At 67.8% G+C, this 57671-nt stretch carries 34 protein-coding genes and 5 pseudogenes; 18 read left to right on the forward strand and 21 right to left on the reverse strand.

Annotated elements, in window-relative coordinates; genetic code table 11:
* On the forward strand, positions 1-418 hold a 418-nt coding region (locus VFV67_RS28935; protein ID WP_326473843.1), incomplete at its 5' end, for a tetratricopeptide repeat protein.
* An 808-nt stretch (positions 419-1226) separates the two neighbouring features.
* Here the strand turns inward: VFV67_RS28935 and VFV67_RS28940 are convergent.
* Both VFV67_RS28940 and VFV67_RS28945 read right to left on the reverse strand, forming a co-directional pair.
* Positions 1227-5090: a hypothetical protein gene (locus VFV67_RS28940; RefSeq protein WP_326473844.1), complete on the reverse strand. Its 3864-nt coding sequence runs from the start codon at positions 5088-5090 to the stop codon at positions 1227-1229.
* A gap of 266 nt (positions 5091-5356) precedes the next feature.
* The gene (locus VFV67_RS28945) at positions 5357-9085 is read right to left on the reverse strand and encodes a hypothetical protein (protein ID WP_326473845.1); all 3729 of its coding nucleotides are present in this window, start codon (positions 9083-9085) and stop codon (positions 5357-5359) included.
* 269 nt (positions 9086-9354) lie between these two features.
* Here VFV67_RS28945 and VFV67_RS28950 point away from each other — a divergent pair, with 269 nt between their 5' ends.
* The 6 genes and pseudogenes from VFV67_RS28950 (at position 9355) to VFV67_RS36895 (ending at position 22250) form a co-directional block, all read left to right on the forward strand.
* Positions 9355-16374: an RHS repeat-associated core domain-containing protein gene (locus tag VFV67_RS28950; RefSeq protein WP_326473846.1), complete on the forward strand. Its 7020-nt coding sequence runs from the start codon at positions 9355-9357 to the stop codon at positions 16372-16374.
* Positions 16371-16766 (forward strand): hypothetical protein, encoded by a 396-nt coding sequence (locus tag VFV67_RS28955; protein ID WP_326473847.1) that lies wholly within the window; start codon positions 16371-16373, stop codon positions 16764-16766. Before VFV67_RS28950 ends, VFV67_RS28955 begins: the two co-directional genes overlap by 4 nt.
* Before the next feature lie 610 nt (positions 16767-17376).
* Entirely contained in the window at positions 17377-20781 is a 3405-nt protein-coding gene (locus VFV67_RS28960) for a hypothetical protein (RefSeq protein WP_326473848.1), read from the forward strand.
* Positions 20782-21071: 290 nt separating this feature from the next.
* Positions 21072-21344 (forward strand): transposase, encoded by a 273-nt coding sequence (locus VFV67_RS28965; protein WP_326473849.1) that lies wholly within the window; start codon positions 21072-21074, stop codon positions 21342-21344.
* Between the two features lie 91 nt (positions 21345-21435).
* Positions 21436-21986, forward strand: a pseudogene (locus VFV67_RS28970) (DDE-type integrase/transposase/recombinase); the annotation flags it as partial.
* 39 nt (positions 21987-22025) lie between these two features.
* Complete coding sequence (locus VFV67_RS36895; RefSeq protein WP_414636368.1) at positions 22026-22250, forward strand: integrase core domain-containing protein; 225 nt, start codon at positions 22026-22028, stop codon at positions 22248-22250.
* A gap of 32 nt (positions 22251-22282) precedes the next feature.
* Here the strand turns inward: VFV67_RS36895 and VFV67_RS28975 are convergent, their stop codons facing one another.
* Positions 22283-24874, reverse strand: a complete 2592-nt coding sequence (locus VFV67_RS28975; RefSeq protein ID WP_326473851.1) for a tetratricopeptide repeat protein — start codon at positions 24872-24874, stop codon at positions 22283-22285.
* Between the two features lie 877 nt (positions 24875-25751).
* Here VFV67_RS28975 and VFV67_RS28980 point away from each other — a divergent pair.
* The 3 genes and pseudogenes from VFV67_RS28980 to VFV67_RS36905 all read left to right on the forward strand — a co-directional run bounded on the left by VFV67_RS28980 (position 25752) and on the right by VFV67_RS36905 (position 26546).
* Positions 25752-26090, forward strand: a complete 339-nt coding sequence (locus VFV67_RS28980) for a hypothetical protein (RefSeq protein ID WP_326473852.1) — start codon at positions 25752-25754, stop codon at positions 26088-26090.
* Between the two features lie 33 nt (positions 26091-26123).
* Positions 26124-26411, forward strand: a pseudogene (locus VFV67_RS36900) (LGFP repeat-containing protein); the annotation flags it as partial.
* Positions 26409-26546 carry a hypothetical protein gene (locus VFV67_RS36905; protein WP_414636369.1) on the forward strand — a complete coding sequence of 46 codons (138 nt, stop codon included), beginning with the start codon at positions 26409-26411 and terminating at the stop codon, positions 26544-26546. The pseudogene VFV67_RS36900 and the gene VFV67_RS36905, both read left to right, overlap by 3 nt.
* A 119-nt stretch (positions 26547-26665) precedes the next feature.
* On the opposite strand, the pseudogene VFV67_RS28985 reads toward VFV67_RS36905, so the two are convergent.
* The 10 genes and pseudogenes from VFV67_RS28985 to VFV67_RS29030 form a co-directional block, all read right to left on the reverse strand.
* A pseudogene (locus VFV67_RS28985) lies at positions 26666-27131 on the reverse strand (vitamin B12 dependent-methionine synthase activation domain-containing protein); the annotation flags it as partial.
* A gap of 133 nt (positions 27132-27264) precedes the next feature.
* Positions 27265-27399, reverse strand: a complete 135-nt coding sequence (locus VFV67_RS28990) for a hypothetical protein (RefSeq protein WP_326473853.1) — start codon at positions 27397-27399, stop codon at positions 27265-27267.
* Positions 27400-27401: 2 nt separating this feature from the next.
* A complete protein-coding gene (locus tag VFV67_RS28995; protein ID WP_326473854.1) occupies positions 27402-27677 on the reverse strand; it encodes a hypothetical protein in 276 nt (91 codons plus the stop codon).
* Between the two features lie 224 nt (positions 27678-27901).
* On the reverse strand, positions 27902-28201 hold the full coding sequence (locus VFV67_RS29000; RefSeq protein WP_326473901.1) for an IS3 family transposase: 300 nt from the start codon (positions 28199-28201) through the stop codon (positions 27902-27904).
* A gap of 43 nt (positions 28202-28244) precedes the next feature.
* Positions 28245-28742: pseudogene (locus tag VFV67_RS36910) on the reverse strand (IS3 family transposase); the annotation flags it as partial.
* An 82-nt stretch (positions 28743-28824) separates the two neighbouring features.
* A pseudogene (locus tag VFV67_RS29010) lies at positions 28825-29064 on the reverse strand (transposase); the annotation flags it as partial.
* Positions 29065-30038: 974 nt separating this feature from the next.
* Complete coding sequence (locus tag VFV67_RS29015; protein ID WP_326473856.1) at positions 30039-32648, reverse strand: lanthionine synthetase LanC family protein; 2610 nt, start codon at positions 32646-32648, stop codon at positions 30039-30041.
* A gap of 56 nt (positions 32649-32704) precedes the next feature.
* Positions 32705-32881, reverse strand: a complete 177-nt coding sequence (locus tag VFV67_RS29020) for a hypothetical protein (RefSeq protein ID WP_326473857.1) — start codon at positions 32879-32881, stop codon at positions 32705-32707.
* 124 nt (positions 32882-33005) lie between these two features.
* Entirely contained in the window at positions 33006-33740 is a 735-nt protein-coding gene (locus VFV67_RS29025; RefSeq protein WP_326473858.1) for a class I SAM-dependent methyltransferase, read from the reverse strand.
* 1451 nt (positions 33741-35191) lie between these two features.
* The gene (locus VFV67_RS29030) at positions 35192-35896 is read right to left on the reverse strand and encodes a TetR/AcrR family transcriptional regulator (protein WP_326473859.1); all 705 of its coding nucleotides are present in this window, start codon (positions 35894-35896) and stop codon (positions 35192-35194) included.
* A 98-nt stretch (positions 35897-35994) separates the two neighbouring features.
* Here VFV67_RS29030 and VFV67_RS29035 point away from each other — a divergent pair, with 98 nt between their 5' ends.
* The 3 genes from VFV67_RS29035 (at position 35995) to VFV67_RS29045 (ending at position 40630) form a co-directional block, all read left to right on the forward strand.
* Positions 35995-36690 carry a DUF4386 domain-containing protein gene (locus VFV67_RS29035; protein ID WP_326473860.1) on the forward strand — a complete coding sequence of 232 codons (696 nt, stop codon included), beginning with the start codon at positions 35995-35997 and terminating at the stop codon, positions 36688-36690.
* 180 nt (positions 36691-36870) lie between these two features.
* Entirely contained in the window at positions 36871-37059 is a 189-nt protein-coding gene (locus VFV67_RS29040) for a hypothetical protein (protein ID WP_326473861.1), read from the forward strand.
* A 331-nt stretch (positions 37060-37390) separates the two neighbouring features.
* Positions 37391-40630, forward strand: coding sequence for a BTAD domain-containing putative transcriptional regulator (locus VFV67_RS29045; protein ID WP_326473862.1), 3240 nt, complete (start codon positions 37391-37393; stop codon positions 40628-40630).
* Here the strand turns inward: VFV67_RS29045 and VFV67_RS29050 are convergent.
* The 4 genes from VFV67_RS29050 to VFV67_RS29065 form a co-directional block, all read right to left on the reverse strand.
* On the reverse strand, positions 40627-41076 hold the full coding sequence (locus VFV67_RS29050; protein WP_326473863.1) for a hypothetical protein: 450 nt from the start codon (positions 41074-41076) through the stop codon (positions 40627-40629). The genes VFV67_RS29045 and VFV67_RS29050 overlap by 4 nt on opposite strands.
* 43 nt (positions 41077-41119) lie before the next feature.
* Positions 41120-42436 carry an MFS transporter gene (locus tag VFV67_RS29055; protein WP_326473864.1) on the reverse strand — a complete coding sequence of 439 codons (1317 nt, stop codon included), beginning with the start codon at positions 42434-42436 and terminating at the stop codon, positions 41120-41122.
* Positions 42437-42563: 127 nt separating this feature from the next.
* The gene (locus VFV67_RS29060) at positions 42564-42875 is read right to left on the reverse strand and encodes a hypothetical protein (RefSeq protein WP_326473865.1); all 312 of its coding nucleotides are present in this window, start codon (positions 42873-42875) and stop codon (positions 42564-42566) included.
* Between the two features lie 58 nt (positions 42876-42933).
* Complete coding sequence (locus VFV67_RS29065) at positions 42934-43875, reverse strand: LysR family transcriptional regulator (RefSeq protein WP_326473866.1); 942 nt, start codon at positions 43873-43875, stop codon at positions 42934-42936.
* Positions 43876-44006: 131 nt separating this feature from the next.
* On the opposite strand from VFV67_RS29065, the gene VFV67_RS29070 reads away from it, so the two are divergent.
* From VFV67_RS29070 to VFV67_RS29080, 3 genes are read left to right on the forward strand one after another with little or no spacing between them, the layout of a single operon-like run.
* Positions 44007-44867 (forward strand): alpha/beta fold hydrolase, encoded by an 861-nt coding sequence (locus tag VFV67_RS29070; RefSeq protein WP_326473867.1) that lies wholly within the window; start codon positions 44007-44009, stop codon positions 44865-44867.
* Entirely contained in the window at positions 44864-45688 is an 825-nt protein-coding gene (locus VFV67_RS29075; protein WP_326473868.1) for an LLM class flavin-dependent oxidoreductase, read from the forward strand. The genes VFV67_RS29070 and VFV67_RS29075 overlap by 4 nt, the downstream gene beginning before the upstream one ends.
* The gene (locus tag VFV67_RS29080) at positions 45678-46760 is read left to right on the forward strand and encodes a class I SAM-dependent methyltransferase (protein ID WP_326473869.1); all 1083 of its coding nucleotides are present in this window, start codon (positions 45678-45680) and stop codon (positions 46758-46760) included. Before VFV67_RS29075 ends, VFV67_RS29080 begins: the two co-directional genes overlap by 11 nt.
* 135 nt (positions 46761-46895) lie before the next feature.
* On the opposite strand, the gene VFV67_RS29085 is transcribed toward VFV67_RS29080, so the two are convergent.
* The 3 genes from VFV67_RS29085 to VFV67_RS29095 form a co-directional block, all read right to left on the reverse strand.
* Positions 46896-48077: a cytochrome P450 gene (locus tag VFV67_RS29085; protein WP_326473870.1), complete on the reverse strand. Its 1182-nt coding sequence runs from the start codon at positions 48075-48077 to the stop codon at positions 46896-46898.
* A 65-nt stretch (positions 48078-48142) separates the two neighbouring features.
* Entirely contained in the window at positions 48143-49354 is a 1212-nt protein-coding gene (locus VFV67_RS29090; RefSeq protein ID WP_326473871.1) for a GAF domain-containing SpoIIE family protein phosphatase, read from the reverse strand.
* 68 nt (positions 49355-49422) lie between these two features.
* Positions 49423-49785, reverse strand: coding sequence for an anti-sigma factor antagonist (locus VFV67_RS29095; protein ID WP_326473872.1), 363 nt, complete (start codon positions 49783-49785; stop codon positions 49423-49425).
* A 574-nt stretch (positions 49786-50359) separates the two neighbouring features.
* Between VFV67_RS29095 and VFV67_RS29100 the strand changes: the two genes are divergently transcribed.
* Both VFV67_RS29100 and VFV67_RS29105 read left to right on the forward strand, forming a co-directional pair.
* Positions 50360-51175, forward strand: a complete 816-nt coding sequence (locus VFV67_RS29100) for a response regulator transcription factor (RefSeq protein WP_326473873.1) — start codon at positions 50360-50362, stop codon at positions 51173-51175.
* A 9-nt stretch (positions 51176-51184) separates the two neighbouring features.
* On the forward strand, positions 51185-52861 hold the full coding sequence (locus VFV67_RS29105) for an ATP-binding protein (protein WP_326473874.1): 1677 nt from the start codon (positions 51185-51187) through the stop codon (positions 52859-52861).
* A gap of 12 nt (positions 52862-52873) precedes the next feature.
* On the opposite strand, the gene VFV67_RS29110 is transcribed toward VFV67_RS29105, so the two are convergent.
* Positions 52874-57595: an ATP-binding protein gene (locus VFV67_RS29110; RefSeq protein WP_326473875.1), complete on the reverse strand. Its 4722-nt coding sequence runs from the start codon at positions 57593-57595 to the stop codon at positions 52874-52876.
* Positions 57596-57671 lie beyond the last annotated feature (76 nt).

Below are 57671 nucleotides of genomic sequence, written 5' to 3' on the forward strand. Positions count from 1 at the left end.
TGCTCGCATCCAGTGCGAGACAGCACTGTCCATGCACCGTCGATACCACGACCGCGAGGGCGAGGCGTACACGCTGGACAACCTGGGATTCATCGCCCACCGCACGGGCAATCACACACAGGCGGTGGACTATTACCGGCAATCGCTCGCCTTGCATCGACAACGCGGCAACTCCTACGAAATGGCGGCCATCCTCGATCGGATAGGCCACCCACTGATTGCGCTGGGCAGGCCAGAGCAAGCTGGAGCGGCCTGGCAAGAGGCACTCGATCTCTACCAGGCGCAAGACCGCACTACCGACGCTGTCCGGCTGCGGCATCAACTCCGAGCGGTTGGGCCCGGCGCAGCTGATGGTCTCGCCGAGGGCATCGATGTCGGCGCCGTGCCAGAAGTCCACGACCTGATCACCGATCCCTGACCGCAACTCGACGAGCAGCCGTGGGCTGATGCAGCGGGGTCAGGTCAGTGCGTTTGTGGTCGAAGGTGATTGCACCGTAAGGGATAGCCGTGGGGCTGGTGAACAAGAACGGTTCGCCGCCGTTGCGGAGATCGTTCCTCAGCCTGGCGATCAAGAAGGGTGGCAGGATGATGGCGCGGACCGAGGCGGGTGTCTTGGGTGGTCCGAGCCAGATCCGAGGCGCGGACTCGTGTAGCGCGCCGACGTTGGGGTCGATGGTGATGGTGCCGCGGTCCAGGTCGACCTGGTCGCGCTGGAGCCTGGCGATCTCACCCTTTCGACACCCGGTCCACGCGGGATCACCAGCAGGCCGGCCGCAAGATCGCCCAACTGGGCGGTCCGCACGACTTGCTCGGGCATCGCCCACACCCGTTCCCGCGGTGCTGGGGCTTGGTCACGCCTGCGGACCGCCGTCGCCGCCGCACCGGTTTGGCCGACATCAATCGTCTATCGACTGCGTCGTCGCGGATCATGGACAGGATCGTGCGCAGCGTGACCACCTAGGACGCGCGTACCGCCGCCGTAGCTGCTTCAACCATTCGGCCCCTGCGTAGGCGGTGATCTCACCCAGCCTGAGTGCATCCGGAAGTCCGTGATGAGCCTGCATTCGCGGCGCCGCAGGTCGATCACTACGGGGTGGAGCCGCGTCCAGCACGAGCCAGTTGCCGAGGCCGCACAACGCAGAGCCAGGTGGTAGTCCAGCTGTGCCGCGTCGGCCCATCCGAGTGGGTGCGGTGGATGGGCCGATGCGCTGTCGATGGTGTCGGGGTTACCACCCGTTGGCGATGACGACTCCGAGTCCGTCGGACCACAGGCCGTGGCCGTCGCCGGTGAACATGCGGATGGTGCCGTTGGTGGGGTGGCGGGCGATGAGGTCGGGGTGGGTGGGGTCGCTGTTGTAGTTGACCAGGGCGACGAACGTCCAGCCGTTGAAGCCGCTACCCATCTGGATGCCGTTGTCGTTGTAGTGACCGCCGGTGGCGTCTCCGGTGTAGAGCTTGAGGGTGTCGTTGGGGCTGTAGCGGGTGAGGATGTCGTGGTGGCCGTCGGTGTTGAAGTCGATGATGCCGAACGGGGTGTAGGCCGAAGACAGTCCCCCGCCGATGGCGACGCGGTTTCCGGCGCCGCTGGTGAGGTCGCCGGGGTAGAGCCATTCGGTGCCCGCGCTGTCGGCGGCGATCACGTCGAAGTGGCCGTCGTGGTTCCAGTCGGCGACGCCGTAGGGGGTGAAGCCGTTCCAGCCGACGCCGAAGAGCAGGCCGGGGGCGAAGCCGGTGGGTGAGCCGCGGTAGATCAGCTCGTCGCCGTTGACGTTGTTGCGGACGATGAGGTCGGGGTAGTTGTCGTGGTTGAAGTCGGCGATGCCGAATGGGGTGAGCTGGTGCCAGCCGGCGGCGCCGACGGTGCTGGGTGGCCCGAGGATGCCGGAGGGCAGCCGCTGGAACTGCAGTAGCTGACCGGCCGGGTTGGCCGCGTAGAAGTCGGTCTGCATCTGGTTGGTGGCGGGGTTTTTCCAGTTGACCGCGCCCAGCGGAATCAGGCCGGCGCTGACCGGCGGGATCACGGTGCCGGCGGCGGCCAGGGTGCCGTAGGTGCCGGCGGCGTTGCCCGCAGTGTAGGTCGACGCCCCGGTGGACTTGATGCTCCACAGGTCGGGGTTGCCGTCTTTGTTGGTGTCGTTGGCGACGATGCCGGGGGCGTTGGTCAGGGTGAGCGCCGAGGTGGCGGATTTGGCCAGGGTGTAGGTCGCGTCGGTGAACCAGTTGAGGTTGTAGCAGTCGGCGGTGCAGTTGGTGCTGTAGAGGTCGAGCTTTCCGGTGGTGTTGTCTCGGACCAGTAGGGCGGGTTGGCCGCCTCGGGTGGTGCCGGTGATGGTCTTGGTTGACCAGTCGATGGTGTCGTCGAGGACGACGGCGGCGGTGCCGTAGAGGCCGGTGCCCATGCCGTGTTCGAACCACCAGAGTTGGTGGTCGCCGTTGTTGTTGACGACGGCGAGCAGGTCGGGGTAGGCGCCGTCGGTGGACGGCAGGCTGTCCTCGGGCAGATGGCCGATGGCGGTGATCTGGGTGATGGTCTGGGTCTGGCCGGCGGCCGGCATCGGTTCCCAGTTGGGGTCCAGGAACGAGCCGCCGAACAGCCCGCTGATGGTGCCGGAGGCCAGGCTCAGCGCGGATCCGTCGCCGGGGCCGGTGTAGATGCTCACTGTGCCGTTGGGGGCCACGGCGAGGATGTCCTGCATGCCGGAGCCGGTGAACTGCCCGGTGGTGACCAGGGTGCCGGCCCAGTCCTGCGGCGAGCCGACCGTGGTGGTCAGCGCGGTGCCGCGGATGCCGATGTTGGTCGGCGTGCGCAGTCCCCCGTTGCCGTTACCCGGGGTGAGCCACAGACCGGCGGCGGTGCCACCCGTGCCGCCGACGGTGAGCAGGTCCGGGTTGCCGTCCCCGGTCAGGTCCCCTTCGACATCCGGGTTGTCCGGGCGGGTGGCCAGTACGACGTGCTGGGCGGCGGGGCTCGGGGTGCCCACACTGGACAGTGCCTGCACGGTGAGCATGTTCGGACCGATGCGGGTGGGAGTGATGGCGCCGGTCCAGGCACCGTTGGTGGCGTTGACCGTGATCGGCAGGCCGCCGCCCAGCTGGTAGCGGTACTGGGTCGGGGTGGAACTGCCGGCGGGCGGGGTGAAGGTGACGGTTCCGGGCGTGCGGACCGGCTTACCGGTGACCCCGTCGTCGGGGTAGTCGGTGGATTGGATGTCGGGCACACCGGGTTGGGACTGGTCGACCTGGAACTTGCACAGCGGAGTCCAGCCGGAGTAGAGCAACCCGTCGAACACCCGCGCGGTCCAGGAGTAGCTGCCGTTGCCCAGCGTGTTCTGCGGGATCGGCACGATGGTCCAGGCGCCCGCGGTGGTCTGCACCGTGGGACTGGCCACGACCGTGCCGGTGCCCAGGTTGGTCACCACGAACTGCGCTTCCAGCGGCTTGGCCACGCCGTCGGAGGCCACCACCGTCTGCACGCCCAGGGACAGGTCGGTCTTACCGATCGCCGGGTATGGCGTCGCGCTGGTGCACCACATGACCGGGGAGGTGAACGTGTTGGACGGGGTCACCGGGGTGACGTCCCAGTTGACGGACAGCGTGGCATTCCACTGGGTGAACTTCTTCCACCCGTTTCCGGTGCTCTCATCGGCCGCGCGCAGCCCGTAGGTGGAGGTGCCGGTCCGGTTGTTCACCGCGTAGCGCAGCTGGTCGGTGACGTTGGCGGACATGGCACCGCCGCAAGTGCCGGAGGCACCGGGAGTGGCGAAAACGGCAGGTTTGGTGTTCCAGTCTGTGCTCGGCCCGATGGGGTTGGTCCAGTCCACATAGGTGATGGAGTTGCAGTTGACGGCGTACTGCTGAGTGAAGTTGACCTGCGCCGAAATGATCGCGGTGTTGTAGAGACCAGCGATGTTCCACTGGAAGTAGGAACGAGTGACACCGATCCCGTTGCACCCGTTGGGCGGGGGCCCGGGCCAGACGCAGTGGCCGATCTGCGCTTCGCCGCTCTGGTGCCAACCCTTGTAGTCGGGCTTGCCGGACTCGACCTCGGCCCAGTCGCCGTAGGCGCTCCAGACGTTGGGCTGCAGGGTCGGGTCGATCATGACCGGGTACACGGTCTTCGGGTCGGACAGCATCGCCCGGTCCGGCGTCACGTCGATGCCGGCCGAGGAGGCGGCGACGGCCATGATCGCGGTGCGGGCGGCCATGCCCGGGGCCTGTGGGGTGGAGGCCATGGGTTCACCGGTCGTGGCGTCGATCGGCGCGCCGCCGGTGGCCTCGACGAGTCGGCGGTCCACGGTGCCGGGTTTGGCGGCGGTGGCACCGGCCGGCGCCGGGGCGGAGTCCCACATCAGCGCGGGCGGCGAGGAGTAGGCGACCCGGCCGGAGCGGTCCTTGAGGCTGACCCGGCCCTGGCCGTCGGTGGTCGCGGACAGGTTGCGGCTGCTGGTGCGCAACCGGAGCCGGTCCAGCGCGGGGTGCCGTGCGGCCGCCGGGGTCTTGACCACCAGGGTCTGGGCCACACCGCCCTGCTCGTCGGCGGTGACCACCAGATCCACATCCGGCAGCACGCCGGCGTAGGTGGCGGTGCGGCCGGACACGGTGGGGGTCGGCAGGGTCAGCGGGAAGGTGACGCTGATGTCGTCGCCCCGGTTCTTCAAGGTCATCAGCGGCCCGCTGCCGCCGCCGGAGAGCCGGACCGACCCGGTGGTGGCCTTCGGGGAGTAGCTGCCGTCGCCATTACGGACAAGGTTCGCGTCCAGACCAACCCAGCCGTCGCCCCGGCGAACCCGGACCGGACGCAGGGACACCTGCCGGGTCAGGGTGCCGTTCGGATTGGCCGTGACCTGGGATACCGGGTCGGTCAGCGCCCCCGCGGCGACCGACCTACCGGTGGACCTGGCCGTGGCCAGTGCCTGCGCCACGTCCAGCTGGTCCGGATTGGACGATGTAGCCGCGGGAGGGCCGGCGCTCGCGACCGTCGGCTGGGTGACCAGTCCGGGTAGGACGCTGAGCATCAGTGCCGCGGTGACCAGGGTCCGTACGGGCCGCGAGCGACGACCATGACCGTTCATGATGGGCACGTCAGTCAACTTTCTTCCCCAATGGCGGGCGTTTGAGCCCATGATCCATTGTGGATCGTGGGCGAGCCGATCCGGTACTGGCAGCACCCCGATCGCTGCCCTGGATCGGTGACCCTACGCACCCTCGACGTGGTCCAGCAAGGCCTGGCCGATGTGATCTTTTGTTGAGGTTATTGGGAATTGATGATGGCGGGTCTCGGGCGGCGCGGCGGTTTTGGCTCGATACGGCGGGTCGCCGGGACGTCGCACACGTCCCGGCGACCCGGTGTATGGGGTTAGCCGATGACGCCGCCGTGGTCGGTCCAGGTCGTCCATCCGCTGTAGGGGACGAACGCCTTGTGGGCCAGCTGGTTGTAGGGGGTTCCGCGGGCGAAGAGGTGCAGGTTGCCTTGGTAGACGATGGCGGTGGGATCGGCGACGCCTCCGCCGTGGTCGATCCAGACGGTCCAGCCGCTGCCTGGGAAGAACGCCTTCTGGAATAGCCGGTTGCTCGGGTTGCCGACGGCGAAGACATGCAGGTCGGTTTGGTATTCCACCAGGGTGGGGTCGCCGCTGATGACGCCGCCGTGGTCGATCCAGTTCGACCAACCGCTGCCGGGGTCGAATGTCTTCTGAACCAGCTGGTTGCCGGGGGTGGCGCGGGCGAAGAGGTGCAGGTTGCCCTGGTAGATGATCGCGGCGGGGGTTCCGGCGATGGATCCGCCCAGATCGACCCAGTCGGTCCAGCCGCCGCCCGGAGAGAGGGACTTCTGAAGCAGATGGTTGGTGATGCTGTCAACGGCGAAGACGTGCAGGGTGGTGTCGTACTGCACAGCTGTGGGTGTGCCGGCGATCCTGCCATCGAGGTCATACCATGCTGCCCAGCCGCTGGTGGGGTTGAATGCCTTCTGGAAGGCATGGGTTTCGGGCATTCCGCGCGCGAACACGTGCAGCGTGTCACCCCAGGTCGTGACCGGCGCTGAACGCACGGATTGGGGGGCAGTCACGCCGGGCGGGATCACGGTGCCGGCGGCGGTCGGGGTGGCGTAGGTGCCGGCGGCGTTGCCGGCGGTGTAGGTGGCCGTGCCGGTGGGGGTGATGCTCCACAGGTCGGGGTTGCCGTCTTTGTTGGTGTCGTTGGCGATGATGGTGGGGGCGTTGGCGTGGGTGAGTGCCGAGGTGGCGGGTTTGGCCGGGGTGTGGGTGGCGTCGGTGAACCAGTTGAGGTTGTAGCAGTCGACGGTGCAGTTGGTGCTGTAGAGGTCGAGTTGGCCGGTGTTGTTGTCTCGGACCAGCAGGGCCGGTTGGCCGTTTCGGGTGGTGGCGGTGATGGTCTTGGTTGACCAGTCGATGGTGTCGTCGAGGACGACGGCGGCGGTGGGGTAGAGGCCGGTGCCCATGCCGTGTTCGAACCACCAGAGTTGGTGGTCGCCGTTGTTGTTGACGATGGCGAGCAGGTCGGGGTAGGCGCTGTCGGTGGACGGCAGGCTGTCCTCGGGTAGGTGGCCGATGGCGGTGATCTGGGTGATGGTCTGGGTCTGGCCGGCGGCGGGCATCGGTTCCCAGTTGGGGTCGAGGAAGTTGTCGCCGAACAGTCCGGTGGTGGTGCCGGAGGCCAGGCTCAGTGCGGATCCGTCTCCGGGGCTGGCGTAGATGTGCACTGTGCCGTTGGGGGCCACGGCGAGGATGTCCTGCATGCCGGAGCCGGTGAACTGTCCGGTGGTGACGATGGTGCCGGCCCAGTCCGCCGGCGAGCCGATCGTGGTGGACCGCGCGGTGCCGCGGATGCCGATGTTGGTCGGCGTGCGCAGTCCGCCGTTGCCGTCACCGGCCGTGAGCCACAGGCCTGCGGCGGTGCCGCCGGTACCACCCACGGCGAGCAGGTCCGGGTTGCCGTCTCCGGTCAGGTCCCCGTCGACATCCGGGGCGTCCGGGCGGGTGGCCAGCACGACGTGTTGGGCGGTGGGACTGGGGGTGCCCACACTGGACAGTGCCTGGACGGTGAGCATGTTGGGGCCGATGCGGGTCGGGGTGATGGTGCCGGTCCAACTTCCGTTGGTGGCGTTGACCGTGATCGGCATTCCCCCGTTGAGCTGGTAGCGGTACTGGGTCGGGGTGGAACTCCCGGCGGGCGGGGTGAAGGTGACGGTTCCGGGCGTGCGCACCGGCTTACCGGTGACCCCGTCGTCGGGGTAGTCGGTGGATTGGATGGCGGGCACCCCGGGTTGGGACTGGTCGACGTGGAACTTGCACAGCGGTGTCCAGCCGGAGTAGAGCAGGCCGTCGAAGACCCGTGCGGTCCAGGAGTAGTCGCCGTTGCCCAGCGTGCTCTGGCCGATCGGCACCGTGCTCCAGGACCCGGCGGTGGTCTGCACCGTGGGACTGGCCACGACCGCGCCGGTGGCCAGGTTGGTCACCACGAACTGCGCCTCCAGCGGCTTGGCCACCCCGTCGGCGGCCACCAGGGTCTGCACGCCGATGAACAGGTCGGTCTTGCCGATCGCCGGATACGGTGTCGCGCTGGTGCACCACATCACCGGCGAGGTGAATGTGTTGGACGGGGTCACCGGGGTGACGTCGTAGCTGACCGACAGCGTCGCGTTCCACTGGGTGAACTTCTTCCACCCGTTGCCGGTGCTTTCGTCGGCCGCGCGCAGGCCGTAGGTGGACGTGCCGGTGCGGTTGTTGACCGCGAAGCGGATCTGGTCGGTGACGTTGGTGCCGATGCCGCCGGAGCAGGTGGCGGCGGCCCCGGGCGTGTTGGCGATGCCCGGCTTGGTGTTCCAGTCGGTGCTCGGTCCGATCGGGTTGGTCCAGTCGATGTAGGTGGTGGAGTTGCAGTTGACGGCGTACTGCTGGGCGAAGTTCACCTGCGCGGCGATGATCGTGGTGTTGTAGAAACCGGCGATGTTCCACTGGAAGTAGGACCGGGTGACACCGATGCCGTTGCAACCGCTGAACACGCAGTGGCCGATCTGCGCCTCACCGGTCTGGTGCCAACCCTTGTAGGTGGGCTTGCCGGACTCGACCTCGGTCCAGTCGCCGTAGGCACTCCAGACGTTGGGTTGCAGCGTCGGGTCGATCATGACCGGGAACACGGTCTTCGGATCAGTCAACATCGCCTTGTCCGGAACCAAGTCGATCCCGGTCGCCGTGGCCGACACGCCCACCCGAGCCACCCGCGCCCCCATGCCGGGAACGGCCGCGGTCGAGGTCATCGGGTTGCCGGTCCGAGCATCGATGGCCGCGCCGCCGGTGGCGTCAAGGAGTCTGCGATCCACCGTGCCGGGCTTGGCGGCGGTGGCCCCGGCCGGGGCCGGGGCGGAGTCCCACATCGTGGCCACCGGCGAGGTGTAGGCGGCTGCTCCCGCGCGGTCGGCCAGGCGCAACCGTCCCGTGTCGTCGGCGGTGACCGTCAGGTCCCGGCTGGATGTGGTCAGGTGCAGCCGGTCCAGGGCCGGATTGCGTGCCGCGGCCGCCGTCTTGACCACCAGGGTCTGGGCGACCCCGCCCTGCTCGTCCGCGCTGACCACCAGGTCCACATCGGGCAGCACCCCGGCATAGGTGGCGGTGCGCCCGGACACGGTCGGCGCCGGCAACGACCGCGGAAACGACAGGCTGATCTGTCGGCCACGATGGGCCAGGGTCATCAACGGACCACTGCCCCCACTGGAAAGCCGGACCGACCCGGTGCCCGCCCTCGGCGAATAGCTGCCGTCGCCGTTGCGGACCAGGCTGGCATCCAACCCGACCCACCCATCGCCGCGGCGCACCCGCACCGGCCGCAGCGACACCTGCCGGGTCAGGGTGCCGTTCGGATGGGCGGTGGTCTGGCTGACCGGATCGGTCAACCCCTCCGCGACGACCGCCTTGCCGGTGGACCGGGCGACGGCTAACGCCTGCGCCACGCCCATCCGGTCCGGATCGGACACTGAACCGGCCGGCGGTGCGGCGGTCGCCGGCCGCATGGCCAGCCCGGCGGGCAGGATGCTGAGCAGCAGCGTGGTGGCTACCAAAGTAGACATCCGCCGACGCCCCGGGCGGTGCACAGTGGACACATCGGTCGGCATTCGTCCCCCATTTTCGGCAGCCGGGTCAGGTGCTGACAGCCCCCGATTGCTGTCCGGACCGGTGACCCTACGCACCACCGGCAGGCTTCGGCAAGACCTGACGCCAGTGATCTTTTGTTGGAATCACAGGGAATCCCGGGGATGGTCAGTGTCGGGTCGGTGTGGCAGAGTGCGGGACCCTGCCATCGGTCATCGGCGATGACGTGACGTGTCGGAGGCTCTGCGTGAACGTGTTCCGCCGCTCGGGACGCCCGGTTCGGTCTGGTACCAGATGGACGGTCACCGCGCTGGCCATCTCACTGATCGTCACCACGGTGTCGACGATCGGTGGCGGCACTCCGGTCGCGGAGGCGGCGCAGGGCCCGACACCGGCATGGACGAAGTCCGTCACCGGCCTGTATGCGATCAAACCTGCCACCACGGCTGCCCGACCGGACGCAGCCCGCCAGCCCTTCACCCCGCCCCCCGTGTCGCGGCCGGCGGCGAGCGAGGCGGACGTGACCGTTTCCACGGCGTCGGCGGGTCGGGTACGGGTGGCGAACTCGCCGCTGTGGGCCGAACCGGTTACCGGTACCGCCGGCAAGACTGCCGCCAGCGGCCCGATCTCGGTGCGGGCCGGGGTGGTGGACCAGCGGATCGCGACCCGGGCGGGGATCACCGGGGTGATCCTGACCGCGACCCCCGGAGCGGGGTCGCCCACCGGGGTGCGGGTGGGGCTGGACTACAGCGGACTGGCCGGCGCCTACGGTGGCGGGTTCGGTTCCCGCCTGCGCCTGGTCAAGCTGCCGGACTGCGTGCTGACCACTCCCGAAGTCCCGGCCTGCCAGGTGCAGACCCCGGTGGAGTCGGTCAACGACGCCAAGACAGCCTCGCTGTCGACCGTGATCCCGACCCGACTGTCCGGCAAGGAAGCCGCAGCGGCCGGTGGCGACACGGCGGCGCCACGGATGGTGCTGGCGGCGGTTTCCGGCGGGGACTCGGCCTCCGGGGGCGGGTCGTTCTCGGCGACGACGCTCACACCATCTGGTTCTTGGGCGGCGGGCCTTCAGTCTGGTGCGTTTACCTACGCCTATCCGATCATGGTTCCGCCTGCGGCGTCGAGCCTGGCACCCAAAGTGGGGCTGTCGTACGACTCGGGCTCGGTGGATGCGCGTACGGCGTCGAGTCAGGCGCAGGCGTCCTGGGTGGGGGATGGGTGGTCGACGCCGTCGTCGTTCATCGAGCAGTCGTTCGTGCCGTGCGCGGATTCACCCGGTGGGTCTCCGTCGCCGGTGGCCACGCAGGATCAGTGTTATGCGGGCCAGATCTTGACGATTTCCCTGAACGGAAGCTCGACCGCTCTGGTCTGGGATGCCGGCCGAGGTGTGTATCGGCTGGCCGGCGACGACGGGTCGGTAGTCACGCGGATCACGGGGAGCAACAACGGATCCGGCACGTACAACACCGAGTACTGGACGGTGACGCAGCGGGACGGCACCAAATACTTCTTTGGCCGTAATCAGCTGCCCGGCTGGAGCGCTGGAAAGCCGACGACCAACTCGGTGGATTCGGTGCCGGTGTTCTCCTCCCATCCGGGGGATCCGTGTTACAACCCGGCCGGCTTCGCTCAGTCCCGGTGCACCATGGCCTACCGGTGGAACCTGGACTACGTCGTGGACATCCACCGCAACGCGATGTCCTACTTCTACAAGCAGGACACCAACTATTACGGCGCCAACAACGGCACCGCCAACGTGTCCTACGTGCGGGATTCACATCTGGACCACATCGATTACGGCTTTGTCGACGGCGCCGTCTACACCTCCGCCGCCCCGAACCAGGTGCTCTTCACCACCGGGGATCGCTGCCTGTCCGGAATCTGCAGCCCGCTGTCGGCGAGCACGGCATCGAATTGGCCGGACGTGCCGTATGACCTCAACTGCGCCGCCGGCGCCAGCTGCGCCACCCGATCGCCGTCGTTCTGGTCGACCGTGCGGCTGACCACCATCGCCACCCAGCAGTACAGCACGGCCCAAAGCCGGTATCTGCCCGTGGATTCCTGGGCGCTGACCCAAACCATCCCGGGGTTCGGCGCCGGCAACCCGACCAGCCCCACCCTGTGGCTGTCCGGCATCACCCGCACCGGCCAGGACACCACCGCCGGCGGGTCGAGCTCGCCGATCACCCTGCCCACGATCTCCTTCGCCGGCCAGGGGTTGCAGAACCGGGTTGACACCCTCACCGACAACCTGGTGCCGTTGACCCGGATGCGGATCAGCGCCATCACCACCGAGACCGGCGCCACCATCGGAGTGGCCTATGCCGGCGCGGACTGCACCGGCCCGGTGAGCATCGACCCGTCTGCCAACACTCACCGGTGTTTCCCGGTGAAGTGGACCCCGCCCGGGCGCACCCAGCCGGTGGATGACTGGTTCCACAAATACCCCGTCGTCAGCGTGACCGAAACGGACAACACTGGGCGCGCACCCGCCACGTTCACCGGCTACACCTACCGCGGCGCGGCCTGGCACTACGACGACAACGAAATCGTCCAACCCAAGAACCGCACCTGGGGCCAGTGGCGCGGCTATGCCGGTGTGCAGGTGCGCACCGGGCATGACCCCGACTCGCAAACCCTGTCCGACACGACCTATTACCAGGGCATGGACGGCGACATCCTGCCCAACAACGTGACCCGGTCGATCACCATGATCGACTCCCAGGGCGGCGCGCACCGCGACGCCGCCCAACTTGCCGGGCGGGTGCTCGAGTCCACCAGCTACCGCGGTGACGGCGGGCCCATCGATGGCTCCACCATCACCTCATACTGGATCTCCCCACCCAACGCCACCCGCGCCCGCACCGGGCTGCCGGCCCTGACCGCCGTGTACACGGGCCCGGCGGAGACGTGGTCGCGGCAGGCGATCACCAGCACCACCCCCACCAGTTGGCGCATCACCGAAACCGACCACACCTACGACCCGGCCACCGGGCTCCTGGTCCACACCTACGACCACGGCGACCTGGCCCATCCCGAGCAGGTCACCTGCACCACCACCAGCTACGCCCCGGCCAACACGGCGGCCAACCTGGTCGGGCTGGTTTCCGAGGTCGAAGTCCTGGCCCTGCCGTGCGGTGGCAGTTCGCCCAACGGGGCTTCCGCCCCCGGCTCAGGGCAACTCAACGCCCTGACCGCACCGGCCACTGTGAACCGCCCAGGGGATGTGATCTCGGCGGTGCGCACCTTCTACGACAACCCCGCCCTCGCGCGCACCTGGCCGCAACCGGCCAACCCGACCTGGCCCCAACCCGCGCCCACCGTCGGCGACGTGTCGGTGATCCGGGCTGCCACCGGCTACACCGGCGGCAGCTACACCTACCAGACCACCAACGCCGTCGTGGCCGACTCCTACGGCCGACCGGTCGAGAACTACGACGCGCGTGGCAACAAGACCACCACCGCGTACACCATGTCCGGCAACCTGGTCACCGCCGTCGCCGGGACCAACGCCTTGGGCCAGACCTCCTCCACCACCATCGGTCCCGCCCGGGGTCTGGTGGTGGCGACCAAGGATCCCAACAACATCACCGCCACCCTGCGCTACGACGCGCTCGGCCGGCTGGTGAGTGCCTGGGGGGCCAGCCGGCCCACCACCAGCCCGCCGAACGTCACCTTCGCCTACGCGCTGTCGCAGACCGCGCCGTCGGTGGTGACCTCCACCCGGATGAACGAGGGGCAGGGTGTGATCCTGTCCACCGCGATCTTCGACTCGCTGCTGCGCCCGGTGCAGACGCAGACCCCGACTCCGCAGGGTGGTCGGCTGCTGACCAACACCTTCTACGACTCACATGGCTGGGTGACCAAGAAGAACAACCCGTACTGGTCCTCCGACACCCCGCCCAACGGGACGCTGGTCCAGGCACCGGACAACGAGATCCTCAACCAGGAGCGCTACACCTATGACGGTCTGGCTCGCCCCATCAGCACCGTCTCCACCCGCGCCGCGGTCCCGATCGAAACCACCAGCACCGTCTACCAGGGCGACCGGACCACGGTGTTCCCGCCCTCCGGAGGCGTGATCACCTCGACCGTGGTCGACGCCCGCGGCCGCACCACCCACCTGGACCAGTACACCACCGGCCCGACCGTTTCCGCGCCCGCCAACACCTTCACCGGTGTGTTCGGCATCAGCGGCGGGGTGCGGCAGACCACCCGGTTCACCTACGACCACCAGGGCCGGCCGTGGCAGCGCATCGACCCCGCCGGCAACACCTGGACCACCACCTACAACCTGCTCGGCCAGGTGACCAGCAGCAGCGATCCGGACACCGGCACCACCACGACCAGCTACGACCCCGCCGGCAACATCGCGGCCACCACCGACGCCAACAACCGCACCCTCAGCTACGCCTACGACGCCCTCAACCGCAAAATCGCCCAGTACAACGGCCCCAACACCTCCTCACCCAAACTGGCCTCCTGGACCTACGACGGCGCCGGCGCCACGCCCGCGTTGGCCAACGCCATCGGCCACCTCACCGCTCAGTCGTCCTATGTGGTCAGTGGCGGCGTTACCTATGCCTACACCCAGGCCAATACCGGCGGGTTCAACAACTGGGGCAAGTCCCTGGCTGACACGGTGACCATTCCCAGCATCGAGGGCGCGCTAGCCGGCAGTTACAAGGTCACCCACCAGTACACCGCGAACACCAGTCTGCCCGCCCGCGACATCTACACCGCCGCCGGTGGACTGCCCGCCGAAGCCGCGGCCTACGCCTACGCCCCGCCGCTCGACCTGCCCACCGGCGTGGCCGGCGGCACTGTCGCCTTTGCCAGCAACACCACCTACGACGCCTACAGCCGCCCCATACAAGAACAGATCAACTACGGGCCCAACTTCGGCTACCTCAGCTACAGCTACGACGACCACACCGGACGGCTGGCCACCAGCGGCGTCTACGGATCCCCCGCTCGGATCCAGGACGTGGCCTACCGCTACGACCTGGCCGGGAACCTGACCAGCCAGACCACCGTCCGCACCACCGGCGCCACCGAAACCGAGTGCTACGGCTACGACAGCCTGGCCCGGCTCACCCAAGCCTGGACCGCGACCGACCTCTGCACCGCCGACCCGGCCACCAACAACGGCGCCACCGTCGGCACAGGTCTCGGGGCATCCAGCGCGTACTGGACCAGCTGGACCTTCGACCAGCTCGGCCAGCGCACCAACCAAACCCAACACGGCCTCGGCGGCACCGCCGACACCGTCTCCACCTACACCTACCCCAATCCCGGTACCATCCAGCCGCACACGCTGACCTCCACCAGCACCACCGGACCCACCGGCACCGTGGCCACCTCCTACGGCTACGACGCGGCCGGCAACACCACCAGCCGCACCCGCCCCGGCGCCAACCAGACCCTGACCTGGACCCACACCGGTCAGCCGGCCAGCATCACCACCTCCGCCGGGACCACCAGCTACGTCTACGACGCCGCCAACAGCGTCCTGCTCCGCAAGGATCCCGGTAAGACCACGCTGTACCTGCCCAACCAGGAGTTGGTGCTCAACACCAGCACCAATGCCGTCACCGGTCAACGCTTCTACCCCCTGCCCGGCGGCGGCACGGCCATCCGCACCGGCCCCGGGCTGACCTACAAGTACGAGATCAGCGACCCGCACGGCACCGGCACCCTCGCCCTGGACAACACCGCCCAGATCCCCACCTGGCGGCAAACCACCCCCTACGGCGAACTCCGCGGCACCCCACCCGCCAGTTGGCCCACCAACCACCAATTCCTCGGCAAACCCCACAACCCCACCACCGGCTACACCACCATCGGTGCCCGCACCTATGACCCCGTCCTCGGCCGCTTCCTCTCCGTCGACCCCATCCTCGACTCGGCCAACCCCCAACAATGGGCCGGCTACACCTACGCCAACAACAACCCCACCACCCTCTCCGACCCCAGCGGCCTCCGCCCGGCCGGCTGCGAAGAGTTCCATCTCAACTGCGCCACTGGCGGCACCCACATGTCGTCCGACCCCGCCGAACAGGCCCGACACGAAGGCCTCCAGGCGCAGGCCGTGATCCGGGCCAACCTCTCACCAAAGATGGCCAAACCGGTGACGGGCAAACCACTGTCCAAGCCGACGTTCGAGGCACTGAAGGCCGCTGGATACAAGGGATCCCAGGACTACAACTGGGCAGACGCGATCGAGTTCGGCAAGCGGCCCGGCATCGGTTTCGACACGTTCTGCCAGAACGCGTTGCAACTGTCAGCCGAAGCGTGCCGAGCGGCCCGGCCCGACATGTACAACGACGACATCGGCGCCCTGGTGCACGGGATCCTCGACGTGGCCGGGTTCATCCCGGTGCTCGGCGAGATCGCGGACGGCATCAACGCACTGGCCTATCTGGCCGAAGGCGACTGGCAAAATGCCGCCATCTCGGCCGTCAGCCTCATCCCGGGAGTCGGCGATCTCGCCAAGGGTGCCCGCTATGCCGACGAACTTGCCGGTGTGGGGAAGGCCGGCTGCAGTTTCACCGGCGACACCAAGGTCCTCATGGCCGACGGCACCACCAAACCTATCGCCAACGTCAAAGTCGGTGACAAGGTCCTGGCCACCGACCCTGACGCCGGCGAGACCGTACCCCGTGAAGTCCTGGCCATTATCGTCCACACCGACGAAGGTGACATGACCGAACTCACCGTCACCACCCAGGACGGCGAAACCGGCACCGTCAAGGCCACCAGCTGGCACCTTGTCTACAACGAGGACACACGCAGTTTCACCCCTATCGGCGACCTCGATCCCGGCGCCCATCTACACTCAACCAACAACACCCAGCCCACTGTTGCCAAGGTCCACCACTACACCCAGTACCAACCCGTCTACGACCTCGCCATCAATGACATCCACACGTTCCACATCCTCGCCGGCCCAACCCCCATTCTTGTCCACAACTGTCCGGCCGCGGACGACCTCGATGCCGCATCGGGAATCCAACCGTCGCGTGGATCGACAGGCCGGACCACACCGGGTGGAGCGAATGAGCAACGGGCAATGGATCTCGTCAAAGGGAATCCGCAATACGGTAACCGGCTTCCTGTCACCATGGGTGACCCGAGATGGTCCGCCGATGACGGCTGGGTAAAGATGGAGCAGACGGTGGATGGCGTTGAAATCCACTATGTGTACAACACAAACACCGGTGTCGCTGACGACTTCAAATTCAAGGACTGGAGTGAGGGGCCATGAGATTGGTGTGCGTCGGCAGCGTCGGCAGTGATTTGCCTCCAGATGTGCTCGAGAAGTCTGGCAATACGCCGGCAAGCAGGTTCAACGTGACAGTTGGCCAAGAATACGTTGCTCGTGCCATGGCTGCTTGGACGTACGGCCTTGGTGTGCTCGTGGTCGATGACACAGGAAAGCCAAATTGGAAACCGATGGATCTCTTCGAGGTCTCCGATGGGCGTATCTCTCCCGGTTGGGAATTTTCGACCGTCAAGGATCGTGATCCGGTTCTTGCGCTATGGGGATATCCAACCCTCATTCGCGATCCACGGCACCATGACGATCTCATCGAACGAAAATTGCCAGCCTACAGGATATTTCTCCAAGAAACCGGGGATATCGACGGCGATCGATGATATTGCACCGACTACGCTCGGAAGATCAACGCGGCTGGTCGGCTGAGCGCCGCAGTCAAGATCGTTGATTCGTCAGCACCAGCGATGTCTACAGAGGACTGATTGGTCAACAAGTAACACGGCGTGGATCCTGTGCCACTTGATGAGAGAGGTCCTGACTGCTGTGCGAACTCCGGGTCGACTCTGGCATGGATCACCAGTGTGGGTGAGGACACTGGCTCTCAGTCTCATGACGGCGTTTGTCTCGTTAGGACTTGGCGGGCCACCGGCAACTGCAATGTCGCCTCCGACCGCGCAGCATCCGTCCGGTTCGGATCGGATCGGTGTGGCGGAAGCACTGGTTGCGGCGCGATCGAGTGGACAGCCGGTGGTGGCCGGGGCACTTACGGATCCGGTCAGTCAGGTCACGGCGCATCCGAATGGGACGCTGACCCGTCAAGTGTCGTTGCGTCCGGTGCGAGTGCGGCGGGGCAATAGTTGGGTGGGCTTGGATGCCAGTTTGGTTCGGAATGGGGAAGGTGGGTTCTCGACCGCCGCGACCACGGGCTCGGTTCGGCTGTCGGGGGGCGGCGCGGGCCCATTGATGACGCTGGCCCATCGTGGCCGTCAGGTGAGCCTCAGTCTGCCGTTTGTGCTGCCGGCACCGTCGGTGTCCGGGCATACCGCGACCTATGCCGAGGTGCTGTCCGGGGTCGATGTGGTGGTTAACACCGACGAGCAGGGTGGGGTGGCGCACACTTTGGTGGTGAAGAACCGTGTGGCCGCGGCCAATCCGGCATTGGCCCGCTTGCGGTTGACTGCCAGCAGCCGCGACCTGTCGGCCAGCATCGACTCCGAGGGGCGGCTGCGGTTCACGGATCGCTCAGGGCGGGTCGCCTATAGTTCGCCGGCCGCGATCATGTGGGACTCCGCTCCTGCGCCGGTGGGGGCCAAAGCGGCCAGGCCCGGCAGCGTGGACCGCAGACTGGTCGAGGCCACGGGTGGCGCGTTGATCGATGCTGCCACCGGTGCGGCGATGAATTCCACGGCGCGGACGCCGGGTGAGGCCGCCCGGGTTGCCGCGGTGGCGGTGAGCACCTCGCCGGCCGGTGTTGATCTGGTGCCGGATCAGGGGTTGTTGTCGGATCCGACGACGGTGTACCCGGTGATGATCGACCCGACGCTGCAGCCGAACATCTGGAGTGCCTACAACGGAGACTGGACCGAGGTCGAGTCCGGTAAACCCACCACTGCGCTGTGGAACCAGAGCGGGCCGGCGCAGATCGGGAACTGTGTGTGGCCCGGGCCCCCGCCCAAGTGCAATGGGATCGGTGTGACCCGGTCGTTTTTCCAGTGGAACATCGCCGGGTTCTACAACACCACCATCTTGGCGGCGCAGGTGAACTTCACCGCGCTGTATGCCGTCGACTGCAACAGCATTGTGAAGGTGGACTGGGTCGATCCGGTCGGGCCGGGCACCAACTGGAACAACCAGCCCCATTCCTCCGGCACCCCGGGCTCGGGCGGCACCTGCTCTGGTGGGATCGGCGCGGATGTCACCGACCAACTGCGCTACGCGGCCAACAACCACACCAACACGCTGACCTTTCGGTTGAAGGCGGCCGACGAAGGCGATACCGGCGCGGGCTGGAAGAAGTTCACCCAGAACAACGCCGTTCTCTCGGTCAGCTACGACGTCGTCCCGGTCACGCCGTGGCGTACCCAGACCTCCCCGGCGACGGTCTGCACCACCACAACGCCTTACCCGGTGATCGGCCGCACCGACGTGTCACTGTTCGCGGCGACCTCGCTGGCCGCCGATGGGGTGGCCAAGCCGCTGGAAGCCCAGTTCGTGGTGACCAACCTGGCCACCGGCGCCACGATCAACCGGACCACTCAGACCACCGCGGGATCCTGGACCCTGGCCCCGATCGCCCAAGGCGCGTTCGCCGATGGGGACTATTCCTGGACCGTGCGGGTGTTCGACGGGCTGCTGTACTCGGGGTGGACCCCGGCCTGCCGGTTCCATGTCGACACCTCCCAACCGGGTACGCCGACCATCACCTCCACGGACTTTCCCGGTGATGGCCTCACCGGTAGGCCGGTGCGCACCCCGGGTACGGTCACGTTCTCCCCACCGGTCGGGAGTTCGACCCCGGTGGGCTACCGCTACCAGATCAACGGCGGCATCCCGGTCATCGTCAACGCCAGCAATGGTTCCTGGACCGGTACCGTCACCCCCAGCCGGATCGGCCCGAACTTCCTGACCGTGCAGGCCTTGTCCGCGGCCGGCACGCCCAGCCCCGCCGCGCAGCGCATCCTGCTCGCCACCCCACCGGCCACTCCGGACCGCGACGGTGACCTTACCGGCGACGGCAAACCCGACCTGCTCACCGTGGGCGGCACCAACGGCACCGCCCCCGGCCTGTGGCTGACCCCCGGCACCGGCACCGGCACCCTGGGCGCCCCGACCAACATCGGGATCCGGGGCACGGCGCTGTCCACCACCCTTGGCACACCGACGGATTGGGCAGGAACGCTGGTCACCACCGGGCAGTTCACCGGCTCGGGCATGCAGGACATCCTGGCCGTCTCCCCCAACGGCACGGTCCGCGTCTACGCCAATCCCGGCGACGGCTCCGCCCTGACCCTGGACACCGGAACTATCACCACCCTGTTCGGCGACAGCTTCCTCGACCCCAACTGGGAACCCCTTCTCGGCCCCACTACCGCCATCACCCAAATCGTCAGCGTCGGTCATCTACCCGAAGACAGCCTGCCCAGCTCCGACTCCCGATACCCGGACCTGATCGCCACCGTCAACAACGGTGGGCATCACGAGCTGTGGTGGTTCGAACACGGCCTCGGCGCCGGGAACTTCGGCACTGCCGCGGTCGTGCTCGATGACACGGTCGACTGGTCGACCAAAACCATCGCCGCTGCTACGAAAGGCGGTCGGCCGGCGTTGCTGGTGCGGGACAACCCCACCGGTCAGGTGGACCTCTACGCCACCACCTGCACCGTCGACTGCTACAACCTCAACTGGTTCACCGACGCCACCCGCACCGTCGCGCGTCCCGCCAGCAGCGTGCTGACCAAGACCAACGCCCCCAGCATCCTCGGCAACGACACCAACAACGACACCCACCCCGACCTGTGGGCGGTCGGCCCCACCGGCGCGGCCTCCTACGCCACCGGCACCACCAGCGGCACCCTCAACACCCCGGCCGCGGCCGGCACCGTCATCCCACCGGTCAGCGCCAACCTCATCCCGATGGGCGCGGTCAACTGGACCAACCCCGCCACCGGCCAACCCCAGACCGACCTCTTCGCGGCCACCCCGACCGGACAGCTGCTCAACTACCAGCGGCTGCCCTCCGGCATCCTCGGCCCACCCACCGTCATCGACGGCGGCGGCTGGCAACACCTGACCATCTTCGGCATCGCCGACTTCAACCACGACGGCTACCCCGACATCATCGCCCGCAACAACCAAACCGGCCTTGAACTCATCTACCGCTTCACCGCCACCGGTGTCACCCCCGCCGTCGTGTTCAGCGACGGCTGGCAAGGCTTCACCCCCTACGGCGTGGCCGACTGGAACCACGACGGCTCCTACGACGTCGTCGCCGCCGACCCCAACGGCCTGCTCTTCCTCTACCCCGGCGACCTCAGCACCGGCCTGAACAACCGCCAACAAATCGGCTCCGGCTGGACCTCGGCCTACACCCCCTGGGGTTTACTCGACTTCACCAGCGACAACAACCCCGACATCCTCACCAACTACAGCCCCACCAACATCCTCAAGATGTACTCCACCAACAACCAAAGCCAATGGACCAACGACAACGGCTACACCGTCGGCGGCCCGTTCAACGGCTGGACCCCCTTCGCCCTGACCAACTACAACGCCGACCCCACCCACCCCAACCTCATCGCCCGCCACCCCACCACCGGCACCCTCCACATGTTCACCGGCAACGGCCAAGGCGGCTGGTCCGACCCCAACGGCACCATCATCGCCAACGGCTGGTAACCAATCCACCGTGCCCCGCTGGCATCTGCAGCTCACGCCAGCGGGGCAGCACGGCCCGGCGCTTCCATATCGGCATGGCTGTCGACGGTATCGGGATTTGCCCGGTGAGGGCCGTCTGACAAGCCCTCCAGCGACGCGGGGCTGTTCGCCGATGTCCTGTCTGCGTCCGGCTACCGTGAGGTCCTTCCCGGCACGGGCAATTACTGGACTGCCGAGCAGGTGCGTAGCTCGCTCAGCGGGTGGTCTGACCTTCCCCCCAGACCGTGGAGGCATGGACTATAAGGAGTGCCATGCCGGAGAAGCGACGGCGGTTCGACCGGGAGTTTCGTGAGGGTGCGGTCCGGATCGTGCGGGAGACGAACAAGCCGATCGCCCAGGTGGCCAACGATCTGGGGATCAACCCGGGGACTCTGGGTAACTGGGTGAACCAGGACAAGATCGACCGTGGTGAGGTCGAGCGGCTGAGCGGCGACGAGCGGGCCGAGTTGGCTCGGCTGCGGCAGGAAGTGACCGAGTTGCGGATGGAGCGTGAGTCCTCAAGCGATCCGTGGTCCTGTGGGTGAAGGAGGCGACGCGGTGAGCCTGGCCGCGTTCATCGCCGACCAGAGGACCTGCCACCGCGTGCCGCACACGGTCGCGTGCCGGGCGCTGGGCGTGTCGCAGTCGTGGTTCTATAAGTGGCAGCACCGGTCGCGCCGTCTCACGTCGACCGAGCGGCGCCGGGCCGAGCTGGATGCGGCGGTGGCCGAGGCGTTCGCGGCCGCGGACGGCTTGCACGGATCGCCGCGGCTTCTGGAGGATTTACGGGCCGTCGGGTGGGTGGTGAGCGAGAAGGCGGTGGCGAAATCGATGGCCCGGCAGGGATTGGTCGCGCGACCGAAGAAACGGCGCAAGAACCTCACCCGGCCGGACAAGCGAGCGGTCCCGTTCCCCGATCTGGTGCAACGAGTTTTCACCGCGCCGGCGCCGAACGTGACGTGGGTCGGCGATATGACCGAAATCCCGACCGACGAGGGCAAGCTGTACCTGTCCACCGCGATCGATCTGTTCTCCCGCCGGCTGCTTGGCTACGCCACCAGCACTCACCCCGACGCGAACTCGCTGGTCAGACCATCACGATGGCCGTGGCGGCGCGCGGCGGGAAGGAGCGGGTGGCCGGGGTCGTCTTCCACTCCGACCGCGGCTCGACCTACACCGCGCACCACTTCACCGGCCTGTGCCATCGTCTTGGCATTGTGCAATCGATGGGTAGGACTGGTTCGTGTTTTGACAATGCCGCGGCCGAATCATTCTTCTCCACGCTCGAGCACGAGGTGCTTTCTCGTCATCATTTCAAGACGCGGAAACAAGCGAAACAGACTATTGTGAAATGGGTCGTCGACTTCTATAATTCTCGACGGCGCCACAGTTCCTGTGGCATGCAGTCCCCGATCGATTATGAGACCACTGCGGCCAACCTGGCCGCATAGAGAAGTCCTCCACGATCCGGGGGGAGGCTCAGTCAGGTGTTGTTGTCGATGGTGAGGTAGGAGCGGAGGTGGTCGGCGTCGGGTGTGCCGAGGTCGGTGTAGAGGGTCAGGGCGTGTTGGTAGTGCTGGCGGGCCTGGGCTGGGTGGTTGAGGGTGTGGTGGGCGTGGCCGAGGCCGGTGTGGGCGCGGGCCTGCTGGTCGGGTGCGCCGATGTCGACGGCGATGGTGTGGGCGGCGGTGTGGTGGGTGAGGGCGTCGGTCGGGCGGTCGGCGTTGTGGGCGGCTTCGCCGAGGCCGTTGAGCGCGTAGGCTTCGCCGTCTCGTTCGCCGGCCTCGCGGAAGATGACCAGGGCTCGCTGGTAGTACCCGGTGGCTTGGGTGGGCTGGCCGAGGTGGAGGTGGAGGACGCCGAGGCTGTCCAGTGTCCAGGCTTCGCCGGCGCAGTTGCCGAGCTGCCGGTACAGGGTCAGAGCCTGCTGGAGATAGTCGGTGGCCGACTGGTAGCGGCCGAGCTTGACCTCGACATCGCCCAGGCCGTTGAGCGCGTAGGCTTCGCCGGCCCGGTCGCCGGCCTGCCGGACCAGGGTCAGGGCCTGCTGGTAATGATTGGCGGCCGACCGGTAATGGCCGAGCTTGACCTCGACATCGCCGACGCTGTTCAGTGCGTTTGCTTCGCCGGCCCGGTCGCCGGCCTGCCGGTACAGGGTCAGGGCCCGCTGGTAATAGTCGGTGGCTGGCTGGTAGTGGCCCAGCCGCGCCTCGACGCGGCCGAGGTTGTTCAGGGCGCGGGCCTGGCCGGCCGGGTCGGCGGCCTGCCGGTATAGGTGCAGGGCCTGCTGGAGGTGTTCGGTGGCCGGCACGGACTGGCCCAGCTGCGCGTGGGCGGCGCCGATGTCGGTCAAAGCCCGGGCTTGTCCGGTCGGGTCGTTGGTGTGGTCGGCGGCGTGGCGGGCGTGACCGTGGATGGCCAGGGCGTCAGCGAAGTGTCCGCCGTCGAGGTAGCGGAACAGGGTGGTGGACAGTCGGGTGGTGTGGGTGGGCCAGCCGTGGGTGGCGGTGTGTGCGGCGACGGCGACGAGGGTGGGGCGTTCGGTGTCGAGCCAGGTGCGGGCGGTGTCCGGTTCGGTCAGGTCGGGGGTGGGGGTGCCGGTCTGGGTGACGCGGGGCCGACGGTGCGTCTCGGCGGGGTGCAGGATGTCCATGGCGGCGGCGGCGGTGGCCAGGTAGTAGTCGAACAGGCGGGTCAGGGCGGCGCGGCGTTCGGATGGGCGGTCTTCGTCGCTGGCCCGGCCGATGGCGTAGGCGCGGATGAGGTCGTGGAAGGTATACCGGCTGGGGGTGCCCTGTTGCAGCAGGTGGTCTCGGCACAGGTGGTGCAGGTGGGTCCGGGCGGTGGGCAGGTCGGTGTCGGCCAGGGCGGCGGCGGCGTAGGTGTCGAGGTCCTGGCCGGGGTGTAGCGCCGCCAGCCGCAGCAGCCGTTGCTGGTCGGTGGATAGATGCTGATAGGACAGGTCGAGGGCGAGTTCCACCGCGGTGTCCAGGCGCCGCTGATGGTGGCGTTCGTCGAGCCGGTCGGCGTGATCGGTGAGGGTCCAGCCGGGTGTGCTGCGGATGTGCCCGGTGACCAGGCCGAGGGCGAGGGGCAGGTAACCGCAGCGCCGGGCGATCCGGGCCGGGGCATGCGGGTCCCGGCCGACGGGAACGTCGGGTGCCGCCCGGGTGAGAAGTGTCACCGCCTCGTCGGCGGTGAACACGTCCACTGCCAGGTGGGTCGCGGCAGGTAGGGCGGTGAGGCTTCGTCGGCTGGTGATCAACGTGAGGCAGCCCGGGGTTTCGGGAAGCAGCGGGCGGACCTGGTCCTCGTTGGCGGCGTTGTCCAGCACAATCAGCGTGCGGGTGCCGGCGAGGCGGCCGCGGTAGGCGACGGTGCGGGCGGGCAGGTGGTGCGGGATCTGCTGGCCGGGCACTCCCAGTAGGCGCAGGAAGCCGTCCAGGACGGCGGCTGGGTCGGCCGGCGGCTGGGCGGGGTCGGGGTGGAAGCCGCGCAGGTTGACGAACAGGACTCGGTCGAAGGGCATCTCGCGGGTGAGCAGGTGCCCGGCGTGGATGGCGAGTTGGGTTTTGCCGATCCCGGCCATCCCGGCGATCGCGGAGATCACCATCGCGCCACCCTCCTGCTGGCTGTGGCGGAGGGCTTGGCGGAGACGGTCCAGCTCTGCGGTGCGGCCGGTGAAGGCGGCCAGATCCTGCGGGAGGCTGTCCTGGACCCGGATCTGCGCCGCGGCCCGGGCTTCCCCGCCGATCACTTGGAGCGCTTGGCGCCACTGCGTCACGTACCCCACGTCCGGGTGCAACGCCTGCACCACCGCGATGACGAGGTCAGTGTTCAGCCGTCGCCGACCGGGTTTGAAACAGTCCACAACTGTGGCTTTTTTTGTCAGTTCACTGGTCGGGCGACCGGCTGCCGCCCAGTCCTTGTTAATGCAGCCGGTGATCCATTCGTAGGACGGGTCGCCCGCCCAGACCTTCAGTGACCGTAGCTCCTCGATGAGTTCACCGAGGGTGCCGGCCCGGCCCGGGTCCGGAAGCACAGTGAACGTATGGTTCGGTCGCGCAGCAGTCATAGATCATTCCCGAAGAGATGACCACCAAACGGCCCGTCTCATCGTGCCTGCGACCCCAGCGAAGCCAGGGATCCTGCCCATGATGCGGCTGCAGAGGTGATGAGACAAGTCGATCTTTCCGTGCGGGATCGTATGGGATTTCCCCAGCTCGTTTCGCCCAATCGGAGAGTCATCGGCAAGGCCAACCGGAACCGCATGGGCGTCCCCTAATGATCAATCGTCACTGAGATATCTAAGTCGATACGGGTCCCGGCTGGCCTCAAGGTTGACGCAAGGTCTGCAAGCAGGGTGCGGTGCCACCGTAAACCACTCAAGTTCGGCGATACCAATCTCTGCCGATTGAACTCCTGTCGCCGCACGTTATTCGACGGAGGCCCACCTGTTGACACGGCCTGAAAGGACAGTCGTGGCCACATCTAGCAAGATCATCCCACATCCAAGGTCCTTAGGAGCACGCTGAGGGATGCATCTATGACTCGAATAATACTAGCGACGCGAGAGACGATGTCGCCCCCGGGGGTGCGCGCAGAACGGATCCCGGACACCCACGGTAATGGGTGCGGAGGCGCGTTACACTGAATTCTCTGGTGCTGATAGATCTTTCCTTCAATGAGAGGAAACCCACGTCAGGTCACGTCAAGATATTGCCGGTCTGTGGACTTGCCAGTTCGACCTTGTAGTACAGGGTAGCCGCACCGTCCGACCGGTTGGTAAAGGGTTGTGATGCGGTCACGTCTGGCTGCGCGGCTGCCCCGTCGTCTGCTTGTTGTCGGCGTCGCGGTGATGTTCGTGGTAGGTCTGGTAGTCCGCGCGCCAATGGCCGAGGCGGCGACGAAAGCCATATGGACGTATTTCTCATGGCAGAAAGGTGAAGCCGATGACAGATTTCTTGGAAACGGTGAAGAAGATGGCCGAGACGATAAAGATGTCGGTGGAGGATGACATCACTTCTGCGGATTCGACGAGTGTTTCGTCGCGCCGTCGCGAAGTGGTTGAATCGTCGGTTGGGCGATGGAATCCAATTAGGGGAGCGAAGCGAATGTCGAACAAAGTACTTTTTGGCAAGGGCGCTATGCGACGCTGGCTGCGTGGGTCGATCGCCGCCTTGGCATTGGCCGGTAGTATGGTGACAGTGCCAGCCATCGCGCATGCAGGGCCCGGTAGCGTCCACTGTGGCGTGTTTGTGTATGGCTTTATTGAGGACAAATACTTGTAGCTTGGTGCCGAGTGGGGAACGCTCGGTTGTCCCGCTAACGTCGAGGCAGACGCCACCGGCGGTGGCCGTTGGGAAGCGTTTCATGGCGGTGTGATCTACTGGCATCCTGCCACGCAGGCCCACGTCGTGGGGGGAGCAATCCTTCAGAAGTGGGACCAGTACTGGCGAGAGCAAGGCTTCGGCTACCCCTTGACGGACGAGACTTCCACCCCGGACCAAATCGGCCGGTACAACCACTTCCAACGCGCCTCGATCTACTGGACTCTCCAAACCGGCGCGCACCCGGTATACGGCACGATCCGCGACACCTGGGCTGCCATGGGCTGGGAGCGTAGCTGCCTCGGGTACCCATTGACCGATGAGGCCGACACGCCTGGCGGAGGGGGCCGGTATCAGGTATTCCAACACGGATCAATGTACTGGACCCTTGCCGGCGGGGCCCATGCAACCTGCTGACGTGCTACCGCCAACCATGCTCGCCGCCTGCACCCCACGGCTGTGATCGCCAGTCTCAGAACCAGGGGGACCAACTAGTTTGTAATCCAAACCTGTTGCTGTCAAGCGCACGGGAAAGGTCAGGTGTTGAAATACGTGGCTTCGGGGCGGTGCAGGACGATGGCGTCGGTGGACTGTTCGGGGTGGAATTGGTGATCCTCGGAGAGGGTCACGCCGATGCGGCCGGGGAGAGCAGGTCGGCGATCCTGGCGCGGTCTTCGCGGTCTTCGAGGTTGGGCAGTCGCCGTAGCCCAGTGCGAAGCGGGGCGCCGCGGTAGCTGAGGTCGAGGAAACATTCGACGTCGTCGGAGACTTCGTCGGCCATGGTCGCACCGGAGGGGAGGCACAGTTCTTCGCGGACGCGCCGGTGCGAGTACTCGGCGCGGGCTTCGGTGAGTTGCACCCGAGGCCGTGGACTTCGAGATAGTCGCGGTAGGCGTTGGCCTCGAGGAGTTCGTGGGCGTAGTCGGCGATGGGTTGGCTCATGGTGACGATGGTGAACGCGACCACGTCAGTCTCCCCCGACTCGCGTGGCCGGAAGAAGTCGGTGGTCTCCGCCCCGGCCGTTGCGACGACCACCGGCTGCTCATCGATTACCCGGCACCCGTGATCGAGGTCGTGGCCGCTTCGGCCTGTGCGATGGGAAAACGGTACGCAGCAAGCACATCGCAGCCGATGGCTAGTGGTGGCGGGCGAGTTCGACGGCCGAGATCAGCAGCACGCCGGCCAGGATCGGAATGAGCACCCGGTCGGACAACACGCCCACCAGCAGCCCACACAGCGTGGCGCCGGTGATCGAGCCGGCGACCATCACCACTACGAACCGGACGTTCGCACGGCGAAACTGCTGTCCCGGCTGTAGCGAGCGAAGGCAACCAGAATGGTCGGCAACGACACCAGCAACGACGCGCTGCCCGCGGTCTTGATGTCGATGCCGTAGAGCGGCACGATCGTCGGGATCAGCAACTCGCCGCCGGCCACCCCCATGACCGCCGCGACCACGCCGATGCCGAACCCCGCCACCACACCTGCGACCGCCTGCACCACGGCGGGCAGGATCAGCGTGCCCAGCGAGGTGAGATGGGTGACCACCAGCGCCGCGGCATGCCCACCAACAGCCCGGCGAGCACTCGGTTCAGCACGACCGCGCGCATCCGCACCGCCCAGGACGCACCCGCCCACGCCCCAGCAGGCACCCCGCCAGCAGATTCATCGCCACCAGCCCGTGGCCGGCCAGCTGCGCCCCGATACGCCCACAACAGCGCCGGCAACGCGGTCAGGACAACAATGAGCTTCCCCGGTTCCCGGAGGGGTTGTTACCTGGCGCCGGTTGGCGCAGGTTCTACGGTAGTTGGCTCGGGTTGATCACGGTGGGCTGTGCGCCAGGTGTGTTCGTACTTGTCGGGTGAGCGCCAGTCGAGGTGTTTCTGGATGCGGTGTGGGTTGTACCAGCCGTCGATGTAACTGAAGATCGCGTTCTCGGCTTCGTCGCGGGTGCGCCAGGCGTGGCGGTAGACCAGCTCGATCTTCAGGGTGGAGAAGAAGTTCTCCATCAACGCGTTGTCGTAGGAGTCGCCGACTGAGCCCATGGAGGGCAGGATTCCGTTGTCTGCCAGCCGTTGCGAGAACCGGAACGAGGTGTAGGTCCCAGCCGCGGTCGCTGTGGTGGATCAGCTGCCCGGCCCGCACATCGCGCGACCAGATGGCGTACTCCAGGGCACCGAGCACCAGGTCGGTGTCGCAGCGGTCGCTGGTCTTCCACCCGACGATCCGGTTGGAGAACGCGTCGCGCACCGCCGCCAGCCAGAACGCGCCCGCACCCGTCGGGATGCGAGTAGCGTCGGCCACCCAGAGCCGATCGGGCTGGTCCGCGGTGAACTGCCGGTTGACCCGATCCGGCGCCGGCGTGGCGGTCGGGTCCTGCCGGGTGGACGGGATCCGCCAGCGTTTGCGCAGGAACGCGCCCTGCAAGCCCTCCTCGTGCATCAGCCGTTCCACCCGCTTGCGTCCCACCCGCCGGCCCTGCCGAAGCAGGGTGGCGTGCACCCGCGGCGCTCCGTAGGTGCCGCCGCAGCGCTCGTGAAGGGCGCGGATCTCGGCGAGCAGTTGCTCGTCCTCGCCGCGGCGCCGGCCGGCTGGGCGGCCTGGGCCACCCAGCCGTAGTAGGTCGACGCCGCCACGCTGAGCACCCGGAGAACCGGCTCGACCCCGAAGCGGCCCCGCAGCTGGTCAACCAGCCTCATGACCGTCGCCGGGTCGGGTCGAGCTCCGACGCGAAAATAGGCACTCGCGCCTTCAGGATCTCGTTGGCCCGCTTGAGTTCGGCGTTCTCCTTACGCAGCCGCCGCAACTCCTCCAGCTCCGAAGTGGACGGACGGTCATCCCGCTCGCCGCGATCGGCCTCGTCCTGGCGGATCCAGTTGCGCAACGCCTCCGGATGCACTCCCAACTGCTCGGCCAGCCGGCGGATCACCGGCTTGGGGTCCGACTCCCGCTACAGCCGTACAGCCCGCAACTCGTCGGGGTACTTCTTCGGTGCGGCCACAAAGACTCCTCTCCTGGCCCATCAGACCATGATCGAAAGTCTCCGAGAAAGCGGGGGAAGCTCAAGGCGTGTGCGGTGAGATCCTGTGGTTCTGCCACCAAGCACCCACGGAGGCATACAACCAGCCGACCCGGGTATGGGGCTACGACGCCGATGGGCAGCCCGTCGAGCTGGTATGCGAGTGGCTCATCGCCGGACGCAGCCTTGTCTGACACACCGGGGGACATCCCGGTACCGGTGTCAGCTCCTCGGCTGCCGCCTCCAGCCGTGTGGCCAGGACCAGGAACTGCGGTAGCGCGGCGGCGTGGAACCCGAGCAGGTTCAACTCGCCCGGCCACCAGCCGTAACGCTCGTATTGCCCGTCGCGGCCACCAGGTGCCGAGAAGCCGCTCCAAGCCACCGATGGCCTGCCCGAGAGCTTGGATGCCGGCCGCACTGAACCGGCCGCGGACCACGCGCTGGCGAAGGGCATCGCAACTGGGTCCGTCAGCATCCATCGACGCAGGATGGCAGGCAGAGACCCAATTGGTCATCTCGGTATCCCCCTGAACGTCAACGAGGGCGATCGAACAGTTCGACGTTGACAGTTCTTGAAGGGCTGCTGCGGCGCGCCGGGAGTCGCCGCGAGGACTCAACAGCAACCCCGACCGAGGCAGGGCCAGTTCATTACCCCGAGTGAAGCCCGCTCAGCAGTGGGCGCGCGGTTCCTGAACATACCGAACGTTCCAAAGGTCGGCTTGGAGGAATGGTGCGCTGCGCTGTCGATCTCGCTTCAGGTCTTGGGTGCCGTGGCAGTGGTGTGGGTCGTGGGGCGAGGTTGAGGCAGATGTAGTCGGCGATGGTGCGCATGGTCTTGGCCGGGTGCGTGGGTCGTCGGTGTGGGCGAGGACATCGACGGCATGGGGGACTCAGAACGGGGCGGTCGCGCTGTCGCTGGGGGTGAGGTCACGGAAACGGGTGAGGAAGGCGAGTACGCCGGCGGCTCCGCTGGCCCACGACATGCTGCCCGGCCGGCCCAGGTTCCGGGCCGGTGGGGTCGGGGGTGCGTCGGCGTGGAGGAGCAACATCTGCGTAGTGGCGGATTCGGCGGCGGCGAGGAACCGGTCGTCGTGTGGGACGAGGTCGCAGAACAGCTCGCCGATGCCCGCCACGCCACAGCACTGACCGGGCGTGGTGAGGTAGGGCAGCCACCGCAGGCAGCCGTCTCCACAGGCCACGGCCAGGTCGATCAGCGACCTGTCGCCCAGTTGTCGGCCCGCGGCGAGCATCACCCGACCCATTCCGGCCATACCGCGGCACCATGACGTGCACAGCGGGACGGCGTTCGGTTTTCCTGACGCCTCGACGATATGCGTCACCCCGTCAGTGAGCGTCGCCAACCGGGTCGTGAGCAGCCGCCGCGAATCGTCGGACGGAGCCAGGCGGCACAGCTGCCGGAAGAACTCAACCACTCCGGCCTGGCCGTGGGCGACGCCGATGGTGGTGTCGAGCCCAGGGATCGGCACGTCCTCCGTCGGAAAGAACGAGACCGCGTCGTCGTGCGTGTCGAGCAACTCGAGGCACTGCCGGACCTTCTCATCGTGCTCCGGACGCGGATCCAGCTCGTTCAACAGCAGGTGACCCAGCCCGACACCGGCGGCGCCGACGATGATGTCGTCGCCTTCCGGTGTCTCCTCGGGTTCTCCGAACAGCAACTCCGCCGGCAGGGGCGTCGCTTCCACGCTCGCGGCGATGGCACGTCGTAGGAAGAGCTCCACACCGGTGCTGCCGACATACAGCGCCGGCCGCATCTTCACCTGCCGAGCGGTGCGCGAGGTGAACGAGGCGAGGCGTGCCACGGTGGTGGCCACGCCGGGGCGGTCGAGGTGCGGCAACAGCGACAGACCGATACCCGCGGCGCCGCGGTAGACGTTCGCGTCCGGCTCGCGTGACTCGTCGAGAACCTCGTTGGTGCGGGACACGAGTTCGGTGAGTACGCGGTCGACCAGTGTGCCGGTGTCCGGTCCGTGGCGGTGGACGGCAGGGCTATGGCGCCGCAGCCGTCGGGGATCAGCGGGGACGCGCCCGTCGGCAAGAGCGGTGAACGCGGTCACCATCGTGTCGGGGTGGCCGGAAAGCAGGTCGGCCACCAGAGCCATCACCGGTGGCAACTGGTCCCGGTAAATCTGGTCGATCATCCGCAGCGCCATCACCCGCGAGGCGTCCGGATCGTCGTCGACGACGATCGGCTCGGCACCGGTCGCGGCGGCGAAAAGTGTCATACCGAGCGCATGGAAGTCATCACCTGGCTCGGCGGGCTCCTCGTTAGTCTGCCGCTCCGTGGCATACCCCTTGGTACCGCCCCGGATCACCACATCGTGGTGGTTGCAGTGGCCGAAGTCGATGTAGGTGACCTCGTCGCCGGTCATGCTGACGACGATGTTCTTGGGGCTCAAGTCACGTACCAGGTACCCACGGGCGTGTATCTCCCGCAGCGTCCGGGCGAGCGGGTGAGCGAGCGCGTCGAGGCTACGGGAATCGGCGAGTGCGGGAGGGTAGGTACTTGGGTCCGGGTTCTCCAGGGGTACGTAGCGCCCCTTACGCGCGACGTTCTCCGACAGGTTGAACTTCCCGTTGAAGGAGGTGACGAGGTACTCGTCGGTACCGTGCCGGAAGTGGTCACGGAACCGCGCCACCCGAGGGACGTCGTGCAGCGCGCTCAGGACGAAGCGTTCGTTGCGCAGCCGGATTCGCGCGTCATCGCCGTAGGGTGACTCCGCGACGTACGCCCGCGCCTCCTTCACCACGACGGTCTCGTCGGTACGGACATCGGTTGCGGCGTATACGTTGCCCCGCCCCGACGCCAGCAACCCGTTGAACAGCTCATAGTGGTTCCCGAGCAGGGTCGGCTGATCCGTTTCGACGGCCGGGGCATCGGCACCGTTCGTGGCCGGTCGGAACGGGTCGTCGGCCCAGGGTGGCTGCTGGTAGGTGGTCGTGGCCAGACCCTCGAAAGTGTCGCCGCTGGGACCGACCATGACCGTTTTCAGGTCCCCGGCGGTACTCGCCACGACCGTACTTCGGAACGGTCCGTACCGGTAATACACCGGAGCATCCGGCGCCACCTGGCGATCGCTCAGCACTCGCGGCCCCAACCGGCCGCGGAGCAGCTCCGCGAGCCTGGCGCCGAGCTGTGTCACCCGGTCCTGGTCCGGGTAGACCGTGACCGCCTTGCCGACGCTTGGCGGCGATGATCCGCCGTCATTGAGCTCGCTGAGCACTCTCATCGAGCGGGCCAGCTTGAAGGTGCAACCCTCAGTGAGCAGGAACGGCACCAGCACAGTCACGAGGTCGAAGTAGTCCGCGAGTCGTGACGAGATATGGAACTTCCAGCCATGCTCCGGCAAAGAGTCGAGAGGATTCGTCACGTGGATCCAGGTCGCGTTGTGTCGGATCTGGTTTCGGCCGTCGGCCGAAACCAGATCCGACACAGTGGCCGCGATGCTAGGAACCGGCGTCTTGACATTACCCGCTGTCATTCCCATTGCACCTTCATGGAAGCCGTATCCATCGCCACCGAGGCCGGTTCACCTGATCAGATCTCGTCGTCGGCCGCGGGAATGGCGGACCGTCCGGTCGTGTTGCACGCCAAATCGCAGGTTTGATGGCAGGCGGCGATTTCGTGCAGGTTGATACCTTCCAAAAACTCGACGTTGACGCCGCTAGGCGCGGCGCCGGCGTCGCGGGGAGCCAACTCAAGCAGTGCCGTCATGGCGATCCTTTCTATCGGAACTGAATAATTTCCGCCGCTCGGAAACCCCCAGGGCTCCGACCGATCATCACTGTGGCATCAGGCTGACGAATACTCTAAGGGCTTCTCCTCTCCTCGCCCGAGGCTAAGCGGCTCGATAGACTGAAATGGCGCTGGTGGATTCCTTGCTTAATGGCTGTCGAGTCCAATCGGCGTAACGCTCGGCGAGGTCGAAACCGCAGTCGGCGAACATCGCGTCGAGATCGTCGAGTTCCCAGAAATGGAACTCGCCTGGTATCAACTGGGTGCCCGAGTTGGTGATTCGTACGTCCTGAACCTCAACCAGGCGCTTTTCGGGTGACACTCGGGTAATCTGCAGCTCCACGAACCCGGCGTCCATGCGCAGTGGTTGGATTCTGAAGCAGGGTGAAGTGAAGAAGTCTGCCGTTGGTACGGCCGCCTGGACGATGAATGGGGCGCCGGGAACCACGCATTGCCGGACATGCGTCACCGCGCGCCGTTGGGCGGCGTGGTCGCCGAGCATAGGTAGGGTGTTGAGGACGCAGTAAGCGCCCGTCAGCGAGATATCGGGTAGTGACTTCGTCACGTCGCAGACCATGCGGTCGACCGAGGAGTCCGCGCGTTCTGCCAGAATTTCGAGCATAGCGGACGACACATCGATGCCAAGCACGCGTGCCGACGTCGCGGCGGCGAGGGGCACGGCGATCCGACCAGTGCCAACACCGATTTCGGCCACCAAGCCATCTGGCAGACGTTCGGCCAGGAATTTTACCTCGTCCGCCGTGTCGAAATCTCCAATACGGGAGTCGTACCACGGGGCAATGCCCTCGCCCCACATCTCGCTGGAGAATTCCTGCATGTGCCGACCTTCTCCGCCTAGCTGGGATCGTTCGAGACGGACCGTTTCTGCCGGACGCTTGCCTGGTCACGCCCATCGCCGGAAGATCACCGTTGCCAGCGTGGTCGACGAACGACGCCCCCAGGTGCCGACGTAACCAGGAAGTCCCGACCGCCACGACGCACCGCTCTCGCCAGGCAAACCGGAAAACCCCCATAACCGCATGATGCCCAATGCGAGCCGCGGTGGCAAGACTTCCGGGATGATCGGTGATGCGCCGGGACACGGCGAGGCGCATGAGAACGATCACCGCCGCGGTTCTGTACCGACGACGCCGCAGTCACGATCACGCACGCCGAAGATCCACATTGTTCCACAGCGACTGCCATTCACCGACACGCAGGCGGACGCCGTGATCGACGTCCTGTCCGCACCGTGCTCACCACGTCATGCGACGGTCGGACACTCCCGAGCACCCGGCCCGGCAACCTCACCTGAGGTCGTCAGCCGGGTGCGCCCAACCTCCCGAACTGAGCGGCGGTGCCGGCGGGGATCTCGATGATGGTGGACTCGTGCAGCTCACGGCGAGCGTGGAATTGTGCATGGGCCGACATGTGCTCACGACCAAGTCCCTTGTCGAATCTGCTGAGATGGTGTTGTTGTGTCCCCGGCGATGGCTTGGCCTGGAGCGGCCTGACACCTGAACTCGACGCTGCTCGCGCTGCACGGCGCTGGCATACGAATGGATGGTGACGCTTTAGTATCAGATTCAAACGGGGAGTAAAGGTCATGATGTGATCTCGTGCGCGGTTGGAGATCTCTGGGCCGCTGATGCCGTACCCGGCAGGTTCATCGAATGGTTGGGGCACAAGGGTTATGTGCCGACGACGGTGCGGACACATCAGCGACGCGTGATCCACCTGAGCCGGTGGATGCAGATCACAGGAATCGACACCGCCGAGTTCGGTCCGGCAACCGTGGACGCGTCCATCTCGGCCAGAGCACGGCTGGGCGGTTCGCGGATTGGAAGGCCGGATCGGTGGGCGGCGCTGCTCCAGTATTTGCGGTCGATCGGTGTGATGTTGGCCGACCCGCCGGCCCCGGTGGTGACCGCCGCTGACGCGCTGCTGACCCGGTACGCCGAGTACGAGGCGACCGAGCGGGGCCTCGTTACTCGGTCGATCGAGCGGAATGTCCGCGCGCTCCGACCATTTGTGGAATGCCGGATGCGTGATGGCCAGCGCGGGCTGGAGCTGCCGACCGCCGCCGAGGTGACCGCGTTTGTGGTCGAGGAGGCGCGCAGGGTTGCCGGCCCCCGGCGCATCTGGGGCCTGCGCTGTGGTCTCTGTTGCGGTGTCGCAGCGCTGCGGTTCGAGGACATCGATTGGCGCCGCGGTGACTGGTCGTCACGGGTAAGGGTTGGCGTTGTGAGTAGCCCTGTGTCGAGCCGCGGCGCACCGGCTGCGCCTTGGCTAGCTCTGGGCGTCGGCGGTGCGGCGGAGGCGTTCGAGTCCGTCGAGGAGCAGGTCGAGGGTGAACTCGAACTCGACCTGGCTGTCGCACCATCCCAGTGTGGGATCGGCGCTGTCGTGCATCTCGGTGGCCATCATGGCCGCGAGGTGCGGCATCTGCTGGGCAAGCGCGACGAGTTCGGCCTCCGAGACGCTGTCGGCCGGCCCGCCGTCGGCCGGTGCCGGGCTGAAGATCTCCTGCACGAACCCGAGCGGCAGGCTGCCGAACGCGTGCAGCGAACGGTGCGCGAGCCGGTAGGAGAACCCGGCGCCGACCATGGTGCCCAGGATGCCTTCGTAGAGGGCGAACACGCCTGGCGGAATCGTCCGGCGCGTGCTGAGCAGCCCAGGCATCCACGGATGGCGCAGCATGACCTGGCGCGCCGCGAGGAACTGCCGCCGGATCCGCGCGCGCCAGTCGTCGTCGCCGTTCGTCGGGAGGCGGGCGGTCGCGGCGTCGATCTCGGCGAGCACCGTCTCGACGACGCCGTCGAGCAGGGCTTCCTTGGCGGGCAGGTGGTAGTAGAGCGACATCGCCTCGACCCCGAGGTTGGCCGCGAGGCGGCGCATCGTGAGCGCCTGGATCCCGTCGGAGTCGGCCAGGGCGACGGCCGCCGCCAACACGCGCTCGCGGCTGAGCGGCGTTCGGGATGCCTTGGCTGTCACGGGTCTCCTCACTCTTGCCAGTACCGCACATCGTAAGTAATCTTACGGCGTAAGGTGCCTTACGGCGTAAGGCCGTTCCGGCCCTCGAAGGAGCCACGATGCACCCGCTTGTCCGCACCGCCCGCACGACAGGCCTGCTCTACCTCGGCCTGGCCATCGCCGGCGGCCTCGGTTTCCTGCTCATCCGGTCGCAACTCTTCGCCGCCGACGACCCCGCCGCGACGCTCGCCAACCTGGTCGAGCACGAGACGCTCGCCCGCGCCGGCGTCGCGTTCGAACTGCTCGTGGTCGTCACGATGGCGCTCGCCGCCGGGTGGTTCTACCGGCTGTTCCGCACCGCGGATTCGTTCGCCGCCGCCGGCATCGCAGCGTTCGGCCTCGTCAACGCGGTCGCGATCCTCACCAGCGCGGCGATGCTCGCCACCGCGCTCGAGGTCGCGCTGAAGCCGATGGGCGACGCGGCCGCCACCGTCCAACTGCTCTACCTGCTCAGCGCGAACCTGTGGGAAGTCGGCGCGCTGTTCTTCGGCCTGTGGCTGATCCCGATGGGCTGGTGCGTGCTCCGCTCCGGGTGGATGCCGCGCGCGCTCGGCTGGGTGCTCATCGCCGGCGGCATCACCTACCCGCTCAGCGCGTTCGTGCACTACCTCGTCCCTGGCGCGCAGGGCGTTGCCGACGCGCTCACCCTGCCCGCGACCGTGGGCGAGATCTGGATGGTCGGCTACCTGCTCGTGCGCGGCGTGGGCGTCCGCGCCCGCGAGGAAACGCCGACGGCTACGCCGGCTGCGGTCTGACGGGGACAGGATGCCGGGTTCGAAGTGGGCGGCTCACGACCGTCCCCTCAGGGCAGCCGGCGCCGACCGGCGAAACCGAGATCAGTGCGGTGCTACCACGCCAACTCGGTCTGGTGCTGGTTGTTGTGGTGAAGTGGCGTCGATCAGGGAGCTGAGATCGGTCCGGAGCAGACGCTCACGGTGGGCGGCCGGCCGGCCGTGCAGTATGTGATCACCGGCACGAGCGAGGGCATCAACGCCGTGTCCTGGCAAACCATGGTGGAGGGCGAGCACAGCTACTTCCAGGTGGTCGGCTGGACCGTCCCGTCCCGGCGCGCGGAGGCGGAGGCGACCATCCTCGAGGTGATCAACACCTGCCGTGTGCTCTGACCCGATGGGCCGAGTCCTTGGGGACCAGAAGGTGTGCCAGCCGCTGGTGCCCGGTTAGGTGCTGGCCAGTCGTTGGGGGGGGGCCCGGCCGGCAGTGGTGGGCTGGGCGCGATTGCAACGCGGCCCGAAGGACAACCACCGTCCCAGTCGGACAGTACAACGAACATTGTCCGGGCTTGCATGTGCCACAGCTTGGTAGCGGGGGGTTGGCGGGTAGTTCCACCGGAGATCGCTGGTTCACGAAGGCCGGTGCGGGGGTGCCGGGAACTCGGTGACCGGTGTGGTTGGGGTATCTGGATCGGTGGTGTCTGCTCTTGTCATTGTGGACCCGATGATGGCGAGTGGGCTGGCCGACGAGTCACGCCCGTTCGGCTTGGTGTCCACTGCGGGGCCGTCCGCCGGCGCTCCGTTTCTGGCGGGATCGGCGGGGTTGCCGCGTCCGCTCGATGTCGAGGTGCCGCGTCTGCGGCTCGTTCAGCGCCTGGCGCAACGCTGGGACCGGCCGATCACTCTGGTCGTCGCCGGACCGGGATTCGGTAAGACGACGGTGCTCGCCCAGGCGGTGCGGGCGCATCTGGCCGCGCCTCGCGGGATCGATGTCTGGCTGAGTTGCGAGGCGGCGTATGAGGATCCGGTCCGTTTCGCGCAGGCGCTGCTCGATGCGATGTCCGCCGGACGCGGCCACGAGCAGTCTCCAACGCCCTGCCGGCGAGCCGATCCCGGGGCGCGCGAGGTCATCGACACCGTGATCCGCTGGGCCCCCCTTGAGGTGTGTCTGCTGCTGGACGACGTGCACGAGATTCCGGTGGGCTCGCCGGGAGCGGCGCTGCTTCGCGACATCGCGGCGGCGCTGCCAGCGACCGCGCATCTGGTGCTGTCCGGGCGGGTTGAGCCTCCGTTGCCGTTGGCGCGCCGGGAGGCGGCGGGCGAGGTGGTCCGGGTCAGCCCTGCCGACCTCGCCTTCACCGACGTCGAGGTGGCGGCGTTGGCTCGTCGGCTCGGGCGGGACGCGTCGGCGGCAGCGGCGCTGCAGGGCTGGCCGGCCCTGGTACGACTCGCGTTCGCGGCCGGGTCTTCGGCGCCGTGGCGATACGCCCGGGAGGAGATCCTCGGCCGGTTGCCCGGTCCACAGTGCCGGGCCCTCGCCGCGCTGGCCGCGCTCGGTAGCGCCACCACCGGCGAGGTCGCGGCGGTCACCGGTGGGCCGGTCGCACTCGACGATCTGGTCCGGCGGATCCCGCTCGTCGACGTCCTGGCCGACGGCCGGTACCGCGCGCACGATCTGTGGACGGACGCGGTGTCGCGGGCGATGACGGTTCAGGAGACGCATTTGCTGCGCCGACGTGCCGTGATCACACTGATGGCGCGGGGCGATCTGGCCCGCGCCGGTCGCCTTGCCTGCCAGTCGCGGAACTGGGACCTGCTCGCCGATCTCGCCGTCGAACTCGTCCACACCACGCTGTCGGCGCTGCCCCGCAGCATCGCCGAGCGGTGGCTCGCGGCCGTCCCCCCGTCGATGGCGGATGAGCCGGCGTTCGTGCTGCTCGCGGCAGCGGTGACGCACGCGGGCGACTTCACCGATCCGAGCATCGACCCCATGCTCGACCAAGCCTGGCAAGGCATGCTCGACCGCGACGACGAGGCGGGCGCCACCGCCGTCCTCGGCCAGGCGACGATCACCGCGCACTCGCGGGCCGATCTCGCTCGGCTCGCCGCGCTGGCCGGGTGGTCCGACCGGCTCGACGCCCCGTTCTCCCCCGTGCTCAGGCTGTTGCGGCACAACGTCGCCGCGATGCACGCCGAGGTCCTCGGCGACCCGGAGGGCGCGCTTGTCCATCTCGTCCAGGCGCCCGTGCTCGGGGTGCCCGCGGCCCTGGCGTTGTCCACCTGGCGATTTCACTACCACTGCCTGAACATGTGTGGGCGTTGCGGGGCGGCGGCGGAGTTGGCCGACCGGACTCTGGCGGACGCCAGCGACGCGCTGGTTGCGCTGTCCGGCGCCGTGGCGCGCTGGTTCGACGGTGATCCCTCCGATCTGGGTCGGCTCCGCGGTTCGGGACGCGCCGCGGCAGCGGCCTGGCGCCGGCAGCCGAACGTCGACCCGGTCCCGGCGACGGCGCGGGACGCATTCGTGGCAATGGCGCTGGCGGCGGTGATCGCGTCCTGCTGCGGCGAGGTTTCCGTGGCGCCGGAACTGCCCTGCGGCAACCCGACCGACAAGGCCAATCCCCGAGACGCCATCCTGGCCTGCGCCGCGCAGGCGGCGATCGCGGTGGCCCGCGGTGACGAATGCACCGCACGCGAGGCCTACGCCCGCCAGCTGACCGGCTGGCCCATCGAGAATCGGTTCACCGAACGGCATCTGCGGCGCTTCCTGGCCCTCGGGTACGTCGTCAACGAGCGGCTGCGCGTGCACTGGGACGGCGTTGATCTCGGCCCGTCACATCTCTCGGCCCGGGCAGCCGCACGCGCCCTGCTCCGGGCGAGGGCGGGTGACCTGACCGCCGCCGGCCGGCTGCCTCCCGCACACGCGCTGTGTTTCCTGCCGCTGCCGTGGTCGGTGGAGCTGGCGGCACGACTCGCCGCCGATGATCATCCGGCCGGGCTCGAGCTGGGCCGCTGGTTGGCCGACACGATCGGGCCGGCGGTTCACCGGCAGTTCCGGGCGACGTCGCAGGCCGCCGAGGAAGCCCTGGCAACAGGCGCGACCCGGCTGCTCGCCGCCCTTCCCGCCCCGCCGACGCACCGGATCCGCATCGAGGTCATGGGCACGATGCGGCTGACGCGAGACGGTGTCCCGGTCGACGCGCCGCAACTGAGACGGTTGCGGGTGCGACAGTTGCTGAGCGCGCTGGCACTGGATCCGGTTGTGGTGCGCGACAAGGCGATCGAACTGCTCTGGCCAGGACTGGCCCCGGCCAGTGCGGCCCGGAACCTGCGCGTCACGTTGACCTATCTTCGCCAGCTGCTGGAACCCGACCGGTCCGGCGGCGACGCGAGCTTTCACCTGCGCACCAACGGGGACACGATCCGGCTCATTCCCTCGGGGTCGCTGTCGGTGGACCTGTGGACCTACAACCAGTTGGCAGAGCGCATCGACCAGGCCCGGGCCGACGGTGACAACGACCGGGCAGCGGACCTACTCGGCGAGGCGATCGCGTTGTGGCGCGGCGATCTCCTGCCCGACCTGCGTGACCTGTGCGACCCGGACGTAGCGATCGAGGTCGATCGGGTGCGGGCTCGGCATGTCCGCGACCTGCTGGCCCTCGGTGAGCTCCGCCTCGTCGCCGGGGACACCGCGGAGGCCGCCCGGCTGGCCACCCGTGCCCTGTCGGTGGAGCCCTACGACTCCCGCGGCCACCGGCTGGTTCTCGCCGCCGCGCTCAGAGGCCGCAAACCGGCGCACATCGCCGCGGCGCGCGACCGGGTCCTGGCAGCGCTTCGGCAGCTCGCCGCCGCACCCGATCCCGCCACCGCGATCCTGCTCCGCCAGACGCTGCCACCGCCCCCAGACCGAGCAGTCCGGTCTGGGGGCGGGGCGGGGCGAGCGGCCCGAGCCCGTTGCGATTAGCAGCTGTTCACGGTCTCCGTGGCCACACAGAGGTCCGCGCCTGCTCCGCCGTCGCCGCGGTCGCCCTCGACGTGCGGTCCACCATCGAAGAAGTCCATTCCGTTACCGCCACGCCAATCGTCGTCATCGTCCCCGCCGAAGCCACGGTCGTTGCCGGGACCGCCGGTGATGTCGTCCTGCCCATCAAGTCCACAGATGACGTCGTCCTCCTGGAGGCCGTGGATCACGTCGTTGCCGTTGGTTCCGAGGATCACGTCGGGATCCACCGTGCCGAAGGTGACCATGTTGGGCGCGGGGACGACGATCGTCGGCGCCAACCCGTCACAGGACAGCAGTGCGGCCGTGGGCGGGACCGGGGCGGCGGTGGCGACACCGCCGGCTGCCAGCAAGCTGGCGGCGAACAGCGCCGCGCCGGTGAACACGGCAAGGCGAGTGCGTAGATACATGATGGACTCTCTCTGTCTATGCGGTGGTGCCTCGTGGCAACCGTTATCCAGAGTCCGCATCCGGCGCTGCCGGAACGTTAGCCGGGCGCCGCCAGTGCCCACCGAACAGGAACACGGCCGGGACGAACAGCAGCAGGCACACCAGCGAGATCGACAGCCAGGTGCGCCAACTGGTGGCCGCCACGACCGGCGGTACCGTCAGCAGCACGAGTACCGCCATGGTTCTGCTGGCGAAGCCGAAGATTCCCCATGCGGTGCCCTGCAGCCGCGGGTCCACGTTCTCCGCATCCTCGGAGAAGTTGGCCATCCACGGCCCGAACGCCACCGCAAGGGCGGCGCCGAGCAGCGCACCGGTGAGCATCAGCTGACCGGCAGGCACCGACGGCCGTCCCATGAGGACCGCGAGGTAGCCGGCCACGAGCACGGCGGCGAGCGTGCCACCGAGCGCGAACGGCTTGCGCAACTGCAGCCGGTCGGAGACGCGACCGACCGCGATCAGCACGACGAGGTCGAACACCCAGAACGCGGCCATGATCGCCGACGCTCGGGCGGTGCTCACCCCGAAGCTGTCGACGAGCATCGCCGGCCCGTACAACGCCAGCGTGAGATAGGGCACCAGCCACAACGAGATCCCGATCGTGTGCGCCCACACCCGGGGCCGGGTAAGCAGATCACGCCCGCGCGCCCGGCCCGTCGCCTTCGCCGCCGGCACCACCCGCCGCTCGGTTTGCCGGATCCGTTCCCGCAGTTGTGGCGACAGGTCGACGATGTTGAGGGCGATCACAACGGACAGGACCAGCGAGATCCCGGCCATGATGACGAACTGCGATCGCCACGAGTCGTGGAAGATCGGCAACGTCCAGGCGGCCAGCCCGGCGGCGAGCAGCGATGCCCCCACCGGCCCCCAGGTCCAGAATCCGAACGCCTGAGCCCGCCCCTGCCGAGGAGAGAAATCCCGGACCAGCGGGGCGGTGCTCGCCAACGCCATACCGTCGACGAACGCCAGCACCACCCGGGCGATCAGCAGATCGCGCGGGGAGTGCACCAACGTCATGGCCAGACAGCACAACGCGGTGAGCAGCATCAGCGGGACCAGCAGCCGCACCCGGCCGAGGTGGTCGGTGAGCCGTCCACCGATCGCGGCGGCCACCGCACCCGAGACCGCGGCAACGGCCGAAACCGCGCCGTAGGTTGTCAGGTCCATGTCGAGGTCGTCGAGCAGCAGCGGGACGACCGGCGCGATCTGAGCCTCGTACGACCCGACCAGAACGGCCAGCACCGCCATGGCCAGAATCCACAACCGGCGCATACCCTCGGGGTACTCGTCGAGTTCCCGGACGTAGGACCAGGATCGCCTCATCGGAGGCCTCCGACCTGTGCGGCGGTGTCCCAGGCGGCGCCGTGCACACCGCCCGCTACACCAACCCTAGGCCGCATTCGTGGGGCCGGTCCGTTCCGACCGGCCCCACGAGCGACGAACACGGGCGCTACGACACCGTGAAGAACACCTCGTAATGCGTACCGGCGGTCTTGAACTGCATCGAAGCCGGGTTGCCGGTTTCCTTGACGGGGAACGCGGCACCGATCTGCAAGGACTTGCCGTTGCTCACCTCGTCCAGGGTCACCGAGGTGGTGCCCTTGAACACGCGGGTCACATTCACGGACCGAACCTGGTCCTGGTTGGTGTTCATGACTTCGTTCCACACGATGGCACTGTCGATCTTGAGTACCGGCTCGTCGTCGCCAATGACGTCGTGCTTCCGGTGGCACCTGATCGAATTCAGTTTCAGCGTAGCCATTGCCTGTTTCTCCTTGTCGTTGACAGGAGAACCGTGTCAGGGCGGCGTTAACCGAGCGCTAGCTACCCCGCCCGGCCCGCCGAAGCCCGGTCACGCAACCCTTTGGTGGGTGGTCGGCGATCTCGGCTGCGATCTCGATGGCGATCTCGATGGCTCGCGTGGCGAGTGGAGACTGGGTGCGTCCGGCGCGCCAGTGCAGGTAGATCTCCCGTGCTGGCAGGGGCGGTCGCAGTTCGTGGATGCGGAGCCGTTGGTCGGATTGGACGTTGGCGCCCCGGATCGCGAGCCAGGGCAGCACCGCCGATCCCATGCCGGCTCGCACCATGGACAGGAGGGTGTCGTTGATCGCGCTACGAAACACGATGCGCGGACGGGCACCGCTGTGCGTGAGTGCCTGCTCCATCAAGGGTTGGTCGCAGGTCAGTGGCCAGGCCACCATCGGTGCGCGGTCGAGTTGCTCGAGCCGGACCGGGCCGTCGGGGAAGGCGCCGTCGCCGGCCACCAGGAGGTACGGGTCGTCGAGCAGCTTGACGTGCTCGACGTCGTCTTCGATCCGGCCGTCGTAGAACAGCAGGTCGAGATCACCGATCTGTGGCTGCTCCGGCTCCTCCTCGGAAAACCTGATGTCGCAGGCGGGGTGCTCGTCTCGCAGCCGGCGTACGACGGCCGGCAGGATCACGTTGGACACGCTCTGGAATGTGCCGATGTCGATCCGGCCGTCGCCCGCGTTGAACCGGTCGACCGCGTCGGCCAATCGCCCTGCTTTCGCCAGCAGATCGCGACCGTGGTCCAGGACCACGGTGCCGAGCGGTGTGATCCGTACTGGTTTGGGCCCACCCGGCCGATCGAACACCGGGCCGCCGACGGCTCGCTCCAACGCGGCGATCTGCTGGCTCACTGTCGATTGGGCGTAACCGAGCCGGGCGGCCGCCCGGCCGAACGAGCCCTCGTCGGCGACGGCCGCCATCGCGGCGAGGTGGCGCAGTTCGACGTCGGTCACGAGTCCCAGCGTAAACCGTCATTGCGAACTTCGATCGAATCGATCGGAAACTATCGCTTTTCACGATGAAGTCTTCGGCTTAGCGTGAGAGGGCCAGCCAGTTCACCGAAGACGTCCGAAAGAGGGCCGACATGACCGCGCCGACCACGCACGGCGAGCAGCTCCTCGAGATCAACGGCGTCGAGCTGTGTGTCGAGACCTTCGGAGACCGAGCGGACCCGCCGATCCTGCTCGTCGCCGGGGGATCCGCGTCGATGTTGTGGTGGGACGCCGAGCTGTGCGAACGGATCGCGGCGCGCGGCCGGTACGTCGTCCGCTACGACCATCGCGACACCGGACGGTCGACCAGCTATCCACCGGGCGAGCCGGGGTACTCCTACACCGACCTGGCTCTCGACATGCTCGGCATCCAGGATGCCCTCGGCATCGAGCGGGCACACCTGGTCTGTCAGTCGATGTTCGGTGGGATCGGCCTGATCGCGGGTGTGGACCATCCCGATCGGGTCGCGTCGCTGACGTTCGTCTCCAGCTCCACGGACGGGCCCGGCCTTCCGCCACCGACGGACCAGCTCGCCGAGGGTCCACCGGCCGATCCCGACCCAGCCGATTCGGCCTCGGTCGTGGAATACGTGATCGGCTCGGCAAGGGCGTACGCGGGCGGCTCGCCGTACTTCGACGAGGCCGCGACCCGGGCGCTGGTCGAGCGGGACGTCGCGCGGGCACGGGACTACGCGTCGACTCTGGTCAATCACTACGCCATCGAGGCCGATCGGCCGACCCGAGGCGGCTTCGGCGGAATCGCGGCGCCGACGCTGGTGGTCCACGGTGAGGCCGACCCGTTCCTGCCGCTGCCGCACGGCGAGGCGTTGCGGGACGCGATCCCCGGCGCGGAGCTGTTGGTCCTGGCGGGAGCCGGACACGACCTGCCGAGGCCGGTGTGGGATGCCTTCGTGCCGGCCCTGATCCGGCACACGGGACGAGGTCGCGCATGAGCCGGCTGCGGTCGGCACTGTGGCTGCCGCTCTTCGACGATCTCGCCGATCCGAGGGTGGTGGCGCGGCTGGCCGCCGAGGCGGAGGCGGCCGGGTGGGACGGCTGCTTCGTGTGGGATCAGCTGTGCTGGCGGGCGCCGGTCCGGCAGGTCGCCGACCCGTGGATCGTGTTGGCGGCGATGGCCACCGCGACCGAACGGCTGCGGCTGGGCCCGATGGTGTCGCCGCTGCCCCGTCGCCGGCCGGCCAAGGTCGCTCGGGAGACCGCGACACTGGATCGGCTCAGCGGCGGTCGGCTCATCCTCGGCGTCGGCATCGGCAGCGACCGGTTCGGCGCCGAGCTGTCCAAGACCGGTGAGCAGCTCGACGATCGGCGGCGCGGCCAGATGCTCGACGAGTCCCTGGAGATCCTGGCCGCCGCCTGGTCCGGCGAGCCGGTGCACCACCACGGCGAGCACTACACCGTCGACGCCATCGAGTTCCTGCCGCGCCCGGTACCTCGGTCCGGGGTGCCGGTGTGGGCCGCCGGATTCCCCGGCAACGTCAAGCCGATCCGCCGGGCCGCCCGGCTGGACGGTTTCTTCCCGGCCAATCTCGAGCAACCGGACCAGCTCGCCGAGGTCGTCGCCACCCTCACCGAGCTCCGATCGAGTGTGACCGGACCGTACGACATCGCCGTCGGCCTGCCCTTCGACGCCGACCCCGCACCGTTCGCCGCCGCCGGTGCGACCTGGTGGCTGCCGGAGTTCGAGCCCGGCGTGCCGCTGGACACGGTGCGCGGCGTACTGCGCGACGGCCCGGCGAGTCCGGGTGGTGATTGAGTTGTTCGACTACGACGCTGAGCTGAGTCGCTACAACGTGCGGCTGCGAGCGGTCGCCGGCGTCGGGCCCGCCGATCGGGTGCTCGACATCGGCTGCGGTACCGGGCAGACCACCCGGGACGCCGCCAGATCCGCGCCATCGGGAAGCGCACTCGGCGTGGACGTGTCCCGCCCGATGGTGGACCGCGCCCGGGCGCTTGGCGCGGAGGAAGGAATCCGAAACGTCAGCTTCGAGCGGGCCGATGCCCAGGTCCACCCGTTCGCCCCGGAGGGCTTTACCTTGGGGCTCAGCCGGTTCGGCACGATGTTCTTCACCGACCCGGTCGCCGCGTTCACCAACATCGGGCGGGCATTGCGGCCGGGGGCGCGGCTGGTGCAGCTGGTGTGGCAGGCCTACCACCGCCAGGAGTGGTCCACTGCGATCCGACAGGCACTGGCCGCTGACCGGATGGCGCCGGCTGGGCATGGCCACGGCGCCTTCTCGCTGGCGGATCCGACCGTCACGGCCGGCGTCCTGACCGCCGCCGGCTTCACCGCGGTCGAGATCACCGAGGTACGCGAGCCGATCTACTACGGCCCAGCCGCGGCCGACGCCCGCGACGCCCTGTTCGAACTGCGGATGGTCCAGGAGCTGGTCGCCGGCCTGGACGCCGCGGCGACGGCTCGTGCGCTCGACCGGCTGCTGGTCATGCTCGACGCCCACGACACCGGCGCAGGCGTATGGTTCGACTCCAGTGCCTGGCTGGTCACCGCCCGTCGCGGGCCGGCAGGGAAGGCTTCGGTCGGGTCATGCCTGCCGCATGCCGGGAATCGATTGACGCTGGGTCGAGGCGGCCACCCAGTGGCCGATGTCGAAAAGCGCGGCGATGATCACCCAGAACCATCCCCACCCGGTGAGGCCCAACCCCGGCACGTACAGCAGCACGTAGATCAACGTCGTGAACGGGAAGAACACGATTCCGAGCAGCGGCCAGATCCAGGTGTCGAAGGCCGCGTTGACCAGCGCCGGCCGGGCGACCCAGACGATGAACAGGCCGAGCCGCGGGAAGATCCCACCGATGATCGCGAGTAGACAGCCCATGGTCGTTCCCTTCTGCGGTCGGGGCGTTCGCCGGACCGGGGCTCCACGATCACACGGCCGGCCGAGCGCGGCCTCACTCGTGCCGGGTGACCACCGCAGGCCCCTCGGCGGATGCGAAGACGACGCTTACCAGGTGACGGGCAGGGCGGTGAGAGACCGGGTGGGGGTGCCGGTGTGCCAGCGGAGGTGGGTCTCGTCGACGGCGAGGGACAGGTGGGGGAAGCGGTTGAACAAGGTGGTGAACGCGATGCGGAGTTCGAGGCGGGCGAGTTGGGCGCCGAGGCAGAAGTGGGTGCCGTGGCCGAACCCGAGGTGCTGGTGGGAATTGGCTCGGGTGATGTCGAGCCGGTGCGGGTCGGTGAACACGGCGGGGTCGCGGTTGGCCGCCGGATTCACCACGACCACGGCGTCGCCGGTCTTGATGGCCGCGCCGGCGAGGTCGGTGTCGCGCAGGGCGATCGTGGCCTGCATGGGGACGGTCAGCCGGACGTAGCGCAGGAGTTCCTCGACGGCTCGTTCGATCAGTTCGGGTCGGTTGCGGAGCAGGGTGAGCTGGTCGGGGTGTCGAAACAGCGCCAGCAAGGAGTTGGCCAGCTGGTTGGCGGTGGTTTCGTGTCCGGCGATCAGCAGGAGTTGCAGGTTGGCCAGCAGCTCGTTCTCGCTCAGGGCGTCCTGCTCGTCGGCCTGGTGGACCAGCTCGGTGATCAGGTCATGACCGGGTTCGGCGCGGCGGGCCGTGGCCAGGGTGCCCAGGTATTCCCGGGTCTGTCCGATGGCGTCGGTGATCTCGGCGACGGTGAACCCGGCGGTGGCGAGAACTCGCTTGGCCCAGGCGCGGATCTTGTCGCGGTCGTCGTAGGGCACGCCGAGCAGTTCGCAGAGGACCACGATCGGCAGTGGCTCGGCGAAGAGGGTGACCAGGTCGGCCGGCGGGCCGTTGGCGGCCACGGCATCGAGCAACTCCTCGCAGAGTTGGTGGATCCGCGGCACGAGGCGGTCCACCATGCGGGGGCTGAACGCGCGCGCCATCGCCCGACGAATCCGGGTGTGTCGCGGGGGATCGATACTGAGCAGCAGATCGGGATCGACCGCGGCCCGCAGCAGTACCGGCGCACCCGGCCGGAGCGCCTCCGCGCGGCTGAACGTGGAATCAGTGAACACCCGCCGGGCCGCCTCGTGGCTTAGCACCAGCCAAACCTGGGTCCCATCGGGCAGCTGTGCGCGTACCACCGGCGCCGTGCCGAGCAGCTTCGCGGCCACCACGTCGCCGTCGTCACTCGGTGCGAGCACATAGGGAAACGCCTGCATCCGAACACCTATACGCCTCGTCCCACACGGCAGACACCGCCGATCGGGTCGGGGTCGACCAGGCCTTAGTCGGGGGTGCGGCGCGCGACGAGTAGGGCGATGTCGTCATTGGCGGGTTGGGCGCCGACCAGTGTGGACATGACGTGGGCGCAGACGGCGGCGGGAGAGTCCGGAACGACCGTGTCGCGCAGGAGCGCCAGTCCGTCGTCAAGGAGGTGGCCGCGCCGTTCGACCAGGCCGTCGGTGTAGAAGGCGAGCACCGCACCGGGCGGCAGATCGACGGTGACGCAGCCGCGGTGGCCGGTGGCAAGGCCGAAGCCGATGGGTGGGTCGGGCGCGGCGTCGAGCAGGCGGGTTGGCTGGTTCGGTGCGGCCAGGACCGGTGCTGGATGGCCGGCAAGGGACAGCCGCATCCGGTTGTGCGTGGCGTCGATGACGGCGTAGCCGACGGTGGCCATGGCGCCCTGCTCGAAGTGGCTGGCCTTGCGGTCCAGCCGGCACATGACCTCGCCGGGGTCGTCGTGGTCCAGCGCGTAGGCGCGCAGTGCGCTGCGTAGCCGGCCCATCACGATTCCGGCGGCCAGGCCGTGGCCGGCGACATCGCCGATCGCGATGCCGATCCGCTCGCCGGGCAGCTCGAACACGTCGTACCAGTCGCCGCCGACCGTGGTGTCCGAGCCGGGAACGTACCGGGCGGCGAACTCCAGGCCGGGCGGGCTGGGTAGGTGCGCCGGCAGCAGGCTGCGCTGCAACGCGGTCAGGGCGGCCCGCTCGGCGGTGGCCACCCGCACGTGCGCGGCGAGCGCGAGCCGGTCGCCCACCAGCTGCAGCAACGCGACATCGTCCTCGGTGAACCGGTGCTGGGTGAAGGAGCCGACATGCAACACCCCGACCAGCTCGCCATGCACCAGCATCGGTACACCAAGCATCGTCTGGATGCCCTTGAGCCACAGCAACGGGTTGACCACTGTGGACTTGTCCACGCGATCGAGAATGACCGGCTCCCGGCAGGCGGCCACGTGTCCGGCGAACCCGACCCCCACCGGGATGTGCACGCCCTGCCACACTTCCTCTTCCAGCCCTGTCGCCGCGGTCGCGATCAGCTCGTCACTCCCGTGGTCGTAGAGCAGGACCGCGGCGGTGTCGACCTGGAGCAGGCCGGGCACCTGCGTGACCAACGCCGCGATGACCTTGTCCAGGTCCAAGCGGGCCAGGGCGGAGTCGGTCACCGCCTCGAGCACCCTGAGCCGACCTTCAGCGGCAGCAGAGGTAGGCATCTCACCAGCCTAAACGCTCCGGCCCCCCGCCATGCCGGTGCCCTCCGACCCGCTGCTTGCCTGGCCGCCTACAACGTGGCCGCCTCGACCACGTTCACACACAGCACCAACACCTGGTCGAGCCCGGTGACCTCGATCGAACGGCGGACGATGGGGTTGACGCCGACCACGATCCGCAGTTGGCAGGACTGCTGGTCGGCTTTGGCGGCGGCGTTCGCCAGGACGGCCAAACCCGGTGAACCGAAGAAGGCCACGTCGGTCAAGTCGACGACCACGCACCCGCCGGTCATCCGGTCAAGCGTCTCGTCCAGGGCTTGCTGGAGATTCGGCGCCGTCTTCACGTCGACCTCGTCCGTGACCCGGACCACCAGGACATCATCCACCCCGGGCCCGAGGGTGCGGCCCTTCAGTTCGCTCATCTCCACGGTCATGGTGGCGCCCTGCCTGCAGTACGACCAACGTCAACAAGAGGCCTACCCGTAACCTCAGCGAGGCAAACGCCGACTAGGTCTGCCAGGCGGGGGCCGTCGTCGACGCAGCGAGCAGGGTCGGCCGGGAAGAGGGATTGTGGGCAATGCCCGACTGGTCGGCCGTCGTGCGGCAAGAACGCGGCGACCCGTCCTTGATGGGCCATGGTGCCGGGCTTTCCTCGTAAATCAGGGGCCCGAAAGGCGATACGTTGCTTATCCCGAAGTGCAGGTTGAACGATGACCGCGCGGTCCAAGGACGTCCTGTCGTCACGGACAGGAGATGCCGGCACGCGAGCCGCGTGCGGGAAATCAGCGCCGAAAGCGGCAGCATGGTGAATCACCTTTCAATAGGTGCCTCGGCGAGGATGACCCCGGTCGCGTCGGGGTCATCCTCGGTTCGACGCAGTGCCGTGCGAGGGCGTCCAGGGACCGGATGAGGTTGGTTCCGGAGTCCGGCGGTGGGAATCGAGGCCTCGGTGTGAAAAGTGCACATACCGGTCCTCTCCCTTGCTGCTGAGCGCCCGACGGCGGATTGGTGGCCAGCCTCAATCCCTTGCCCTCCAGTGGTAACGTGCGAAGTTGGTCGGGATGTCGTCCGGATTCTCAACATCGGATCAACATGGTTTTCTCTACCCCCGATGCGGGTGGTGCCCAGGTCGGATCGCGTCCGGTGATCATGCTGATCGAGGACGATCCGGACCTGTTGGCGATGTGTCGGGCGTATCTGGAACGTGCGGCGTTCAGCGTGCGGCACGCGACCGACACGCGGGGTGGCCTGAGTGCGATCGAGCGGGATCGGGTCGATCTGGTGGTCCTCGATCTGGGGCTGCCCGACGGGAACGGGCTGGACCTGCTTCGGTCGTTGCGGCATGGCGAGCGCAGCCAGATCCCGGTGATCATCGTGACCGGGCGCGGAGAGGAGGCCGACCGGGTGGTTGGCCTGGAGTTGGGCGCCGACGACTACCTGGTCAAGCCGTACTCGCAGCGGGAGTTGGTGGCTCGGATCCGGGCGGTCCTGCGCCGGGCCGCTGCGGAGGCGCCCGCGGCCACGGTCATCCATGTCGGCGGGCTGATGATCGACACCGGGGCGCACGTCATCCGCGCATCCGGCGAGCCGATCTCGTTGACCCCGAGGGAATACATGCTGCTTGAGTTCTTGGCCACGACACCGGGCCGGGTGTATTCGCGTGACCAGTTGCTCGCCCACGTGTGGGACTCCTCGGGAGACTGGCAGGCCCGCGCCACGGTTGACGAGCACGTGTATCGGCTTCGTCGCAAACTGAATGCCGCAGGTGTGAGCTCACCCAGGATCATCACGGTGCGTGGCTTCGGCTATCGCCTCGACGCCTGAGAGGCATTCATGACCGATCCGAAAGCGGTGGACTATCGGCGGCTTTTCGACGCCGCGCCGACCCCGTATCTGATCCTGGCCGCCGACCTGACGATCGTCGAAGTCAACGAGGCCTACCTGTCCGCGACATCGACGCAGCGTCATACGCTGCTCGACCAGTCGATCTTCACCGCGTTCCCGGACAATCCCGATGACCAGAACGCCGACGGAGTGCGCAACCTGCGGCGGTCACTGGAGACCGTGCTCGCCACCGCGGAACCCGACACCATGGCCCTGCAGCGCTACGACATCCCGATCGGGCCGGACGGGCATTTCGAGGAGCGGTACTGGAGTCCGATCAACACACCGATCCTGGACGACGACGCCCGGATCACGCACATCATCCATCGGGTGCAGGATGTCACGGCGTTCGTGCACCTGCGGAGCAGCGGGCATGACCGGCAGCAGGCCGAACGCGCCCTGGCCCGCGCCGAGGCGATGGAGGCGGACCTGGTCGCCCGGGCTCGCGAGGTCCAAGACGTCAACCGTCAGCTTCGCCACGCCAACGAGGAGCTGGCGGCGACCAGCCAGGCACTGCGCGAGCAGCAGGAGGCCAAGGACCGGTTCATCGCCACCCTGTCCCACGAGCTGCGCAACCCGTTGGCCGCGATCCAGGCCGCCGTCGAGCTGCTCGCCCTGGACATCCTGCCCGACCACCCGGCGCTGGCCGTGCTGCAACGGCAGACCGCCGCGCTCATCCGGATGACCGACGACCTGCTCAGCGCTACCAGGGTCCTGACCGGCCGCCTCGATCTGGTCCGGCAACTGCTCGACCTGCGGGAGGTGGTCCAGACCGCGGCCGCCGACGTCGCGGCCGAGTTCGCCGCGTCGCATCGCGCCCTGCGGGTGTCGCTGCCCGGTGATGCGGTTCCGCTCGATGGTGACCGGATCCGGCTCGCGCAGTTGCTGGGCAACCTGCTCAGCAACGCGGGCAAGTACACCCAGCCCGGCGCCACCGTCACCATCGACCTCAGCCGCGCCGGTGCTGCGGCCGTGCTCGTCGTCCGCGACGACGGCATCGGCTTCGCCCCGGCCGCCGCCGAAACGCTCTTCGAGGTCTTCACCCGCGCCGTTCCGTCCGGCACCACCCCGATCAGCGGGCTCGGGCTGGGTCTGGCGATCGTCCGCAACATCGCTGAGTTGCACGGTGGCTCGGTCACCGCGCACAGCGACGGTCCCGGCACGGGCGCCGAGTTCCGCGTCCGGCTGCCGCTGTCGACGGCGGCCTACCCGGGCGACCAACCCCCACCACCGGCCGAGCGTCCGGCTCGCCGGCCCCTGCGCGTCCTGGTCATCGAGGACAACACCGACCTGGCGGCCACCTACCGGGCGGTGATGCACCGGCACGGCGATACCGTCACCGTCGCCACCACCGGTCACGCGGGGCTCGCCGAGGCCACCGCACAGCCCTTCGATCTCGTGCTCTGCGACATCGGTCTGCCCGACATCGACGGCTACCAGATCGCCCGGCGGCTGCGTGACCATCCCGCCACCCGCGACACCAAGCTCGTCGCCGTCTCCGGATTCAGCCAAGACAGTGACCGCCAACAAGCGCTGCACGCCGGATTCGACGCTCACCTCGCCAAACCCATGACGCTCACCGACCTCGAAAGCCTCCTCAATTCCTGGAGCATCAACAACTCCTGAACGAGTTGGCCGTCACGGTGCGCCCCCGGTCGTCAGGTCGGTCAGGTGTTGCTGAACGCGGATGGCGTCAGCGGTGCGATGTTGCGCCTGGTAAAGGTGCAGCGCTTTGCGCCAACTGGCATGTGCGAGCTCGGGGTTGGTCCGAGCGCATGCCTCGCCGAGCAGCGAGAGGGCGTCGGCTTCCTTGTACGTGTTGCGCAGATTCTGGAAGAGAGCGACAGCGCGAGTGTGGTGGTCGGCGGCCTGAACGTAGCCGCCCACGTTGTGGGTGATGTAGCCGAGACAGCTCAGTGAGTCGGCTTCGCCGTAGGTGTTGCGGGACTCCTGGTGCAGCGCGAGGGCGATCTCGCAGTGCGAGCGCGCGTCCTCGAAGTTGCCGACTCGGGCGTGGCACCAGCTGACCGTGGTGCGGGCGATCGCCTCCCATGCAGGTGTCCGGAGGGTGAGGTAGAGGTCCAGGGCATCGATGGCGAAGGTCAGTGCCTGTTGATGATCGCCTTGTCTGGTGCGGTGTCGGGAGATGGTCCGTCGGGTGGCGGCTTGACAGAGAACGTCTCCCGCCTGCTCGGCCAGCAGGAGGGCCTGCTGTAGCTGGTCGGATGCCTCGGCATGGCGGTCGAGCCGGGCGAACGCCTGCCCGAGCTGTCGGTGGGCCCATGCCCGGGCCGCCGGGTCGTCCCAGCGTTGGGCGGCGTCGAGCCCGGTCTGCCAGGTCCTGACGTAGTCGTGCAGGTGTCCTTGCCAGCGCAGGTAGTCGGTCAGTGCCCAGGCCAGTGTCCAGGCCGGCTCGTACCAGCCGTGGTCCATCGCCAACTGCTGGGTGGCGATCAGGCATTGATGTTCTGTCTCGAACCAGGTCAACGCGGCGGCGTCGGTCGTCGGGACGCGGACGTGATCCGACAGCGGTGGCTGGGGGTGGAGCGGGCGTCTGTCGGGGGCGAGCCTGCGGTCGGCGGCATACGCGGTCTGGACGTAGAAGTCGACCAGTCGACGCAACGCGGCAGCCCGTACGGCTGGTGGAAGGTCGTGCCGGGCACGCGCGGCGGCGTAGTGTTTGACCAGGTCGTGCGTGCGCCAGCGACCGGGGGAATGCTGGTGGACCAACGAGATGCCGTCGAGTTGGCGCAGCACCACGCCGACTTGGTCGGTCGGCCGGCCCAGGAGGCTGGCGGCAGCGGTCCGGCTGATGTCTGGTCCCGGTGCCAGTCCGAGTAGTCGGAACAACGTGGCGGCGTCACCGGACAGTGTGCGACAGGACCAGGAGAACACCGTCGCCAGGTTGGATCGGTCGTCTCCTCCGTCGAGCGCGGCCAGTCGCGCTGTCGTGTTCGTCAACTCGGCCACCAAAGTGGACAGTGGAACCCGCGGCTGAGCGTTCACCCGGGCGGCCACGATGCTTAGGGCGAGCGGAAGGCCGGCGCAGTACGCCAGCAGGTCGCTGACCGCTTGTGGTTCAGCGGCCATGCGGGCGGTGCCGATGCGTTCGGCGAGGAGTTCCTCTGCTTCGCCATCAGTCAGCACATCCAGGGGCAATGTCCGGGCCTCGTGTGCGGTGACCAGGCTGGCGAGACGATGGCGACTGGTGACTATCACGGTGCAGGAGGACGATCCCGGAAGTAGTGGGAGCACTTGTTCGACGGTTGCGGCGTTGTCCAACACGATCAACATTCGTCGGCCCGCGACCAGGCTGCGGTACAGCGCTGTTTGTGCTTCCGGATCATTGGGGATCCGACTGGCATCGATCTCAAGGGCGTGCAGGAACGTCCGGACCGCGGCTTCGGGACACACCGGCTGGGTCACCGGATCGAACCCGCGCAGGTTGATGAAGAGTTGCCCGTCCGGAAACCGCTCCAGATGTTGGTGGGCCCAGTAGAGCGCCAACCAGGTCTTGCCGATCCCGCCAAGGCCCTCGATCGCGGAGATCACTACCGTTCCCCCACCGGTCGCGGCCCTGCCCAAAGCGGCCGACATCGCCGCCAACTCCTCAGCTCGGCCGGCAAAGCACCGAGGGGAGGCCGGAAGCTGCCGGGGGACGAGCCCGGCGGCCATGGCGGCGTGCAGATGGACGTCACCGGTAATGCTGCCGGTCTGCACAACGTGACCGCCGATGGAACCGGCGACATCGTTGTGAATTGCTTCGACCGGCTCAGACTCGTCGCGGTGGCGGCGCGACGCGGCGCACTTCTTCCGCAGGACCTCGGCATCGGGATGGCGGAGGGTGTCGAGGATGTCGGAAGCCTGCCGCCACGCCAGTTGGGCACGGTGACCGAGGCCGGCGGCGTGGTGCGCATCCCCGAGGCGATCCAGCACGACGGCCTCCCAGTATCGGGAGCCCAACTCACGGTTGATCTCGATGGAACGCCGGTAGCACTGAATGGCTCGGGTGTGGTCGCCCAACTCCTGGTGAATGTTGCCGAGAACATGGAACGCATAGGCGTTGCCTTCTGGATGCCCGATTTCCGAATAGATCTCGAGCGCCTGTTCGCAGAAGGGCAGCGCCTCGACGCTGCTTCCCAGCCGAGCCTGATCCCAACTTGCGGCGGTCAGGGCGTCCGCAAGGTACATCCGACTCGTCGAGTGCCGGGCAAGATCCAGTGCCCGCCGCGCATGGTGCATGGCCTCGGCGTGCCGCTGCTGAATGTCCAACAGTTGGACGTGAGCCAGATGGATCGCGATCTGGTGGTACTCGTCCCCCAGGATGTGGTTCACATCAGAAGCTTCGGCAAGGCACCGAGCCGCCTCGTCATGGTGACCCATACGTGCGACTGTTCGAGACAGTGACCACAGGTTCCTGATCTGGGCGGCGAGATCTCCGCAGCGTCGTGCGGCGTCCAGCGCCATCCGGTTGACGGCGACCCGCTCGTGGCGCTGCCCGGTGCGACCGAGAAAGGTGTCACAGGCCCATGCGAGCTGGTCCACCCGCGCGTCGAACCCCTGCCGCGCGGCCAGGGTGATCATCGCGAGCAACGTTTCGTTCTGCGCCGTGAACCAGTCCATCGCCGCACGCACAGTGGCAATGACCGGCAAGCCCGCGGTAGCCGGTTCGGTACGGACCACCCCGTCGCGACACGGCATGATGCGGAAATCGGCGAGTGCCGCGGCCGCCAGGTAATAGTCGATCATTCGCTGCATCGCGCCCCGCCGCTCGGATGGTGATTCGTCACGTTCGGCACACTCGGCGGCGTAGGTGCGAAGGAGATCGTGGAATCGGAACCGGTTCGGGCGGTATTCGTCGAGAAGGTTCGCGGCGGTCAGTTCGGTGAGCGGGGGCCGGTCCAGGAGGGCCGCGCAGGCGTGGCGGTCGATGTCGGGCCCCGGATGGAGGCCCAGCAGGCGGAAGAGTCGGGCGGACTCGGGGGAAAGTGCACGGTAGGACCAGGAGAACACCGCTCGGAGGTCGAGATCGGGGTCGCCGAGATCGAGGGCGTCCAGACGGTTGCGCTCATCGTCGAGTTCGCGGACAAGGCTCGCGAGTGGGTGGTTGGCGGCGCGGGCGGCGACGATGCTCAGGGCCAGTGGCAGGCGGGCGCAGAGGTTGATCAGATCCGCTGCGGCTTCCGGTTCGCCGGCCAGGCGGTCCGGTGTGATGCGCGCAGCGAGGAGGTCGCGGGCATCGGAGTCGGGCAGGACGTCGAGGGCGATGCGGTGCGCGCCTTCTCGGACGGCCAGACCGTCGAGGCGGTTGCGGCTGGTCACGATCACCAGGCAGGTAGGGGTGTTGGGCAGCAGCGGACGAACCTGGTCGGCGGAGGCGGCGTTGTCGAGCATGATCAGGAGGCGGCGGTCGGCGACCAGGCCGCGGTACAACGCGGCCCGGGCGTCGAGGTCGCTGGGGATGCCGGACGGGACCACGCCGAGAGCTTCGAGGAAACCGTGCAGGACCTGACTCGGGTCGAGGCGAGCGTGCGCGTCGAAGCCACGAAGGTTGACGTGGAGTTGACCATCGGGGAAGCGGTCGAGAATCTGGTGCGCCCAATGCATTGCCAGCGCGGTCTTTCCGATGCCGGCGGTACCCGCGATCGCGGTGATGATCACCGTGCCGCTCTCCGCGGCGGCGGCGTCGAGCACGGTGGCGAGTTGGTCGAGCTCGCCTCGACGGCCGGCGAAATGCCGGTGCCGTACCGGAAGCTGCCGCGGGACCGGGTCTCGCGGACCCGCTCTGGACACCCCGCCGGGCAGCCGCACCCACGCGGTGGTGTTGGTTTCCTTTACCGAGACCGGAATCGAGGCGTACGCGTCGTGAACGGTGCAGTGCCGGACGACCTCCTCGTAGAACCAGGACGAGGTGATCACCGCGAGCACGCCGTCGGAGGCCGCGAGCGCGGACTTGACCGGCGGCGCGTCGAGCAGGCGGAAGGTGTGGTTGACCGCCGTGCCGACCACGCCGTGGTCGTCGTAGTGAACTTCCCCGGCATGTAACGCCATGCGCAGGCGGATCCGCTGCGCGGGACCGGCCGAGTGGTTGTGGGCCAGCAGCCCCGACTCGAGCAACTCCGGCAGCGACTCGACCAGCATGCCCTTGGCCACCGTCGCCGGAATCACCACCAACACGCCGTCGCCACGATCCTCGTGCTCGCAGGACGACCACCCGATGCCGACACCGTCGAAGGACTCCGACAACGTCCGATACAGGACCTCGCGCATCCGAACCCGATCACGGTTCGAACGGGCGAGATCACCGAACCGCTCGATATCCACGGCCAGGATCGTTCGGTGCACCGCCAAGTCGCCCACTCAGCCAGGATCGCCGACCCCACCGCACCCCATCAACCAACGAACACACATCACCCGGTCATGTGCCGCGCGGCCC

This window comes from Actinophytocola sp., from assembly GCF_035762905.1.
Classification (GTDB): Bacteria; Actinomycetota; Actinomycetes; order Mycobacteriales; family Pseudonocardiaceae; genus DASYTH01.

Bases quoted from the DNA above. Each gene is read 5' to 3' on its own strand.
- VFV67_RS28945 (WP_326473845.1), bottom strand. From the start codon at position 9,085: ATGTCTACTTTGGTAGCCACCACGCTGCTGCTCAGCATCCTGCCCGCC.
- VFV67_RS28955 (WP_326473847.1), top strand. From the start codon at position 16,371: ATGAGATTGGTGTGCGTCGGCAGCGTCGGCAGTGATTTGCCTCCAGAT.
- VFV67_RS28965 (WP_326473849.1), top strand. From the start codon at position 21,072: ATGCCGGAGAAGCGACGGCGGTTCGACCGGGAGTTTCGTGAGGGTGCG.
- VFV67_RS36895 (WP_414636368.1), top strand. From the start codon at position 22,026: ATGGGTAGGACTGGTTCGTGTTTTGACAATGCCGCGGCCGAATCATTC.
- VFV67_RS28975 (WP_326473851.1), bottom strand. From the start codon at position 24,874: ATGACTGCTGCGCGACCGAACCATACGTTCACTGTGCTTCCGGACCCG.
- VFV67_RS28980 (WP_326473852.1), top strand. From the start codon at position 25,752: ATGACAGATTTCTTGGAAACGGTGAAGAAGATGGCCGAGACGATAAAG.
- VFV67_RS36905 (WP_414636369.1), top strand. From the start codon at position 26,409: ATGGGCTGGGAGCGTAGCTGCCTCGGGTACCCATTGACCGATGAGGCC.
- VFV67_RS29015 (WP_326473856.1), bottom strand. From the start codon at position 32,648: ATGACAGCGGGTAATGTCAAGACGCCGGTTCCTAGCATCGCGGCCACT.
- VFV67_RS29020 (WP_326473857.1), bottom strand. From the start codon at position 32,881: ATGACGGCACTGCTTGAGTTGGCTCCCCGCGACGCCGGCGCCGCGCCT.
- VFV67_RS29025 (WP_326473858.1), bottom strand. From the start codon at position 33,740: ATGCAGGAATTCTCCAGCGAGATGTGGGGCGAGGGCATTGCCCCGTGG.
- VFV67_RS29035 (WP_326473860.1), top strand. From the start codon at position 35,995: ATGCACCCGCTTGTCCGCACCGCCCGCACGACAGGCCTGCTCTACCTC.
- VFV67_RS29045 (WP_326473862.1), top strand. From the start codon at position 37,391: ATGATGGCGAGTGGGCTGGCCGACGAGTCACGCCCGTTCGGCTTGGTG.
- VFV67_RS29050 (WP_326473863.1), bottom strand. From the start codon at position 41,076: ATGTATCTACGCACTCGCCTTGCCGTGTTCACCGGCGCGGCGCTGTTC.
- VFV67_RS29055 (WP_326473864.1), bottom strand. From the start codon at position 42,436: ATGAGGCGATCCTGGTCCTACGTCCGGGAACTCGACGAGTACCCCGAG.
- VFV67_RS29060 (WP_326473865.1), bottom strand. From the start codon at position 42,875: ATGGCTACGCTGAAACTGAATTCGATCAGGTGCCACCGGAAGCACGAC.
- VFV67_RS29070 (WP_326473867.1), top strand. From the start codon at position 44,007: ATGACCGCGCCGACCACGCACGGCGAGCAGCTCCTCGAGATCAACGGC.
- VFV67_RS29075 (WP_326473868.1), top strand. From the start codon at position 44,864: ATGAGCCGGCTGCGGTCGGCACTGTGGCTGCCGCTCTTCGACGATCTC.
- VFV67_RS29085 (WP_326473870.1), bottom strand. From the start codon at position 48,077: ATGCAGGCGTTTCCCTATGTGCTCGCACCGAGTGACGACGGCGACGTG.
- VFV67_RS29090 (WP_326473871.1), bottom strand. From the start codon at position 49,354: ATGCCTACCTCTGCTGCCGCTGAAGGTCGGCTCAGGGTGCTCGAGGCG.
- VFV67_RS29095 (WP_326473872.1), bottom strand. From the start codon at position 49,785: ATGACCGTGGAGATGAGCGAACTGAAGGGCCGCACCCTCGGGCCCGGG.
- VFV67_RS29105 (WP_326473874.1), top strand. From the start codon at position 51,185: ATGACCGATCCGAAAGCGGTGGACTATCGGCGGCTTTTCGACGCCGCG.